The sequence below is a fragment of the Campylobacter sp. LMG 7929 genome, assembly GCF_024723595.1.
In the GTDB taxonomy this organism is placed as follows: Bacteria; Campylobacterota; Campylobacteria; order Campylobacterales; family Campylobacteraceae; genus Campylobacter_D.
This window is the reverse complement of the sequence record NZ_JANQCY010000001.1, coordinates 114,720-158,700: the sequence shown is the minus strand read 5'-3', so window position 1 is coordinate 158,700 and position 43,981 is coordinate 114,720. Positions and strand designations below refer to the sequence as shown.

Annotated in this window: 40 protein-coding genes and 2 pseudogenes (1 of these 42 running past the window's edge); 21 read left to right on the top strand and 21 right to left on the bottom strand. The window is 29.8% G+C overall.

The window, feature by feature from the left end; genetic code table 11:
* Positions 1-164 precede the first annotated feature (164 nt).
* Complete coding sequence (locus CAMP5118_RS00830; protein WP_263678626.1) at positions 165-1,085, top strand: helix-turn-helix transcriptional regulator; 921 nt, start codon at positions 165-167, stop codon at positions 1,083-1,085.
* Positions 1,086-1,172: 87 nt separating this feature from the next.
* On the opposite strand, the pseudogene CAMP5118_RS00825 reads toward CAMP5118_RS00830, so the two are convergent.
* Positions 1,173-1,598 (bottom strand): annotated as a pseudogene (locus tag CAMP5118_RS00825) (PDDEXK-like family protein); the annotation flags it as partial.
* A 108-nt stretch (positions 1,599-1,706) separates the two neighbouring features.
* On the opposite strand from CAMP5118_RS00825, the gene CAMP5118_RS00820 reads away from it, so the two are divergent.
* The 4 genes from CAMP5118_RS00820 (at position 1,707) to CAMP5118_RS00805 (ending at position 2,916) form a co-directional block, all read left to right on the top strand.
* Complete coding sequence (locus CAMP5118_RS00820) at positions 1,707-2,255, top strand: hypothetical protein (RefSeq protein WP_263678629.1); 549 nt, start codon at positions 1,707-1,709, stop codon at positions 2,253-2,255.
* Positions 2,252-2,455, top strand: coding sequence for a hypothetical protein (locus CAMP5118_RS00815; protein ID WP_337216370.1), 204 nt, complete (start codon positions 2,252-2,254; stop codon positions 2,453-2,455). Before CAMP5118_RS00820 ends, CAMP5118_RS00815 begins: the two co-directional genes overlap by 4 nt.
* A gap of 83 nt (positions 2,456-2,538) precedes the next feature.
* The gene (locus CAMP5118_RS00810; protein ID WP_263659131.1) at positions 2,539-2,694 is read left to right on the top strand and encodes a hypothetical protein; all 156 of its coding nucleotides are present in this window, start codon (positions 2,539-2,541) and stop codon (positions 2,692-2,694) included.
* Positions 2,695-2,760: 66 nt separating this feature from the next.
* A complete protein-coding gene (locus tag CAMP5118_RS00805; protein ID WP_337216369.1) occupies positions 2,761-2,916 on the top strand; it encodes a GmrSD restriction endonuclease domain-containing protein in 156 nt (51 codons plus the stop codon).
* A gap of 111 nt (positions 2,917-3,027) precedes the next feature.
* On the opposite strand, the gene dnaE is transcribed toward CAMP5118_RS00805, so the two are convergent.
* Positions 3,028-6,621, bottom strand: a complete 3,594-nt coding sequence (gene dnaE, locus CAMP5118_RS00800; RefSeq protein WP_337216368.1) for a DNA polymerase III subunit alpha — start codon at positions 6,619-6,621, stop codon at positions 3,028-3,030.
* A 103-nt stretch (positions 6,622-6,724) separates the two neighbouring features.
* On the opposite strand from dnaE, the gene CAMP5118_RS00795 reads away from it, so the two are divergent.
* Complete coding sequence (locus CAMP5118_RS00795) at positions 6,725-6,964, top strand: SelT/SelW/SelH family (seleno)protein (RefSeq protein WP_257396702.1); 240 nt, start codon at positions 6,725-6,727, stop codon at positions 6,962-6,964.
* A 23-nt stretch (positions 6,965-6,987) separates the two neighbouring features.
* Here CAMP5118_RS00795 and CAMP5118_RS00790 read toward each other — a convergent pair whose 3' ends face one another.
* From CAMP5118_RS00790 to CAMP5118_RS00765, 6 genes are read right to left on the bottom strand one after another with little or no spacing between them, the layout of a single operon-like run.
* Entirely contained in the window at positions 6,988-7,554 is a 567-nt protein-coding gene (locus tag CAMP5118_RS00790) for a DJ-1 family glyoxalase III (protein ID WP_263678634.1), read from the bottom strand.
* 11 nt (positions 7,555-7,565) lie between these two features.
* On the bottom strand, positions 7,566-8,438 hold the full coding sequence (locus CAMP5118_RS00785; RefSeq protein WP_337216367.1) for an N-carbamoylputrescine amidohydrolase: 873 nt from the start codon (positions 8,436-8,438) through the stop codon (positions 7,566-7,568).
* On the bottom strand, positions 8,407-9,321 hold the full coding sequence (locus CAMP5118_RS00780; protein WP_337216366.1) for a cation diffusion facilitator family transporter: 915 nt from the start codon (positions 9,319-9,321) through the stop codon (positions 8,407-8,409). The genes CAMP5118_RS00785 and CAMP5118_RS00780 overlap by 32 nt, the downstream gene beginning before the upstream one ends.
* On the bottom strand, positions 9,318-10,295 hold the full coding sequence (locus CAMP5118_RS00775) for an agmatine deiminase family protein (RefSeq protein WP_337216365.1): 978 nt from the start codon (positions 10,293-10,295) through the stop codon (positions 9,318-9,320). The genes CAMP5118_RS00780 and CAMP5118_RS00775 overlap by 4 nt, the downstream gene beginning before the upstream one ends.
* Before the next feature lie 56 nt (positions 10,296-10,351).
* Entirely contained in the window at positions 10,352-10,633 is a 282-nt protein-coding gene (locus tag CAMP5118_RS00770) for a hypothetical protein (protein ID WP_263702031.1), read from the bottom strand.
* A complete protein-coding gene (locus CAMP5118_RS00765) occupies positions 10,633-11,232 on the bottom strand; it encodes an MBL fold metallo-hydrolase (RefSeq protein ID WP_337216364.1) in 600 nt (199 codons plus the stop codon). Before CAMP5118_RS00765 ends, CAMP5118_RS00770 begins: the two co-directional genes overlap by 1 nt.
* Before the next feature lie 61 nt (positions 11,233-11,293).
* Between CAMP5118_RS00765 and CAMP5118_RS00760 the strand changes: the two genes are divergently transcribed.
* From CAMP5118_RS00760 to CAMP5118_RS00740, 5 genes are read left to right on the top strand one after another with little or no spacing between them, the layout of a single operon-like run.
* Positions 11,294-12,034 (top strand): NAD+ synthase, encoded by a 741-nt coding sequence (locus CAMP5118_RS00760; RefSeq protein WP_337216363.1) that lies wholly within the window; start codon positions 11,294-11,296, stop codon positions 12,032-12,034.
* Positions 12,021-12,959 carry a tetraacyldisaccharide 4'-kinase gene (locus CAMP5118_RS00755; protein WP_337216362.1) on the top strand — a complete coding sequence of 313 codons (939 nt, stop codon included), beginning with the start codon at positions 12,021-12,023 and terminating at the stop codon, positions 12,957-12,959. Before CAMP5118_RS00760 ends, CAMP5118_RS00755 begins: the two co-directional genes overlap by 14 nt.
* The gene (gene thrC / locus CAMP5118_RS00750; protein ID WP_337216361.1) at positions 12,934-14,343 is read left to right on the top strand and encodes a threonine synthase; all 1,410 of its coding nucleotides are present in this window, start codon (positions 12,934-12,936) and stop codon (positions 14,341-14,343) included. Before CAMP5118_RS00755 ends, thrC begins: the two co-directional genes overlap by 26 nt.
* The gene (kdsB, locus tag CAMP5118_RS00745) at positions 14,340-15,065 is read left to right on the top strand and encodes a 3-deoxy-manno-octulosonate cytidylyltransferase (RefSeq protein ID WP_263678650.1); all 726 of its coding nucleotides are present in this window, start codon (positions 14,340-14,342) and stop codon (positions 15,063-15,065) included. The genes thrC and kdsB overlap by 4 nt, the downstream gene beginning before the upstream one ends.
* A complete protein-coding gene (locus tag CAMP5118_RS00740; protein WP_337216360.1) occupies positions 15,062-15,826 on the top strand; it encodes a transporter substrate-binding domain-containing protein in 765 nt (254 codons plus the stop codon). The genes kdsB and CAMP5118_RS00740 overlap by 4 nt, the downstream gene beginning before the upstream one ends.
* Here CAMP5118_RS00740 and CAMP5118_RS00735 read toward each other — a convergent pair.
* Positions 15,823-16,539: an amino acid ABC transporter permease gene (locus CAMP5118_RS00735; RefSeq protein ID WP_337216372.1), complete on the bottom strand. Its 717-nt coding sequence runs from the start codon at positions 16,537-16,539 to the stop codon at positions 15,823-15,825. The genes CAMP5118_RS00740 and CAMP5118_RS00735 overlap by 4 nt on opposite strands.
* A gap of 248 nt (positions 16,540-16,787) precedes the next feature.
* Here CAMP5118_RS00735 and dsbD point away from each other — a divergent pair, with 248 nt between their 5' ends.
* Positions 16,788-18,479 (top strand): protein-disulfide reductase DsbD, encoded by a 1,692-nt coding sequence (gene dsbD, locus CAMP5118_RS00730; protein WP_337216359.1) that lies wholly within the window; start codon positions 16,788-16,790, stop codon positions 18,477-18,479.
* Positions 18,479-19,133: pseudogene (locus CAMP5118_RS00725) on the top strand (MOSC domain-containing protein). The gene dsbD and the pseudogene CAMP5118_RS00725 overlap by 1 nt, the downstream one beginning before the upstream one ends.
* On the opposite strand, the gene CAMP5118_RS00720 reads toward CAMP5118_RS00725, so the two are convergent.
* On the bottom strand, positions 19,126-20,301 hold the full coding sequence (locus CAMP5118_RS00720) for an NAD(P)/FAD-dependent oxidoreductase (RefSeq protein WP_337216358.1): 1,176 nt from the start codon (positions 20,299-20,301) through the stop codon (positions 19,126-19,128). The pseudogene CAMP5118_RS00725 and the gene CAMP5118_RS00720 overlap by 8 nt on opposite strands.
* 102 nt (positions 20,302-20,403) lie before the next feature.
* Between CAMP5118_RS00720 and CAMP5118_RS00715 the strand changes: the two genes are divergently transcribed.
* A complete protein-coding gene (locus CAMP5118_RS00715; protein ID WP_337216357.1) occupies positions 20,404-21,768 on the top strand; it encodes a sodium-dependent transporter in 1,365 nt (454 codons plus the stop codon).
* On the opposite strand, the gene CAMP5118_RS00710 is transcribed toward CAMP5118_RS00715, so the two are convergent.
* The 5 genes from CAMP5118_RS00710 to CAMP5118_RS00690 form a co-directional block, all read right to left on the bottom strand.
* Complete coding sequence (locus CAMP5118_RS00710; RefSeq protein ID WP_263678658.1) at positions 21,739-22,623, bottom strand: 1-aminocyclopropane-1-carboxylate deaminase/D-cysteine desulfhydrase; 885 nt, start codon at positions 22,621-22,623, stop codon at positions 21,739-21,741. The two genes, CAMP5118_RS00715 and CAMP5118_RS00710, sit on opposite strands and share 30 nt — an antisense overlap.
* Positions 22,610-23,560, bottom strand: coding sequence for an OmpA family protein (locus tag CAMP5118_RS00705; protein WP_263678659.1), 951 nt, complete (start codon positions 23,558-23,560; stop codon positions 22,610-22,612). The genes CAMP5118_RS00710 and CAMP5118_RS00705 overlap by 14 nt, the downstream gene beginning before the upstream one ends.
* Positions 23,547-24,878 (bottom strand): MotA/TolQ/ExbB proton channel family protein, encoded by a 1,332-nt coding sequence (locus CAMP5118_RS00700; protein ID WP_039626332.1) that lies wholly within the window; start codon positions 24,876-24,878, stop codon positions 23,547-23,549. Before CAMP5118_RS00700 ends, CAMP5118_RS00705 begins: the two co-directional genes overlap by 14 nt.
* Before the next feature lie 75 nt (positions 24,879-24,953).
* Positions 24,954-26,018: a class II fructose-bisphosphate aldolase gene (gene fbaA, locus CAMP5118_RS00695; RefSeq protein WP_257404066.1), complete on the bottom strand. Its 1,065-nt coding sequence runs from the start codon at positions 26,016-26,018 to the stop codon at positions 24,954-24,956.
* The gene (locus CAMP5118_RS00690; protein ID WP_337216356.1) at positions 26,018-26,833 is read right to left on the bottom strand and encodes a peptidylprolyl isomerase; all 816 of its coding nucleotides are present in this window, start codon (positions 26,831-26,833) and stop codon (positions 26,018-26,020) included. The genes fbaA and CAMP5118_RS00690 overlap by 1 nt, the downstream gene beginning before the upstream one ends.
* A gap of 79 nt (positions 26,834-26,912) precedes the next feature.
* Between CAMP5118_RS00690 and nth the strand changes: the two genes are divergently transcribed.
* Positions 26,913-27,539, top strand: a complete 627-nt coding sequence (nth, locus tag CAMP5118_RS00685; RefSeq protein WP_337216355.1) for an endonuclease III — start codon at positions 26,913-26,915, stop codon at positions 27,537-27,539.
* A gap of 23 nt (positions 27,540-27,562) precedes the next feature.
* Here nth and gltS read toward each other — a convergent pair whose 3' ends face one another.
* The 4 genes from gltS to CAMP5118_RS00665 all read right to left on the bottom strand — a co-directional run bounded on the left by gltS (position 27,563) and on the right by CAMP5118_RS00665 (position 33,290).
* Positions 27,563-28,771, bottom strand: a complete 1,209-nt coding sequence (gene gltS, locus CAMP5118_RS00680; RefSeq protein ID WP_263663209.1) for a sodium/glutamate symporter — start codon at positions 28,769-28,771, stop codon at positions 27,563-27,565.
* Between the two features lie 115 nt (positions 28,772-28,886).
* Positions 28,887-30,227 carry a TolC family protein gene (locus CAMP5118_RS00675; RefSeq protein ID WP_337216354.1) on the bottom strand — a complete coding sequence of 447 codons (1,341 nt, stop codon included), beginning with the start codon at positions 30,225-30,227 and terminating at the stop codon, positions 28,887-28,889.
* A gap of 1 nt (position 30,228) precedes the next feature.
* Complete coding sequence (locus CAMP5118_RS00670) at positions 30,229-32,160, bottom strand: ABC transporter permease (RefSeq protein ID WP_337216353.1); 1,932 nt, start codon at positions 32,158-32,160, stop codon at positions 30,229-30,231.
* Positions 32,157-33,290: an efflux RND transporter periplasmic adaptor subunit gene (locus tag CAMP5118_RS00665; RefSeq protein ID WP_337216352.1), complete on the bottom strand. Its 1,134-nt coding sequence runs from the start codon at positions 33,288-33,290 to the stop codon at positions 32,157-32,159. The genes CAMP5118_RS00670 and CAMP5118_RS00665 overlap by 4 nt, the downstream gene beginning before the upstream one ends.
* A 126-nt stretch (positions 33,291-33,416) precedes the next feature.
* On the opposite strand from CAMP5118_RS00665, the gene CAMP5118_RS00660 reads away from it, so the two are divergent.
* Together CAMP5118_RS00660 and CAMP5118_RS00655 are read left to right on the top strand one after the other, a co-directional pair.
* Positions 33,417-34,025: an NAD(P)H-dependent oxidoreductase gene (locus CAMP5118_RS00660; RefSeq protein ID WP_337216351.1), complete on the top strand. Its 609-nt coding sequence runs from the start codon at positions 33,417-33,419 to the stop codon at positions 34,023-34,025.
* A 69-nt stretch (positions 34,026-34,094) separates the two neighbouring features.
* The gene (locus CAMP5118_RS00655) at positions 34,095-37,607 is read left to right on the top strand and encodes an acyl-[ACP]--phospholipid O-acyltransferase (protein WP_337216350.1); all 3,513 of its coding nucleotides are present in this window, start codon (positions 34,095-34,097) and stop codon (positions 37,605-37,607) included.
* A gap of 29 nt (positions 37,608-37,636) precedes the next feature.
* On the opposite strand, the gene CAMP5118_RS00650 is transcribed toward CAMP5118_RS00655, so the two are convergent.
* Together CAMP5118_RS00650 and CAMP5118_RS00645 are read right to left on the bottom strand one after the other, a co-directional pair.
* Positions 37,637-39,646 carry a CocE/NonD family hydrolase gene (locus CAMP5118_RS00650; RefSeq protein WP_337216349.1) on the bottom strand — a complete coding sequence of 670 codons (2,010 nt, stop codon included), beginning with the start codon at positions 39,644-39,646 and terminating at the stop codon, positions 37,637-37,639.
* Positions 39,643-40,893 carry an MFS transporter gene (locus CAMP5118_RS00645; protein ID WP_263663202.1) on the bottom strand — a complete coding sequence of 417 codons (1,251 nt, stop codon included), beginning with the start codon at positions 40,891-40,893 and terminating at the stop codon, positions 39,643-39,645. The genes CAMP5118_RS00650 and CAMP5118_RS00645 overlap by 4 nt, the downstream gene beginning before the upstream one ends.
* Before the next feature lie 252 nt (positions 40,894-41,145).
* On the opposite strand from CAMP5118_RS00645, the gene CAMP5118_RS00640 reads away from it, so the two are divergent.
* The 4 genes in view from CAMP5118_RS00640 to CAMP5118_RS00625 are tightly spaced (at most 47 nt apart) and all read left to right on the top strand, a layout consistent with a single transcriptional unit that may run on beyond the window.
* Positions 41,146-42,090, top strand: coding sequence for an NAD(P)-binding domain-containing protein (locus CAMP5118_RS00640; protein WP_337216348.1), 945 nt, complete (start codon positions 41,146-41,148; stop codon positions 42,088-42,090).
* A gap of 47 nt (positions 42,091-42,137) precedes the next feature.
* The gene (locus CAMP5118_RS00635) at positions 42,138-42,776 is read left to right on the top strand and encodes a tRNA1(Val) (adenine(37)-N6)-methyltransferase (RefSeq protein WP_337216347.1); all 639 of its coding nucleotides are present in this window, start codon (positions 42,138-42,140) and stop codon (positions 42,774-42,776) included.
* Complete coding sequence (locus CAMP5118_RS00630; RefSeq protein WP_337216346.1) at positions 42,766-43,137, top strand: YkgJ family cysteine cluster protein; 372 nt, start codon at positions 42,766-42,768, stop codon at positions 43,135-43,137. The genes CAMP5118_RS00635 and CAMP5118_RS00630 overlap by 11 nt, the downstream gene beginning before the upstream one ends.
* Positions 43,113-43,981: the 5' portion of a tetratricopeptide repeat protein gene (locus CAMP5118_RS00625; RefSeq protein ID WP_337216345.1), read on the top strand. 367 nt of this gene lie beyond the right edge of the window; 869 of the gene's 1,236 nt are visible here — the first part of the coding sequence; it begins with the start codon at positions 43,113-43,115; the stop codon falls past the right edge of the window. Before CAMP5118_RS00630 ends, CAMP5118_RS00625 begins: the two co-directional genes overlap by 25 nt.

The following is a 43,981-nucleotide window of genomic DNA, read 5'->3' as shown; positions in this document are numbered from 1 at the left end:
CTGTATTCTAATAATTATATATTTATCATCTTTTACTCTCAAACATTGTTTTCTAAATAAACTTTCATTTCCAAACTACAAGTTTTGTAGCGTTTATAAACTAGACTTTATTTGTTTATAAAGCAATTGTTGTTAATATTTTTAAAAAAATTTAGAGAAAAATCATGAAAGATCTTAAAAAATACATTGCAAATTCCAAACTAACACGCCTTGAAGTTTTATATGAAAAATTAGTAAAGTCTGAAAATGGCATAACTATAAAAGAACTAGCCCAAGAACTCAATGTAAGCGCTAAAACCATAAAAAGAGACATGCAAGGGGTTTTTGAGCCTATGGGGCTTATTAAAAATGGAAGAAAATGGCGTATCGATACGAGCAAAGACATTCAAGAGCAAGATGATGAAAAAATAATCCTTGAAGTGCTTGATACCATGGCAAAAAGTGCCGGAAATAGCTTTTATGCTAAGGCTCATCCCCTACTTTCTAAACTTTCTCAAAATATCTCTAACCCCATCCATACTAGCCTAGATGCAGAAAAGCTGGAAGAAAAAGATTTAAGCAATTTTCAAATTCTTGAACAAGCCATCAACACCAAAACACAAATTGTCTTTAAATATGAAAATAAACTTTTCCAAGTAAAACCTTTAAAACTAGCTTTTTTTAATGGATTTTGGTATTTGCTTGCTTTTGATATGAAAAAACGTGATATTTTCAAAAAATTTTATTTAAAAAATATCCAAAACATCACCCTAACCCAAGAGCATTTTCAAACCGATGAGAGTTTAGAAGTAAAACTTCAAAGAGTAAATTCTATATGGTTTAGTCTTGATAAACCTTTTACAGTAAGGCTTTTAGTAGAAGAACCAATACGAAAATACTTTGAAAGAAAGCCTCTAAATTCACAAATCATCACCGGTAAAGACAAAGATGGCTCCATAGAAATAGAGCTTGAGATAACTCATGAAATGGAAATTTTACCTTTAGTGTATTATTACATACCTTATGTAAAGGTTTTAGAACCTGATTTTATAGCAAATAAAGTCAAAGAAGTAGTTGGAGAATACCTTGATCAAATAAGCAAATGATTGCTTATTTGTCAGGATTTTAATACTTTCTTAGCTACATTTAAAGCTTTTTCAATCGTGTCATTTTCTATAAAATTTTTTATCAATTTCATTGTTTTTAACTTTTTCTTTTATGTGTTTTATGTAGTCTTTGAGTTGATTTGGTTGATCTTTTGTATAAAGTTTATTTTATATGATGATATATCTTTTATCTTTTAAACTTATGAGTATATCAATCCTTCTATTATCTTTTGTACAAGCTTCTGTTTCTACGCTTTCTATATCATGGGCTGTAAGATTTTTAAATTTCTTAGCCTTTGTGTATCTTCCAAGCTTTTTTAAAAACTCATTTGCAAAAAACTCTTGATAATGATCATCATGTGGATCTATCAAATAAGCTATAAATTTAGAATGATAAATTTCCATTTCTTGTACGCCCAAAGATTCAAAAATATTTATATCACTCATGCCTTTTTTGGTATTTTCTTCAAATTTATCATTAACCCTTAATAATTCTTCAATAAAATTTTTCATTCACAACGCCTTTAAAATAATTTTCACAATTATACTACAAAAATATAGACTACCATTGTCTGCTTTTTTTAGCTATGATTTTTCAAATCATTCAAAAAAAGGATAAAAATGCTTCAAACCATGAAACACATCCTAACTCACACCGATGAGACTTTACTTGCAAAGAAATTTGGTTATAACAATGTAGAAAAATTTACTAAAACAAAAACTTTGTTTTTAGAATGCGAAAGCATACAAGAATGGCTTTTAAAAGGACATTATGATATGGTAAATTCCTCTTTAGAATTTATGCAAAAATTTGATTTTATTTTAGATAAAGAAATTTTGAATTCAATTTTAGAACAAAGTATTTTATTAAAAGATAAATACACAAAATTACAAGAAGCAAAAGCCATCATAAAAACAAATTTTAAACGCAAAAGCGAGCCTTTGCATGCTTTGATGTTTTTATCTCATTTACGCGTGCTTAAATTTCCTATTAGCAATGATATGCTCTATCTTGATAAAACACAAATCATGCAAAAGCTCAAAGAACTTGCTATAAAGCATTATGAAAATTCACAAGGCAAATTAAAGCTTTGGGGAGATATCTTACAATATGACATTATTTATGATGATGAGTTATTAGTTTTAAGCATGCTAAAGAGCGATGAATGATAGCCATTTCTACACTTTTATCATCAAAACATAAAAGAATTTATCAAAATCTTGTGCGAAATTTTACTAAATTTAACATCGCTTTTAAAAAAATACTAAGTAATGATATATGGTTAAGAGATTTCATGCCTTTAGTGTATGAAAATACAGTGACAAGCTATATTTATGATCCTGATTATTTAGAAATTATCCGCATTTAAAAACCACTATAAAACCTCTAAAAAATCACTTAAATTTAATCCTTGATGGAGGTAATTTCATAAGAAAACATGATGTTGCTTTTATGTGTGAGAAAATTTTTAGCCAAAATCCAACACTTAGCAAGGAAAGAATTATCCATACTTTAAAACAAAGTCTAAATTTAAAACACATAGTCTTTTTACCAAGACTAGCTTATGATAGATACACACATAGTGATGATATTAATAATTTTTCATAACTAGATAATAAAAGTCTAGTTATTTTGTTTATAATTGCATTATATATCTTAGTTTAAAGGTTTATAATGCAATCAAATACTTCTACTTCTTTAGCAAATTTAACATTAATATCTATGAGAAAAAATGTTCAAGCGTTAAATTATGATTTTGCTAAAAAAAGAAATTTATATAAACAAAGAGATTTTAACTTGCTATATAATAACTCAAGATATAATATATAATTATGCTGAGTGGAATGTAAAGTCTCTTGAAAAAAGAGAGAAAGATTTAATAGAAAAAATTTCAAATATATTATCAATTTAAGCTATGATAATCATAGCTTAAATTGATATTTAACCTTTACATTTTTGAGCTATCACATCCATAGCTTCTTGCGAGAGAACAAAATTTGTATGATAAAGCAAGCAACTACCCATATCAAGCACTTTTAGCACAAGCTTTTTGTTATTAGTATCTTTTGGATTGTGTCTTGTATTAGCTAGATCATAAATTTCATACACCATATCTTTACTAAGCTTGTTAATATCAAGTTCTATGATATTTTCTTCAAATTTCATAGGCTCTTGGGTAAATTCTTCTTTATTTTCTTTTTTTACAAAGCTTTTTTTCTTACTAAAAGATTTTAACTCATTTTCCCTTGCTTCTTCTAAGGTGTAAATTTCATTTAAACTAAAGCTTAAGTCATTGTCGTTGTTTTTATATCTTAGTAAAAAAGCAAAGGCTTCATCTTTATTTTCTTTAAAAAGCGCTTCAACTTTTTCTACTTGGGCTTCAAAGATGATCATATCAAAAGTAGAATAAAAGTCTAAAACCACAGCCTTAGCATACCTTTTACCGCTTTTACTCATCATCGATTTAAAATCTTCAATCTTCCCTACAACCAAAAGCTCACCCTCGCCTTTGAGTGTTTCAAAGTCCATACTTTTAAAATACTCTATGCCTTCTATTTGATTTGCAAATTTATCTAATGGATGGCCTGATACATAAATTCCTAAAATTTCTTTTTCATAGCCTAGTTTTTCCATTAGTTCAAATTCTACTTTGCTATCATGAAGCCCTACTTTGATATCTGCGGCTATTTCTTCTTCTCCAAAAAGCGAAGCAGTGGAGTTTCTTTTAACTTCAGCGATTTTTCTACTTGTTTCTGAAATAAGCTCAAGATTATCCACCAAGCATTTTCTAGTATAGCCAAACTCATCAAAAGCACCTGATTTAGCTAAATTTTCTATGGTTTTTTTATTAATCTTAGTTGGATCAATAGAGCTTATAAAATCATCAAAATCACTAAAGCCCTCTTCTTTGCGAATAGCCATGATATTTTCTATCGCAGGAATTCCCACACTCTTAATCGCTCCAAGCCCATAAATAATAGCTTCAGAACCATCTTCAAGCTTAGTTGCACTAAATTCTCTTTGGGCTTTGTTAATACTTGGTGGCAAAAGTTTGATGTTCATTCTTTTCATCTCTTCAATGTATTTTGCGACCTTATCTACATTGCTTTCTTCACTTGTTAAAAGTGCAGCCATAAACTCACTTGGATAATAAGTCTTTAAATACGCTGTTTGAAAGGTTATAAGTGCGTAAGCAGCTGAGTGAGATTTGTTAAAACCATATTCAGCAAATTTCAAAATAAGCTCAAACAAATCATCAGCCTTTTTCTCATCATAGCCTTGTTTTTTAGCTCCTTCTAGATACTCTGCTTTAAGATTATCCAAAATTTCTCTTTTTTTCTTACCCATAGCACGACGCACATTATCAGCCCCACCCAAAGAAAAACCACCGATTTTTTGCACTATTTGCATAACCTGCTCTTGATAAACTATAACCCCATAAGTATTTTCAAGTATAGGTTTTAAATCTTCAAATGCATAAGTAGCAGCCTTTCTACCATGCTTAATATCGATAAAATCATCCACCATCCCACTATCAAGTGGACCTGGTCTATATAAAGCTAAAACTGCGATTAAATCCTCAAATCTTTCAGGTTTTAACCTAGCATTCAAACTTTGCATACCACCTGATTCTATTTGAAAAATACCCAAGGTATTACCACTTTGTATGGTTTTATAAACCTTAGGATCATTCATATCAATCTTTTCCCAAATTACATCTTTACCATAACGCTTTTTAACTAGCTTAATCGCATTATCAATCACAGTAAGAGTTTTTAAACCCAAAAAGTCAAATTTGATTAAATCCACATCTTCAAGATATTCTTTAGAATACTGCGTTACCAAATGACGCTCATCATTTTTGCTTTGTCTAAAAAGTGGAGCTTTATTCCACAAAGCTTCATTAGATATCACAACTCCGGCTGCATGCATACCTGCGTTTCTATTTAAACCTTCTAGTGCTTTAGCAAAGTCCCAAACTTGACGTCCTTTTGGATGAGAATTTACAAATTCAGCGATTTTTGGTTCTTGCTCATAGGCTTTTTCTAAAGTGATTTTTAGCTCTTCAGGAACTAATTTTGCCAAAGCATCTGCATCAGGTATGCTCATATCACAAACCCTAGCCACATCACGGATTACTCCCTTTGCTAAAAGCTTACCAAAGGTAATGACTTGTGCAACCTTTTCAGCTCCGTATTTATCAATAACATAATCAATCACCTCCCCTCTTCTATCTTGACAAAAATCCACGTCAATATCGGGCATTGATACACGCTCAGGATTTAAAAATCTCTCAAAAAGAAGATTATAAGGTATAGGATCTAAATCTGTAATTTTCAAACAATACGAAACCAAACTCCCAGCAGCACTCCCACGCCCTGGGCCAACTGGTATATCTTTTTCCTTAGCTGCGGCGATAAAATCATGAACGATTAGCATATAACCTGAAAATTTCATATTTTTAATAATACTAATTTCTAAATCAAGCCTATCTTTATACTCTTGGTGCTTACTCTCATCGATAAATTGAAGTCTTTCTTCTAAACCCTTTTTGCAAAGATATTCAAAAACCATATCATCATTATCAAAGCTAAATTCTTGATCTTCTTGACTTAAACTTAAGCCATATTTTTTCGCATATTCACGGGTAAATTTAAAATTTGGTGGTGTTGGATCACCTAGTTTTAATTCTAAATTACATTTATTAGCTATTTCTTGAGTGTTTTCAATGGCTTCAGGAATATCAGCAAAAAGCTCACTCATTTGCTCTGGTGTTTTTACATAAAACTCATGCACTTCATGTCTTAAACGCCCTGGATCATCAAGCTTAACACCCATAGCTATACACATAAATACTTCATGCGCAGCTGCTCTTTCTTTAAAAGTATAATGCGTATCATTAGTTGCAATAATTTTTATATCAAGCTCTTTAGCAAGTTTGATGATAGAATCATCGATAAATTTTTGATCATCAATACCATGACGCATAATCTCAAGATAAAAATCATCTCCAAAAACCTTTTTATACCAAAGCGCAGCTTCTTTTGCACCTTCATAACCTTTTGCGCCAAATTTTAAATTTCTTTCATTTTTGGTATTTAAATGCCAATTAACCTCACCTTGCAAACACGCCGAAGAGCAAATCAAACCCTCACTATGAGCTTCTAAAAGCTTTTTATTAATCCTTGGGTAATAATACAAACCATGTATATAGCTTTGTGAGCTTAAATACATCAAATTTTTATAACCAATTTCATTTTTAGCAAACAAACAAATATGAAAGCGTTGTCTTGAGCTTTTATCACTTAAATCATCATGATTATGCAAATACGCTTCAAGCCCTATGATAGGTTTAATTCCCTCAGCTCTCATTGTTTTATAAAAATCAATAGCTCCAAACATATTTCCATGATCAGTCATAGCAACACTTGTTGCACCTTGAGCTTTTAGCGTTTTAGCAAGCTCTTTGAGTTTATTTGCTCCATCAAGTAAAGAATATTCTGTGTGCAAATGTAAATGTGTAAATTGGCTCATATTTTCCCTTGTACTTTTTTATTATTATAAAAAAAAACCTTAAATTTAAAACTTACAAGCATAAAAAATGTATAATAGCTTACTTTCAAAAAAGGAGTAAAAAATGGAAGTAAAAATTTATTATTGTAATCTTTGAAATTACAAACCACAAGCTGCAAGGGTTGCAGAAGAAATACAAAACGAATTCAAAGATGCGCAAATTTCTACCATAGAAAAAGGTGGTGGTCATTTTATAGTAGAAGTAGATGGCAAAATCATTTACTCTAAAAAAGACTTGTTTAACTGCGAAGTAGATAGATTTCCTCATGAGGGTGAAATCACTAAGCTTATGAAACAAATGTAAGCTAAACCCTCATTAACGAGGGTTTATTTTGTTAAAGGAACAAGCATACCTTCATAAAGTTTTTGATAAATTTCTTCTGAGCATAAATGCTTAGCAAGCTCCAAACCAAACAAAATAGCCGTAGCAGGCCCAGCTGCTGTGATGACATTTTCATTTACCACAACCGCTTTATTTACTCTTACACCTTCAATACCTACTTCACAACCAGGATAGCAAGAAAACTCCCCGTTTATCACCCCTGCTTTAGCTAACACCATAGGTGAAGCACAAATAGCTGCTACGATTTTTTTCTTAGCATGTAAATCTTGTATGATTTTTATGATAGCTTGATTGTTTTTTAAATTCATCATACCTTCAAATCCACCTGCTAAAGCAATTGCATCTAAATTTTCTTGATCAACACTAGATAAACTCACATCAGCCCTTATGCAAATTCCATTAGCACCTTGTACCAAAAGCTCATCATCAAGCGAAGCAATAATTACTTCTAAATTCCCACTAGCCTCCCCTGCTCTTTTTAAAACATCAGCTATACCTATAAATTCAGCTTCTTCAAAACCTTTTGCCAAAGGCACTAAAACTTTTTTCATTTTTCCTCCTTTTAGTCAATAAATCTTTTATTTAATTCATGAAAATACTCTATGCGTCTATCGCGTAAAAACGGCCACCATCTACGCACATTTTCACATCTTTGCATATCAATTTCAATGATTTTACAAAGCTCTTGTTTATCATCAGCTCTAAAAAGCTCTTCACCTTGAGCCCCAAAGACAAAAGAATTCCCCCAAAATCTTATGCCATCTTCGACACCGCTTTCATCTTTTTCAAAACCCACTCTATTAATAGCTACTACAGGCAAGCCATTAGCTATAGCATGACCTCTTTGCACACCTATCCAAGCTTCAAGTTGTCTTTGTTTTTCTTCTTTTTCATCCTTATCAAACCAACCTATAGCAGTAGGATAAATCAAAATTTGAGCTCCTTTTAAAGCCATTAACCTAGCAGCTTCAGGATACCATTGATCCCAGCATATTAAAACTCCAAGCTTTCCAACACTTGTTTGTATAGGTTCAAAACCCAAATCACCTGGAGTAAAATAAAATTTTTCATAAAAACAAGGATCATCAGGAATATGCATTTTGCGGTATTTACCTACTATGGAACCATCTTTTTCAAATACCACGCTAGTATTATGATAAAGCCCTGCGCTTCTTTTTTCAAATAAAGAAGTTACCAAAACAACTTTATTTTCTTTAGCTACATTAGACCAAAACTTAACATCTTCTTCATAGTCATTGGCTAAATCAAAAAAGTCTGTATTTTCACTTTGACAAAAATACTGCGTTTGATGAAGTTCTTGTAAGCATACAAGTTCAGCCTTTTCCTTTGCTGCTTGTTTGATAAGTTCGCATGTTTTTTTTATAGTTTTTTCTTTATTTTGTTTAAATTCTTGCTGTATGAGTGCTAATTTCATTTTTACTCCTTTCTTCTTCTGAATCATCATAAGGGTCTAAGTGTACATGGATATTCCAAAAATCATCTTTAAAATGCTCCCTTATACTATCTTCAATCTCATCACCGATTTTATGAGCTTTTAAAAGTGATATTGTAGGTTCAAAAACTAAATGCACACTAACATAAAGTATATCAGGACTTTTTCTAGTTTTTAAATGATGAAAGCTTTTGACTTCTTTATTTGCACTTATAATTTGTTTAATCACTTCAACTTGTTCTTTATCAATTGCCACATCTAATAAAATTTTAGAACTTTCTTTGATGATTTTAAAAGCTGAAAAAATCGTATATAAACTTATAGCTATACCAAATAATCCATCAATAAAATGATAATTTGTAAAAGCTATAATCACAAGTGCTAAAAGCGTTAGAGCATTAGTTAAAAAGTCTATTTTATAGTGCAAGCTATCAGCTTTTATAATCAAGCTTTTTGTTTTTTTAGCAACATAATTTAAAAAAACCACCAAACACAAAGTTACAGCCATAGCAAAAGCCATGATAAAAATTCCAAGATCAAGTTTTTCTACACTTTCTTGATTGTGAATTTTCAAAACACTCTCATAAAAAATATAAACCCCAATCCCGCTAATCACAAGACCTTCAAAAAGCCCCATTAATGCTTCAATTTTACTAAGGCCAAAATTATATTCTTTACTAGAGCCTTGAGAGCTTTTTTTCAAAGCTAAAAAATTTAAACCCGAAATCACACAATCAAGCAAAGAATCAATCGCACTAGAAAGCACTGCAACAGAACCTGAAGCTAAACCTACTATAAATTTAACAATAGCTAAAAAAATAGCACATACACTTGCGATGATGGTTGCGCTTTTTTGTAAATTCATCTTTGACCTTCATAGCGGTTTTGACAAGAACAATGCAAAGAACCATTTTGTCTTAAAAACACTCTTGCATCAACCCCTACCACTTTTCTATCTTTGCATGCTTTTTGTAAATTTTCTAATACCAAAGCATCGTTTTCATCATTATAAGTTGGCACTATCAAGCCACCATTAACAAAAACAAAATTTGCATAAGTAGCACCAAGCCTTTTACCTTCAAAATATAAAGGCTTAGGTAAAGGAAGCTCTAATAAATCAAACCCTGTTTTTTTAAGTTCTTCCTCCATAGCTTTTAAGGGCTTATAATGTTCATCGTTTTCATCTTTACACACGCAATAAGCAATGGTTTTTTCATTGATAAATCTTGCTAGAGTATCTATATGATGATCAGTATCATCACCTTTTATATAACCATGATTTAACCATATAATTTGTTTTAAGCCAAAAATTTCTTTTAACTTAGCTTCAATTTGCTCTTTATTTAAACGGGAATTTCTATTTTCATTTAACAAACAAGCACTCGTTGTAAGCATTACTCCTTGCCCATTAAAATCAATACTCCCACCTTCTAAAATAAAATCAATTTTTTCTAATTTTCCAGATAATTTTTGTGCAAAAAGTTTTGAATTTACCGCATTATCTAAAGTGCTTTGAAATTTATCCCCCCAAGCATTAAAAGTAAAATCAAGCCCTATAGTTTTATCATCTTCAAGCACATCAATTGCACCAAAATCTCTAATCCAAGTATCATTAGTATCACACTTAAAAAAATCAACGTTTTTTATATGCTTAAATCTTTGAAAATCTTTTTCACTTGGCGCTATAAGTAAAACTTTTTGAAAATTTGCCACAGCTTTAACAAATTCTTCATAGCTTTGTAAAATCTCTTCTAAATAAGGCTTCCAATCGCTATTTTCATGAGGCAAGGAAAGTAAAAGTAGCTCTTGTTTGTGCCATTCTGCTATGCTTTTTCTCATTTTGATACCCTTTTTGATAATTAAAAAAGTATTTTAACATTTTTAATGATAGTTTTTTACTCTTTTTTTAAAACCCAAGCAAAATACCATATCGCAAAAGATAAAAGCAAAATCATGAAAAGCTTTTTATCATACACTCCAAATCCTATATAAAGCACAGAATACATAAAACCAAAACTTCCTGCATAAATGCAAATTCTACTCATTAAACCATTTTCCACCGCTCTAAAACATGGGCATTTGTGAAAAAATTTCTTTTTTGTTTCTTTAGGTTTAAAAAAACTCAAAACCGCACTTAAAATCAGCAAAAAACTTAAAAAATATAAAACCTTATCCATTAGTGAAAATACCTTAACCAAGCAGGAATTGCTTTTTGTTCTTCTTTTAAAGTGCTTTCTTCTCCATGCCCTGGAAGTAATCTAAAATCTTTTTCATAAGCTAAAACTTTAAGCAAACTCTCTTTCATCTTGGCTGCATCTGAGTAAGGAAAGTCCCATCTACCAATACTACGGTAAAATAAAAAATCTCCACTAAAAAGCACATCTTCACCCACAAGTTCTATCATGCAACACCCTGGAGTATGCCCTGGAAAATAATGAAATTTAAACTTAAACTCATCTATACTAAATTCATTTTCATTTTCTATCAACACATCAGCATTTGAATGCTCAAAACCATAATTAAAAGGATCTTTTAGCATAAAAGCATCATCTTTATGGATAAAAAGTGGAATTTCATAAACCTTTTTAACTTTAGCATTATCATAAACGTGATCATAATGACCATGAGTATTTAAAATAGCTAAAGGTTTGCTTGCGTTTTCTTTGATAAACTCATAAGCATTTTCACCTGGATCGATGATGATTTGCTTGTTATTATGATCTATAATATAACAATTTGTTTCATACATTCCGCATGGTTGTTTTAAAATACGCATATAAACTTCCTTTTAACTAAATCAAATATAATTTTAAAAAATTAATATTTAAAGATTTTTTATGAATTATACAAAATTACAAGAATTATTGATCAATTTTATAAAAGAACAAGCAGGGGATAAAAATCTCATCTTAGGTTTAAGTGGTGGGATAGATTCAGCTTTAGTAGCTCATCTTTGTAAAAAAGCAGTGGGTGAAAAACTTTTTGTGCTTTTAATGCCTACAAAACATTCTAAAAAAGAAAATTTAGATGATGCATTAATGCTATGTGATCATTTGCAAATTCATCATAAGATTATTTATATTGATGAAGCACTTTGTGCTTATGAAAAAATTTGTCAAGACTTAAACCCTTTACGCTTTGGAAATTTAGCTGCAAGAGTGCGTATGAGTTTGCTTTATGATTATTCGGCTTTACACAATGCATTGGTAATAGGCACTTCTAATAAAAGCGAACTTATGCTTGGTTATGGGACTATTTATGGGGATTTAGCTTGTGCTTTTAATCCTTTGGCTACACTTTATAAAAGTGAAGTTTTTGAGCTTGCTAAATTTATGGGTGTGCATGAAAATTTCATACAAAAAGCCCCTAGTGCTGATCTTTGGCCAAATCAAAGTGATGAAAAAGATCTTGGCTATAAATATGAAGCTTTAGATGAAGTTTTAAAAGCTTTAGAAAATAATCAAAGCTTGGAAAATTTTGATGAGAATTTAAAAAATTTAGTCTTAGAGCGTGTGCAAAATAATGCTTTTAAAAGAAAACTTCCAACAACATTAAAGAATACATATGACTTGGCTTGATCGGTATTTTTTTAAACCTAATTTTTTGCAAAAAACTCTAGCCTTTTTGCTTTTGCCTTTTAGCTTTTTATATATGATCATAGCGATTTTAAATACTAAATTTAAAAAAGAACTTGATTTTAATTTACCCATTATAAGCATAGGTAATCTAACCCTAGGAGGCAATGGAAAAACTCCCATTTGTAAAGCCATAGCAGCTGAGTTTGAAAATTGTTTTATCATCTTAAGAGGCTATAAAAGACAAAGTAAAGGCTTAATCATCGTTAAGCATAAAGATAAAATTTTATGCGATATTAAAGAAAGTGGCGATGAAGCTATGGAATATGCACTTACAAAGCACATTAATGGAGTGATAGTAAGCGAAGATAGGGTTAAAGGCATACAAAAAGCTATCGAGCTTGGAGCAAAAATCATACTTTTAGATGATGCTTTTTCTAAATTTCATATTAAAAAACTTAATATTTTATTGCAAAGTAAAGATGAGCCATTTTTTGATTTTACCCTACCTAGCGGGGCTTATCGTTTGCCAAAATCTTTTGCTAAAAGGGCTGATTTTATAGCTAAAGAAAACGAAGATTTTGTGCGTTATTCTCATGTAAAAGAAAATCAAAAAGCCGTTTTAATAAGCTCTATTGCAAAGCCTTTTAGATTATATGAGCATTTTATCAAAGCTAGGGCTTGTTATTTTTTTGCTGATCACTATACTTTCAAAAAAGAAGAATTAGAAAAACTTTTAAAAAAACACAATTGCGACACTTTAATGCTAACCTTTAAAGACTATGTGAAAGTAAAAGATTTTGGCTTTAAAATTGAACTTATCCATCTTGATATTGTTTTAAAAGATAGTTTTAAGCAAGTTTTGCAAGATTATATTTATAAATTTAACAAAAAGGAAGAAAATGTTACTACACTCAACCCAAGATAAAAATCACCAAGTAAGCTTTTCAAAAGCCTTACTTAGCCCTAGTGCACCTAATAATGCTTTATATGCACCACTTAATCTACCAAAGCTTGACAATGAAGCTTTGAAAAATTTAAACTACAAAGAATTAGCCTTAAAAATCATCGCAGCTTTTGATTTTGATTTAGAGCTTGAAGTTTTTGAAAAAGCTTTGAAAACTTATGAGGATTTTGATGATAAAACCTGCCCTATTCATTTAAGAAAAATTAATGATAAGCTTTATATTAATGAATTATTCCATGGGCCAACAAGAGCTTTTAAGGATATGGCTTTGCAACCTTTTGGTGTGCTTTTAGAACACTTAAAAAAAGATGATGATTTTTTAATCATGTGCGCTACAAGTGGTGATACAGGGCCTGCTACGCTAAAAAGCTTTGAAAATAAAAAAGGCATAAAAGTAGTTTGTATTTACCCAAATGAAGGTACAAGTAAAACTCAAGCTTTACAAATGACACATTCAAATGCAAGCAATTTAAAATCCATAGCCATTGAAGGTAATTTTGATGATGCGCAAAATGCTCTAAAAGCGCTTTTAAATGATGAGGATTTTAAAAATACTTTAAAAGAAGAAAAGTTAAGTCTAAGTGCTGCAAATTCAGTTAATTTTGGAAGAATACTTTTTCAAATCATCTATCATTACTATGCTAGTTTAAAAATCGATAGAACAATAGATATCATCATTCCAAGTGGAAATTTTGGCGATGCCTTGGGAGCTTATTATGCTAAAAAAATGGGGGCAAATATAGGCAAAATTAAAATTGCTTCCAATTCAAACAATATCTTAAGTGAGTTTTTTAATACAGGCAAATATGATTTAAGAAATAAAAGCTTACAAAAGACTATTTCTCCTGCTATGGATATACTCATATCATCAAATATAGAAAGATTGCTTTTTGATAAATTTAAAGATGAACGCACCAAAGAGTTAATGCAAGCTTTAAAGAATGAAAAATATTATGAGCTTATCCAAAAAGAGCTAGAGCTTTTACAAGAAGACTTTGAAGCTGATTTTTGCAATGATAATGAGTGCATGCAATATATCAAACAATACAGCCACTTAGGACTTTTAGACCCTCACACTTGCACTTGCTTTAAAATGCTTGATTCTAACACCACTACGCTTATTACTTCCACAGCACAATGGAGTAAATTTACCCCAAGTATGTATCAAGCAATTTATAATAAAGAATGCCAAGATGAACAAGCTTGCATGCAAGAACTTGCAAAAGAATTTAAACAAGAAATTCATCCAAATATTGCAAGCTTATTTACAAGCACACAAAAGCAAAATCAAGTTTGCAAACTCAAAAATCTAAAACAAACTATTATAGAATGGATAAAACAATGATAATCATACCAGCAAGATTAAAATCAAGTCGTTTTGAAAATAAAATTTTATGTGAGATTGATAATTTACCTATGTTTATTTATACAGCTAAAAAAATGCAAGAAGTTGATGAAGTGTGCGTGGCACTTGATGATGAAGAGGTTTTAAAAATAGCGCAAAAACATAATATAAAAGCAGTTTTAACAAGTAAAAATCACGAAAGTGGCACTGATAGGATCAACGAAGCTTGTCAAATTTTAAAACTAAATAACAACGAGCTAATCATCAATGTCCAAGCCGATGAGCCTTTTATAGAAACACAAAATATTAAAGATTTTAAAGAATTTAGTCAAAAAGCTTTTGAAGATGAGCTTTGCTTTATGAGTAGTTGCTATAAAGAAGTAGATGCAAAAGCTTGCGATGATCCTAATTTGGTTAAAGTAGTTACTGATAGTAATGATTATGCTTTGTATTTTTCAAGATCTAAAATTCCTTATGAAAGGGTAAATTATAAACAAAATTTTAAAGCCCATCTTGGAATTTATGCATATAGAGTTAAAAATTTACAAGAATTTTGCACTTTGAAAAACTCAGCTTTGGAAGAATGTGAAAAATTAGAACAATTAAGAGCCTTAGAAAATGGCAAAAAAATCAAAATGCTAAAAATACAAAGTCAAAGCATAGGTATAGATACAAAAGAAGATTATGAAAGAGCCTTAGCTAAATTTGGAGTTAAAAAATGAAAAAAATACTTTTTTTACTAAGCTTGTTTTTTACACTTCATGCAAAAGAATTAATCGTAGGTATGGAGTTAGCCTACCCTCCTTTTGAAATGAGTGATACCAAAGGTAATCCAAGTGGTATTAGTGTAGAGTTTTTACAAGCCTTTGCCAAAGAAAAAAACTATGATTTAAAAATTCAAAACATAGCTTGGGATGGACTTATACCTGCTTTAAGAACTCAAAAAATAGATCTAATCATGTCTTCTATGAGCATAAGTGAGCAAAGAAAAAAAGTAATAGATTTTACCTTGCCTTATGCTAAGGCAAATTTAGCGATATTAAGCACTAAAAAATCAAATATTAATTCCATAGAAGATTTAAATCAAAAAGGAAAAATCCTTGCCTTAAAAAGAGGTTCAAGTGCGCATTTATATGCTCAAAAAAATCTTAAAAATGTAAAAATCCTAGTATTTGATAAAGAAAATGCAGCTATTTTAGAAGTCATTCAAGCAAAAGCTGATGCTTTTATTTATGATCAAATGAGCATTTATAAAGCATGGAAAAAACATCCTGAGCAAACAAAAGCTATTTTTACCCCTTTTGAAAAAACACCTGAGCAATGGGCTATAGCTTTAAATAAAAATAATACCAAATTAAAAGAAGAACTCAATGAGTTTATTTTAAAATCTAAAAAAAATGGTCTTTTTGATAAGCTAAGTCAAAAATACCTCAAAGATATGCAAGAAATTTTCAAAGAACAAAAGCTTGAGTTTTTCTTTTAAGAAAAACTCTTTTCAAGCTTTCTTGAAAACATAGAAATAGGTAAAGTTAAAACCAAATAACACAGTGCTAAAGGAATGTAAATTTCTAAAGTTGAAAAGGTAAAAGCATTGATTTCCTGGGCATTTTGAGTTAATTCTGAAATAGCTATAACGCTTAAAAGAGAGCTGTCTTTAATTAAATTACTAAGCTGTCCGCTTAGTGGTGCTAAGATATTTTTTAAAGCTTGGGGAAAAATAACGCTTTTATAAATTTCAAACTCACTCAAACCCAAAGCTTTGGCACTTTCATATTGCATTTTATCAACACTTAAAATCCCTGCTCTAAATATCTCACAAATATAAGCACTAGCAAATAAAGCTAAAATCAAAACTCCACAAACATAACGATTATCAAGCCCTAAATTATCCGCAAAAATATAATAAATCAATAAAATTTGCACTAGCAAAGGTGTGCCTCTAATAAGCTCTATAAAAACTCTTGCAATCATATTAAAAAGCACGATTTTACAAAGACTCATATAACACAAAATCAAAGCAAAAATCACACCTACAATCAAAGACAAAACACTAATAAAAAAACTCGTAAAAAAACCCAGTATCATTTTGTCTTTATATTCATAAATTGCCCCAAAATCAAAATTATAACTAGCGCTTAAAAAAGATAAATAAAAAAATAAAAACAATAAAAAAACCAACAAAAAAGCATTAACCATATATGCTTTTAAAGTAATTTTTTTATACTCGTTAAATTTATTGTGCACTAAAAAAATACTATTCAAAAATTTCCTTTATTATGATTTCAAATATAGCAAATAGCAACTAAATTTCACTAAATATTAAGATTGTTAAAAATTGGAATTTTAGTTTATAACAAACTCCTTAATTTAGGATAATTATTAACTTAAATTTACCACAAATAAGTAAAATAAAACAAATTTAACTTCTAGTTTCAAGGAGAAAAATGCGTTTTTTAGCGGTATTTTTTATTTTTTTAAATTTAGCTTTTGCTAATAATGGAGTATTATCACTCAATGAAGCTTTTAAACTCAATACCCACAGCAACAATCAAGGAATTTTTTTAAAAATCAATCTTGCAGATAGAATTTATCTTTACAAAGATCAAATCAAAATAGAATTAGATTCAAATGACATTACTTCTTTATTAAATTTCCCACAAACTCAAACTAGAGAAAACAAAGAAGTAATCTTTAGCCAACTTGAACTTTTTATACCTCAATTATTATTAGATGATTTTATTAAAAATAACAATGCAAAACTTTCCCTAGCTTATCAGGGTTGCTCAGAAGAAGGTTTATGCTATCGTCCTGTATATGTAAATTATGAACTTAATAAACAAAATGGATTTTATGCTATAAAATCCACTAAAGATCAATTTAAAAAGCAAAATGAAGATGAGCAAATTGCTAATGATTTAAGCACACAAAATATATTTATCACGCTTTTAACTTTTTTTGGTTATGGCTTGTTATTAGCACTTACTCCTTGTATTTTACCAATGATACCTATTCTTTCTTCATTAATCGCAATGAAGCTCAAAGATAAACCATCTAAAAAATATAGCTTTTATTTATCTTTTATCTATGTCTTTTTTATGTCTTTAGCTTATGCTATAGCAGGTGCTTTAGTAGGTCTTGCAGGAGCTAATGTACAAGGTTTATTACAACAACCTTGGATTATCATTGCTTTTGCAGGTATTTTTGTATTGCTCTCACTTTCTATGTTTGGCCTTTATGAATTACAATTGCCGCTTAAATTTCAAAATTTTATTAATAAAAAAATAGAAGGCAAAAATGGAGTTTTTGGTATAGCTATCATGGGCTTTTTATCAGCTCTTATTGTAGGACCTTGCGTGGCTGCACCTTTAGCAGGGGCTTTGCTTTACATTACTAATAGTGGTGATGTATTTTTAGGAGGACTTTCTTTATTTGTGATGAGTTTTGGTATGGGCATGCCTTTACTTTTAATAGGATTTGGAGGAAGTTTTTTAAAAAGCGGAGCTTGGATGCTTAAGATAAAGATTTTCTTTGGTTTTATCATGCTCATCATGGCAGTTTGGATGCTAGAAAGAATACTTAATGCAAATATCATTTTAATGCTTTATGGGATTATAGGGGTATTTTTTGCTAGCTTTATGGGGCTATTTGATGAAGCAAAAACTAATTTTGATAAATTTAAAAAAGCAAGTATGATTTTAATTTTAGCTTATAGTTTAAGTCTAATTTTAGGCGGCTCAATGGGTTCAAAAAGCTTGCTAAAACCTCTTGAGTTTAACCTTACTTCAAAAGAAAATAGCTCTAGTTTAAGTTTTAAAACCATTAAAAACTTAAAAGAACTTAAGCAAGAATTACAAAATTCTACCAAACCAGTCATGCTTGAATTTACAGCTACTTGGTGTGAAAACTGCAAACTTTTAGAAGAATATACTTTTACAGATACGAAAGTACAAAATTTGCTTGCTAATTACACGCTTTTAAAAGCAGATGTAACACATAATAGTCAAGAAGATTTAGCTCTTATGAAAGAATTTGGAGTTTTTGGGCCTCCTGTGATGATATTTTTTAACAAAGGCGAGGAAAAAGGACGCATTATAGGTTATGTAGATGCAAATGATTTTTTAAGTAAAGCTCCTTGATGAGTTCTATTAAATCTTTGCAAATTGGCAAAATAAAAAACTATAATAAATTTCACTCAGCATTTATCAAGGATATTTATTTAAATTCTTTGCAAATTTGTACAAATTATATTCTTGATAATGAAATAGCTGATAAAATTCATCATGGAAATTTAGAAAAAGTTGTTTTTGCAAATAGTGTGCAAAACTATACTTTATGGAATAATTATTTAAACAAATACTTAAATTTTGGAGAAATGGGAGAGAATTTAAGTATTGATGGTTTAAATGAAAATAATGTTTGTTGTGGAGATATACATGAGATAGGTACTTGTATTTTGCAAGTAAGTCAACCGCGCAAGCCTTGTTTTAAAATTTCTAGCATACACAATCACTTAAATTTCACTCAAGAAATTTTCAAAAGTGGAAGAACTGGATGGTATTATAGAGTCTTAAAAGAAGGTGTAATGAACAAAAATGACAAAATCAAAATCTTACAAAAAGATGAAACTAATTTAAGCATTATGGAGTTAAATCAATTATTTTTTTAATCCTTTTAAAAATTCAAATTCTTTAGAAAAATTAGAAAAAATTTCCACCCTAGCAAAAGGATGGAAAGAGAGTATTCAGGCTAGATTAAATCACACTTATGATGATTCTTATATGTTTATTTAAAAAATCCTTTTATCCCTATAAGCTGATACTGCCATAGTTTTTCTATAAAAATTTTAAGTTTTATTGCCAAAAGACCACTAATTGGCTTATGCAAAACTGTGCCAACTGCATAATCATTTCCGATTGAACAAACGGTATTTCCACTTATAAAAGAAAAATCTTGCTTAAATTCTTTCTCACCAATCATAGCCATTAAAGCTTTGGCTACATAAGCTCCTTCTCTTAATGCAAGCTGGGCTGTTGGAGGATAAGGAGTGTTGGTTTTAGGATTTTTAAATAAACTATTATCACCTATAAAAAAGTATTTTGATGGATTTTCAACATTTAAAGGATGCATGAAAGCATCTACTTCTATACGCGATCTTGCACTTGGAAAATCAGAGCTATTTTCTATAACGCTATTACCCCTAACCCCTGCAGTCCAAATGATAGTATTAGCTTTAACAAATTCTCCCCCATCAAGTCTTATACCATTTTTTTCACATTCTATGATTTTAGATTTTTCATATACTTTTACACCAAGCGCTTCTAGTCTTTGCTTTGCTTTTAAAGCCAAACTTTTATCAAACATAGGTAAAATTTGATCCATAGCTTCGATAATAGAAAGCTCTAATTTCTCATAAGCAATTTGCTCTTTTTGGCAAAAGAATTTAAGCTCTTTAGCTAAAGAAGCTATAAATTCAACCCCACTTAAGCCCCCACCACAAACTGTAATTTTTAAATCATCTTCATTTTGGGTGGTTTTATAATTTTTTATTTTCTCATATATTATTTCATTAATTTTTAAAGCATTTTCATAATTGTCTATACTCAAAGCATATTCTTGCATACCTTTAATGCCAAAAGTTTCTTTAGCAAAACCAAGCCCACATACTAAAATATCAAAGTCAAATTCATTATTTTTAGTAAAAACTTTGTCTTTAGAAATTTTTAAAACTTCATCTTGGATAAAGTTGATTTTTGGATTTAATAAAGGTAAAAGATCATATTTTGAACTATAAATATCTTCATTGGAAGCTACTTTGTGTAGTAAAATAGTATGATAATGATAAGAATTGTTATTAATCAAACTCACTTGTGTTTTTTCAAAAAACTCATCAGGTAAGGCTTTTATAGCCGATAAAGTAGCATATCCTGCACCTAAAAACAAAATTTTCTTTTTTTGCATGGATTTTCCTTTAATTTGATAAAAAAATAAATAAAAATTTGGCATAATGGTATTATTTTTTATCTTAAAATATTTTTTATTTAAATTTAGCAAGGAAAAAGTATGCAAAGACAAACTTGGAGCAATACGCTAACTTATATCCTTACAGTAGCAGGAGCGACTATTGGTTTTGGAGCCACTTGGCGTTTTCCATACTTAGTAGGTGAAAATGGAGGCGGTGCTTATGTTTTAGCCTTTTGTATAGCTATGATTTTTATAGGAATTCCTGTGATTTTGGTTGAAAATGTTATAGGAAGACGCAGAATGCTAAATTCAGTCGATGCTTTTGGCGGAAAAACAAGCGATGGAGTTAAAATATCTAATTCTTGGCAAGGTGTTGGCTACATGGGGCTTTTAGGTAGTTTTGGAATCATGGCTTATTATATGGTAATAGGCGGATGGGTTTTGGCTTATATTTTTAAAATCATCATAGGCGATTTTAATCTTTCAAGTCCCATTAATGCTCAATATACAAGCGAATTTTATAACTCAACCATAGAAAATAATCCTTTATTAATAGGAATTTTTACTACTATATTTGTGATAATTAACTGGATTATCTTAAAAAAAGGTGTGATTGATGGCATAGAAAAGTCAGTAAAATACCTTATGCCATTTTTATTTATCTGCCTTTTGGTTGTTGTTGCACGTAATTTAACACTTGAAGGAGCAAGTGAGGGCGTGAAATTTTACCTTACTCCTGATCTTTCCAAAATCACTCCTAAATTGTTTATAGATGTTTTAGGGCAAGTATTTTTTGCCCTATCTTTGGGTTTTGGCGTAATGATAACCTTATCATCTCACCTTAAGAAAAATGAGAATTTAATCAAAACTTCTGTTTATACAGGAATTTTAAATACCCTCATAGCAGTGCTTGCTGGTTTTATGATTTTCCCTGCTTTATTTAGTGTAGGTTTAACCCCTGATAGTGGGCCATCTTTAGTTTTTAAAACCTTACCTGTTGCGTTTTCACATATACCTTTTGGAAGTATAATTTGCGTGTTTTTCTTTTTACTTTTAATCATCGCTGCACTTACTACAAGCTTGCCAATTTATCAAGTAATCATCAGTGTTTTGGAAGAAAAATTTAAACTAGCTAAAAATACTGCTATCAATCTAACACTTGGAAGCATTTTTGTCTTGGGAAATTTACCATGCATACTTACTTATGGTCCTTTAAGAGATATTACCATCATCAAAGGAAAAAATATTTTTGATAGCTTTGATTTTATTAGTGGAAATATATTCTTTGTTTTAACTGCATTTTTTTGTTGTATTTATGTAGGTTGGGTACTTAAAAAAGATGCAATTTATGAACTTTCTAATCAAAATACCCTAAAAGGAAGTATTTTTAAACTATGGTATTACTATGTTAAGTTTATCATACCTTTGATTATCTTAGTGATTTTTTATTTTGGAATTTTTTAATTTATACTCATAACGCTTTAACATGCTTATATTTCCTTCAAGGCCTCCTTGATGGATATATAAGATTTTTCCACCAAATTGCTCTTTATGAGTTAATAAAGTTTTAAAACCCACCATATCATAAAGCAAATCAAACTCCACTCCACATTCTTTTTTTAAATCTTGATAAAGATCATAAAATTCCAAATAAGGCTTAGCAAAATGATATTTTTTAGGTGGATTTAGTATGGTTAAATTATTAAAATCATAATTTAGCTCTAAGCTTAAAATTTGCTCTTTTAAATACGCACTATCACCTACACAAGCACATGTAAAAACTTTAAATTTGCTATGCTTAGCCAAAAAAGCCGCAGAAGTTCCTGTACCTGAAGGTAGAAAAATACTTACATTTTCATTCAACTGTTCACTAAGCTCTAAAGCCAGTTGTTGGTATCCAAATTCAGCTTCTTTTATAGCCACACCCTCTTCTATAAAAACATCATCATCTTTTTTTAAGGCTAAAGCTTGTAATCTTCTTGTAGGATAGTTTGTATTTTCTATCAACTCCACATTGTGTTTTAATGCAAATTCTAAATTTCCATGGGGACTTTCTTTTAAAAAAGAACTTATTTTTTCACAAACAAAAATGAGCAAAAAATCATTTTCGTAACAAAACTTAGCTAAAGCAACCAAAGCATTACTTTGAGAGGAGCCAAAAGAAATAAATCTTTGTCCTTTTTTAAATAAATGTTTGTTTTTTTCAAAAAAGGCTAGTTTTCTAGCCTTATTTCCATTGATATAACCTAATAAATCATCTCTTTTGAGTAAAAATTCAAAATCTTTGTATTTTAAAACATCAATTCTACTTGCTTTCAAGGTATTTTTCAACCTTTTCTAAAGCATTATTTGTATTGATATTAAACTTAATCTCTATTCTACGGCTTGCTTCTTTATCTTCTTTACCATCTTTCATAATTACATCAGAATAAGACCTACCACTTGCCATTAAAAGTTTTTGCAATCTTGGATCTTTGTAAAATGAGTGTATAAAACTCATCACAGCATAAGCTCTTTTTTGCGATAAATCAAGATTATATATATAAGAACCTGCGCTGTCTGTATGACCTTCTATGACTATATTTTCTATGCTATTTAAGATATTTTCATCTTTTAAAATATTGTCAAAATACTGCGTTAAAATCGCTTTCAAATTTTCTTTTGCATGTGCTTTTAGCGTAAAAGAATTTGTATCAAAAAGCACTTCAGAAGGTAAAACTATCGCCCCTGTATTAGAATCTAAAGTAATATTAGTATCAAATTTTGCTTGAAGATTTTTAATGGTATTTTCTTTGATTAAACCTAGTTCTTTGATTTTACTTTTTGCCTCATCAAAATTACGCTCTAATTCTTTGATTTCTTCATCTTTTTTGTTTAATCTCTCAAGCAAAGCAAAAATTTGCTGATCTTTTTCATCTAAACTCGAATTTAAATCTTGATTAAGTTTAGTAATATTAGCCTCTAAAGCCTGTTTTTGTTTGTTGATATTATCAAGCGTGCTTGAAGTATTATTTAATTTTTGGCTAAGATTTTTTAAAATATCTTCTTTTTGGTTTAATTCTTCTTTGTTCTCTCTTAAGCGCTCTTCTTGTTTTTGCAGATTTTCTTTTATGATTTGCAAATCACTTTGAGTTAAAACATACTTAACAACTATAGCTCCAATAAGCAAAATAAATATAAAAAGCAAGCCCGCCATTAAATCTGCATAAGCTATCCAAAAATTATTTTCTTCATTGTTAGAATTATTTTTTATCATCTATTTTTTCATCTTCTTTTTGATTTTCAAGCTTTGCAATAACTTGTGTGGTTTGCTCATCTAATTCTTTGCTTTCTTCTTTAAATTCTTGCATTAGTGAAATTTTTTCATCAATATTTTTTTCATCTTCATAAGCTTCTTTAAAAGTGTGCATACCTTCTATAATACTTGCCCTAAAGCCCTCGAAAAGTTTAGTTTGATTATCAAGCATAAGATTTTGATATTTTTCAATATTATTTGAAAAATTATTCACCTTTTCATCTAAAGCACTCACGCTTTTATCCAAATGTACAATCTTATCAGAACTCACATCCAAAAGTCTGTTGTATTGCTCTGAAATTCTTAAAGTTAAATCTTTTATGTTTGAATTTAGCATATTTACCGCATTTGCAATCTCGCTGTAAGTTTTAACTATATCTTTTTGTTCTCTTTGGGTTTTAGACAAATCACTCATAGTTTGTTTTACATGCTCACTGCTTAATCTTACAGCTTTTTCCTCAGCATTTACAAGCTCTTGAAAAACTTTAAATTTTCTATCTATTGTATTATCTAATTCTTTAAAAAATTCCTCATTGCTCACATGCTCAAAAATCGTGCCTATTTTTTCAAAATGTTGCAAACTTTCTTGAAGATATTTTCTATCAATTTCTTCTTTAGACCAGAAAAAATCGCTTGTTGCATTTTTTTGACGATTAAGAAGTTTTTGAAATTTACTGCTGCCGTATTTTTCAAAAAATATCCACCAAAGTGCTAAGAAAATTCCATAAATTGATACATAAAAGGCTGTTCCTACTCCATTTAATAAAACTGAAATTTCTTGTTCTAAACCTGCTGTGTCACTTGAATTAAAATTTGGCATAGACATTGCTATACTTATAAAAGTCCCCAAAATACCGAGCATAGGAAAAATAGCTGCACCTACAGAAGCAAAATTTTCATTTCTCAAATCTTTCACATAAGCATAAGCAAAATCATCAAAACTAGCGTTTGACTTTGTTTCTTTACCTATAACTAAAAAATGCTTCATAATATAGCGTTTTAATATAAGCTTAAATTCATCTTTTTGTTGCTCAAAAATACTTGAAGCATAATCAGCACTATGTCTAGCAAAGATCAAAGCTACCAAAAAGATAATCCCTATCATTACAACACTATGTAATTCTACTTTAAAATCAATCTTTCCAAAATATCCTAAAAGTACTAAAATATACAATATAGCAGGGATAAATATAATCTTTAAATAAGCAACAATTCCAGTACTGCCTTTTCCCTCAGGCAATACAAGATCAGAAAAATCGTCAGTTGTTTTAACTTCCATTTTATAAACCTTTGTTAATTTTGCTCTAAAAATTTGAAATCTTCACAGGAAAATCAACTAAGAGTTATAAAACTCTTAGTTTCTATCGATACAATTTAAATCACTAAAAGCACACTCTAAGCGTTTGATCATGCTCTCTTCGCCCGCTCTAAGCCATACTCTTGGATCATAGTATTTTTTATTTGGCTTATCATCTCCATCTGGATTGCCAATTTGTCCTTGCAAATAAGCTTTATTTTTAAGTTCATACTCTCTAACACCATCCCAAAAAGCCCATTGAGTATCTGTATCAATATTCATCTTAATCACACCATAGCTAAGTGCAGCTTTGATATCTTCTATATCACTACCACTGCCACCATGGAAAACAAAATTGATTGGTTTTTCTTCACCAAGATTGAATTTTTCTTTTACATAATTTTGAGAATTTTTAAGAATTTCAGGTCTTAAAATCACATTTCCTGGTTTATATACTCCATGTACATTACCAAAGCTAGCTGCAATTGAAAATCTATCACTAATTTTAGAAAGTCTCTCATAAGCTAGTGCTACATCTTCAGGCTGGGTGTATAATTTTGCATTATCGATATTAGTATTATCCACTCCATCTTCTTCACCACCCGTACATCCTAGCTCAAGCTCTAAAGAAATTCCAAGTTCAGACATTTGTTTTAAATAATTTTCACAAGTGTTTAGATTGCTTTCTAAATCCTCTTCACTTAAATCAATCATATGGGAACTAAACAAAGGCTTGCCTGTTTCTTTTTTAAACTCAATATTTGCTTCAATCAAAGCATCGATCCAAGGAAGTAATTTTCTAGCAGCATGATCTGTGTGTAAAATCACCGGAACTCCATAAGCTTTTGCCATTAAATGTACATGTCTGGCACCACTTATAGCACCAAGTACATCAGCTTTTGGGCAAGCTTTCCCTGCTACAAATTTAGCTCCTCCATTTGAAAACTGAATAATCACAGGCGAATTAACTTTTTTAGCACTTTCTAAAACCGCATTGATAGAATTTGTCCCCACAACATTTACCGCAGGGATAGCAAATCCTTCTTTTTTTGCATGATTATATACGATATTTAGATCATCACCACTTAAAACACCTGGTTTAACAAGATCTAATACGCCCATTATTTGTATTCCACTTTTGCTTTTTGAAGAAGTTCTTGAGCTTTTTTATTCATAAGTTCTTTAAATTCTTCCATTTTGATATTGCTTTCAATACCTGCTTTTACTTCATTATAGCTCATAGTACTTTTTGCTCTAGCATCTTCTTTTAAGATAACATGATATCCAAAATCACTCTTTACAGGTGTTTTAGAAATAGTACCTTTTTTCATAGAAAAAGCTGCATCAGCAAATGGTTTTACCATAGTTGATTCAGCAAACCAACCAAGATCACCACCTTGAGCTGAAGAACCTTTGTCGATTGATTTTTCTTTTGCAAGTTGAGCAAATTTATCATTTAAAGCTTTTCCACTTAGCTTACTAAGCTCGGCAATAATATCTTTAGCTTCTTTTTCACTAGTTACCAAAATATGCTTAGCTTTCACTTGAGCTGGTTTAGTGAATTTATCTTTATTTGCTTCATAGAATTTTTTAGCTTTAACATCATTATTTTTAATTGAATCAAAAATTTTCTTTTGGTAGATATTTACTAAAATAGCTTCTTTAGCACGCTCTAATTCTTCTTTATATGAAGGATCATTTTCTATTTTTTGAGCTTTAGCGTCTTTTAATACAAGTTGTTGAACGATATATTGATCAATAATTGCTTTTTTTTGTTCAGCTGGCAAATCAGTGATTTTAGCACCTCTTAGCATAGGAGCAAAAAATTCATTCACTTCTGTATCGCTGATATTGTTTCCATCAAGGGTTGCAACCACCGCAGCATTTAAACTTAAGCCTGTTAACAAAGCCGCAGCAACTAAAGAAATTTTTTTCATTGTTTTTCCTTTTGAAATAGTTTTGTTGATTTTATTATATCTAAACTTTATTTAAAGCCGATTAACATACAATAAGTTTATGAAAAGAAATTTAGAAATTAAAAAATTATTTTTAGAGCATTTTGACCAAGCAAAAACAGAATTAGTTTTTAGTAATGCTTATGAACTTATAGTTTGTGTTATGCTTTCAGCTCAATGTACTGATAAAAGGGTTAATCTCATCACACCGGCTTTATTTGAAGCTTATCCTAGCGTACAAGATTTAGCTAAGGCAAACTTATCATCTTTGAAGCTTTTGATTAATTCTTGCTCATTTTATAATAATAAAGCACAAAATTTAATCAAAATGGCTCAAGCAGTTTGCGAGCAATTTAATGGTGAAATTCCTATGAATGAGCAAGATTTAAAAACTCTAGCAGGAGTAGGACAAAAAACTGCACATGTAGTAATGATAGAATGGTGCGGGGCTAATTGCATGGCTGTAGATACTCATGTATTTAGAGTTTCACACAGACTTAATCTTAGCAAAGCCAAAACCCCTGAAGAAACTGAAAAAGATTTAACTAAAATTTTTAAAGATAATCTAAACTATCTTCATCAAGCTATGGTGCTTTTTGGACGTTATACATGTAAAGCCAAAAATCCCTTATGTAAAGAGTGTTTTTTAAATCATTTATGTAAGAGCAAAGATAAAAAGTTAATCTAGCACTAAATTAGTGCTAGATGATTTTAATGAAAGAATGGTAGATATAAGAAAGCATTAATCACTAAAGCATTTACTATATCTATGAAAAATGCACCTACTAAAGGCACAATAATAAATGCCATATGGCTCATACCATAGTGATTTGTTACAGTTTGCATATTTACCATAGCTGTTGGAGTAGCACCTAAACCAAAACCACAATGTCCTGCTGCTAAAACTGCTGCATCATAGTCTTTTCCACATATTCTAAAGGTTACAAATATAGCAAAAGCAGCCATCATAGCAACTTGTACTACTAAAATTACTAGCATCGGTAGTGCAAGGGTTACTAGATCCCAAAGATTAATAGTCATTAACGCTAAAGCTAAGAATAATGACAAGCTTACATTACCTAAAACTGATACCTCTCTATCAAATACATGGTGAATTTTTGTAGCTGATAAAACATTTCTTAAAACAACACCCACAAAAAGACAATACACAAAAGTTGGTAAAGTAAAACCTGTATTTGCTTTGATATAAGTAGATAAAGCATTACCTATTAATAAACATAAAGCAATCAATGCTAAAGACTCTATAAAAGAAGATGGAGTGATCAATCTTTCTTTTTCTGGAGATTGGAAATTTAAAATCGCATCTTTATCATCATTTTGTTTTGGAACTACTAATTTGTGTTTATTAACCAAATATCTCGCAACAGGCCCACCTATGATACCACCTGAAATAAGTCCAAAAGTCGCACAAGCAATAGCAACAGTAGTTGCACTAGAATACAAATAAGGTTCTTTAATAAATTCAGCCGCCCAAGCTGCACCTGTACCATGACCACCACTCATTGTAACAGAACCTGCTATAAGCCCCATAAGTGGATTTTGTCCCATGGCAGTTGCTACACCTATACCAACTATATTTTGCGCAAATAGTAAAGCTACAACTACAACTAAAAAAACTGCTAATTTTCTACCACCTTTTTTTAATGAAGCAAAATCAGCTAACAAACCAATACTTGAAAAGAATGCAAGCATTAACGGATCTTTCATAGATTCATCAAATTTAATGTCTAGTGAAAAAGAACTATGTAAGATTAAAAGAATAATCGCAGCTATTCCACCACCAACAACTGGCTCAGGGATATTATAATCACGAAGAAATTTTACCCTTTTAATGACAAAAACGCCCAAAAGCAATACTATAACCATAGTAACTAGCGTTGCATAAAAATCAAATTTCATACCTCTCCTTTGTTTGATTTACTTATCAATTGTAATCTAAATGACTTTAAAAACAACGCAAATAAACACTACTCTTTACTAAGATATTACAAAATGAAACATTTTTAAGTCTATTTTACTCTGAAATCAATACTATATTATGATACAAATTAATATTTTTAAGCAAAGACAGTTTCGCTCTACTAAGCTCTTGAAGTGAATTAATAAGCAAAGCATCTGCATCAAGATAATCTTTTAGCTCATTACGCCCTAATTCATATTTTTCAAAATATAATTGTGTAATTTTTGCTTGATTGGCATTGATATCTTTTACTAAATTTAACAAATCATTGTAGTATTTATCGTTTTCATAACAAAGTTTAAACTCATGAATAGCTCTTTGTAATACATCTTTATACTCATATAAGCGTGCTTGGTATGCAAATTCAGAAATTTTTACATTTTGTCTTACTCTATAAAAGTCCAAAAATGGTAAGTCAATAACAACATTTCCACCTAAGATTAAAAATTTAAAACTTTCATCAAAATTTTTATCACTCCCATCTAAATTTCCTAATATTTTTATACTAGGTAAAATGCTTTTTTGCACACTTGTATAATCTTTATAAGAAGCCATAAGTTGATTTAGTTTTGCTTGAACTTGTGGTCTATAAGCAAGCATTTTTAACTCTATATCAAAATTAATTTTTTGCAATGAAAAATCTTCAAGTGTATAATTTAACATTTTATTAATCAAACGCTCATCATCTTTACCTAGTAAATCTTTTATATTTTTAAGTGTTAAGTCTTTATTTTGCAAATTTGTGATGATATTTTGTTTAGTATTTAATAAAGACTTTTTGATATTTAAAAGATCAATATACTCAACCTTACCATAATCAAATTTAGTAGTATAAATTTCTAGCATTTGCTCAAGATTTTTTAAATGATTGTTTAGCAAGCGATCTACATCGTTAAAATAAATCAATTCAAAAATACTATTAATTGCTAAATTAATAGTATCAAGCTCTAAAGAGCGTAACTCATATTCGCTTGCTTTTGCTAAAAATTCAGAACTAGCAACTTGATCTGAAATTTTTCCATATATATCAAGCTCATAATTTAACATAATACCATTTGAAAAGCTATGCATTTCTGTGCCATTGTTTAAATTTTTTCTTATATTTGCACCTAAATTTCCACTCAAAGTAGGATAAAGATCTAAATTTAAAAGCTTATATCTAGCTAAAGTGCTTAAAAAATTAACTCTTGCCACATTTAAATCTTTGTTATTATCAATAATAGCTTTTAAGATATTATTTAAATCTTGATTATTATATTTTTTCCACCAAGCCTTGCTTGCATTAAAATCTTCAAAATATTCTTTTTTTATTTGCTCTTGAGATACTTGCTCTAATTTTACTCCTACGCAAGCATTTAAAAAAAAGGCTATAAAAAATAATAAAAATATTCTCATCTCATTCCTTTGATAAAGCACTAATAGGATTTAAATTTGCTGCATTTTTTGCCGGAAAAAATCCAAAAACCACTCCGATTAAAACCGAACTTAAAAGCCCTAAAAATACTGAATTTAATGAAAGTATCATCGTAAAACCAAAATTTAAAGAATTAAATACTTCAATGATAATAAAAGAAAGCATTACTCCAAAAATGGCCCCTAAGGAACAAATCAACACAGCCTCGATTAAAAACTGCATTAAAATATCTTCTTTTCTAGCTCCAATAGCCATTCTAACTCCAATTTCCCTTGTACGCTCACTTACTGAAACAAGCATGATATTCATCACACCAATACCACCTACTATTAAAGATACTACCGCAATAGAAGAAATAAGTAAAGTCAAAGTAGCAGTATTTTCTTCAATAGCATTTTTAATCGCGTCAGAATTTATAGTGAAAAAATCTTTTTTTCCGCGTTTAATCTCTAAAATTTTTACCATAGTCTCTTCAGCTAAAGCAGGATTTACCTCATCTTTTACCTTAGTTACTATAGCTCTTATTTGTTTATCCCCTGTGATTTTATTCATCAAAGTAGAATAAGGAGTATAAATTTTAATGGTATTTTCATCAGCTCTAAAGCCTTTATTGTCTCTTTCTTTTTTTAAAACACCAACTATAGTTAAAGGCTGTTTGTTAAAAATCACGCTTTTACCTAAAACATCTTTAGCACTGATATTATCAAATAAAATTCTCAAAGCATTTTCATCTATAATGCAAATATTAGTATTATCTTTTATATCCTCATTATTAATAAATCTACCATCTACCATCACAAAACCTCTAAGCCTTAGATGATTTGGCCCTACTCCATAAATTCTAGCTTGCAAAGAATTATTCTTATAAGTTACTACCCCTATTTTGCCCACATCTGCTTCTACTGCTTCTAAATAAGGCAAAGAACTTAAGGTTTTTAAATCACTTAAATTTAGCCTTGTTTTACCTGATCGAATATCTCCCAAACCACGCCCTGAAACAACTTCTATAGTATTAGTCCCAATAGAGCTAATAGAAGCAAGTATATTTTGTTGGGCTCCAAGTCCTAAAGCAACCACGCAAACTACTGAAGCTATGCCTATGATAATACCAAGCATAGTAAGCAAAGAGCGTAGCTTGTGTGCTACAATGGAAGTTATGGACATTTTTAAACTTTCAAAAAGCTGATTTTTAAGCAAATTAAAGCTTTTTTTCTCTTTTGGCATTAACTTAGCTTTTATTTCGTCTGCTTTTTTTGCACCATTATCACTTATAATCTTACCATCTTTAATTTCTATAACTCTTTTTGCTCTAGCAGCTATTTCTTTATCATGAGTGACTAAAACTACAGTGTGTCCTTGCTCATTTAGTTTATTTAAAATTTCTAAAACTATCTTACCACTTTTAGAATCAAGCGCACCTGTTGGCTCATCTGCTAAAATAAGCTCACCACCATTCATCAAAGCTCTTGCTATGGAAACTCTTTGCTGTTGCCCACCACTTAGTTCATTTGGCTTTGATAATTCTTTATGATCAAGCTCTAAAAAAGAAAGTAATTCTTTAGCCTTTTGCGATCTTTCTTGTTTGTTTTTTCCTGCATAAACAGCAGGTAAGGCTACATTATCTTTAGCATTTAAAAGACTAAGCAAATTATATCTTTGGAAAATAAAACCTATTTTTTCACGTCTAATCCTTGCTTTTTCATCCTTGCTTAAATTTGTAACTTCATATGCATCTAAAAAATATTTTCCACTACTTGGTTCATCAAGTGTTCCTATAATATTTAAAAGAGAGGTTTTTCCACTACCTGATTGTCCTATAATGGCTACAAATTCCCCTTTTTGAATATAAAGATTAATATTTTCTAAAATAGTTGTATTATTAATCTTTTTTTGTATATTTTCTAAGCGTATCATTTTTTATTTTTACCTATGATAACTAAATCACCTTCATTAATACCATCTAAAATTTGAGTATTTAAACTATCTTTGATACCTAATTTAACAGGTGTTCTTACACTTATATTATTGGCTTTTAAAATTTCTACATAATAACCACTTGTATCGCTTTTTATAGCCAAAGTTGGTATAACCAAAGTATTATTTTCTGTTTTAATGGCAATTTCATTTTCTGTGCTCATACCTATGCGTAAAAAATTATTATCGTTTTTTACAAAAACCCTTGCATAATAATACACAGCACTAGTGCTAGTACTTGAGTTTGAGTTTAAATTTGTATTACTTGTTGCATCACTTATAGTAGTATTTGCTGGATCTATACTTGAAATAATTGCTTCATATTTTTTATCAGGTTCATTTAAAATGCTAAATTTAACCTTTTTTCCTACACTAATTTTATTAATATCAGCTTCAGCTATTTGCATACGAATTTCCATTTCACTTAAATCAGCCAAACGCACTATACTTGGTGTATTTTGGTTTGCATTTACAGTTTGTCCTTCTTCAACTGCTACATTAATAATCTCACCCTTGCTAGGTGCAGTTATAGTAGTATAAGCTAAATCTTTTTGAGCATTTTTTAAAGAAATTTCAAGTTGAGTAGTTTGAGCTTTTAAATCAGCCACATTTGCCCTTAGAGCATAAAAAGTATTTTTAAGATTTTCAAGATTTTCTAAGGAAGTAGCCTTTTTAGTATAAAGCTTTTGTTCTCTTTGGTATTGTTTAGTAGCTATATTAAGAGCGATTTTTTTACTTTCTAAATTTGCCTTTGCGCTTTCAAGCTGAGCTTTGGTAATATCTAAATCATTTTGTTGCTTATCTTTATCAATTTGTGCGATTAAATCACCCTCATTAACATGATCACCTAATTTTACATAAAGTTTAGTAATTTGCCCACTAACTTGTGCACCAACATCAACTTGGGTTTTTGCATAAACTTCGCCTATTGCTTCTATACTTTGAGTGATGTCTTGTTTTTTAACTTCATAGGTTAGATAATTATATTCTTCCTTATTTGCAAAAAAGAAAAAATATACCCCTATAATGAGTATAATCAAAAATATACTTAAATAAATTATTTTTTTCATCTTAATCCTTTAAAACCATATAATAAAACATTTGTATGAAGTAAAAATAAAATTGTAACAATAAAATATAATTTTAACAATTTTAAAGCTTATAAGATATAAGATAAATCAAAAAAAGGAAAAATAATGCAAGATTATTTAATTTTAATGCAAAATCGCTCTTCTATTAGAGCTTACACCCAAGAAAAAATTTCTAAAGAGAATTTAGAATATATCTTAGAATGCGCTAGATTATCTCCTAGCTCCTTAGGACTTGAACCTTGGAAATTCTTAGTTTTTCAAAAAGATGAACATAAAAAAGAAATTGCTAAAATAGCTAATAATCAAAGCCATGTAGCAAATTGCGCTGCTATTATAGTTGTAATTTCAAGGGCTGATTTTAAAGATTATTTTGAAGAAAAACTAAAAAAGAGAGGTTTAAGCCAAGAAGAATTAAACAAACGCTTGCAAACTTATAAGCCATTTCTAGATGCAATGGATTTAGAACAAAGCTTTATTTATGCTAAAGAACAAAGTTATCTTGCTATTGCAAATATTATCAATGCTGCTTATAGTTTAAATTTGGGCTCATGTATCATCGGTGGCTTTGATAAAGATAAAATCAATCAATATTTAAATTTAGACACCACTAAACAGAGAGTATCTATGCTCATTACTCTAGGACATACCCAAGAAAATACTAGCGTAGAAAAAGCTCGTTTTGCATTTAATGAAGTGGTAGAATTTAAAGATTAATCAAATATCAAAACTCCATTTAAATTTTATATAATAAAATAATATTTTTAAAATAAAATGGAGTTTTAAATGCAAGGAAATTTTTTAAAGATTTTTGGCGTATTGCCATTTTTAGCAGTAGCTTTTATTAATGCTTTTGTGGATTTAGGACACAAAATCATCATACAAAATACCATTTATAAATTTTATGAAGATAACACCCAACTTTTTCTAACTGCTATTGTTAATGCTTTAATGCTTTTACCTTTTATCCTTATGCTTTCACCATCTGGATTTTTAGCGGATAAATTTCCTAAAAATAAAATCATGAAAATATCTGCATTATTTTCAGTAATATTAACTTGTATTATTTGTTTGTGTTATTATCTTGGAGCATTTTGGCTTGCATTTACAATGACTTTTATCATGGGAGTGCAATCTGCCTTATACTCTCCTGCAAAATATGGCTTTATAAAAGAATTAGTAGGAAAAGAGCTTTTAGCTATGGGAAATGGAGCTGTCAATGCAGTAAGTATTGTGGCTATTTTAGCCAGTATGGCAGTATTTTCTCTAAGCTTTGAAATGCTTTTTGAGTCAAATTTTAACACTCCTTCGGATATTTTAACACAAATTGCACCTTTGGGTTTTGTATTAATAGCTTTTGCTTTATTAGAACTTTTTTTAGCTTATAAACTTCCTAGCTTAAAAGAAGAAGATAAAAATTTAAGTTTTGATAAAAAACAATATTTACAAGGAAAGCTTTTAGCCTCTAATTTAAAAACAATATTTTCTCATAAAATTATTTGGCTTTGCATTATAGGAATTTCACTTTTTTGGGCCATATCACAACTTTATTTAGTGAGTTTTCCTGTATATGCAAAAAATGATCTTTTCATGGAAAATACCTTTTATGTACAATGCTCTTTAGCTTTTTCTGGTATAGGAGTGATTATAGGATCGCTTATTAGTGGTAAGTTTTCTAAAAATTACATCGAATTAGGTCTTATACCACTAGGTGCCTTAGGGATTTTTCTAATGAGCATTTTAATGCCATTTTTAGAAAACTTACTAAGTTATAGTGTAGTGTTTTTTATTTTTGGTTTAAGCGGAGCATTTTTTATCATACCTTTAAACTCTCTAATACAATTTCATGCAAAAGAAAATGAATTAGGAAAAGTCTTAGCAGGAAATAATTTCATACAAAATATTTTTATGTTAGGCTTTTTAGCACTAGCTACTTTTGCTGCTTATGCTAAAATTGAAGTGATAAATTTGTTTTATTTTATCATCGCTGTGGCATTTTTTGGAAGCATTTATGTGCTAAGTAAATTACCTTTTTCTTTAGTGCGTTTATTAATGAGTATAGCGTTTTTTCAACGCTATCGTTTATTAGTAGAAGGTTTTGAGAATATTCCTGAAAAAAGTGGAGGATTATTACTTGGTAATCATATATCTTTTATAGATTGGGCTATTGTGCAAATGGCTATACCAAGAAAAATTTATTTTGTTATGGAAAAAAGCATTTATTCTAAGTGGTATATTAGAATTTTTCTTGATAAATTTGGAGTTATTCCTGTTTCAAGCGCTTCTAGCAAATCAAGCTTAGAGCTTATTGCTATGCATATTAAAAATGGAAATTTAGTTTGCCTTTTCCCAGAAGGAGTGCTTTCACGCCATGGACAGCTTAATGAATTTAAAGGTGGATTTGAGTTAGTTTGCTCAAAATTAGAAGAGCAAGATGGAGTGATTTTACCTTTTTATATTAGAGGACTTTGGGGAAGTGCTTTTTCAAGAAGTGATGAAGAATTTTCAGCAAGAAACCGCAAAATAAGCAAAAGAAAAATCGCTATTGCTTTTGGAAAAAGCTTGCCAATACACACTAAAAAAGAAGTGGTTAAAGCAAAGGTTTTTGAACTTTCATTTATTGCTTGGAAATCTCAATGTGAAAGTATGCATACTATAGCTAGAGCTTGGATAGATAGCGCTAAAAGAAATTTAAGTCAAATAGCTATTGTTGATCCTTTAATAGGTGGTATTACCTATAGAAAAATGCTTGCTTTAAGTTTGGTTTTTAGCTCTTTCATAAAAGATAGATCGCATGAGCTAAATATACAACCTACCCAAGGAAGCTATGCTCCAAAAGAAGAATGTGTGGGAATTTTACTCCCTGCTTCTATGGCTAGTTCTCTTTGCAATCTAGCTGTATTGCTTGCAAATAAAATCGTAGTAAATTTAAACTTCACAGCAGGTGTAAAAGCGATTAATCAAGCCATTCAAAGTTCTCAAATTCAACAAATTTATACTTCTAGAAAATTTATGGAAAAATTAGAAAATAAAGGTATAAAACTAGAATTTAAAGAGCATGTTAGAATTATTTTTATGGAAGATGTTATCGCAAGCTTTAAAAGACAAAAACTCAAAATCTTTTCTATGCTTGCTTTAGTAAGTATCTTACCTACTTGTTTAATAAAAGCATTATTTGCACCTAATAAACAAAATCTTGCCATAGCTGCTATATTATTTAGTAGTGGTAGCGAGGGAGCGCCTAAAGGAGTAATGCTAAATAATCGTAATATTTTAAGCAATATAGCTCAAATTTCAGATGTATTATGTGCAAAAAATGAAGATATTGTCTTATCTTCTTTACCACCTTTTCATGCTTTTGGATTAACTGTAACTACTTTTATGCCTTTATTAGAAGGGATTAAAAGCATAACACATGCTGATCCAACAGATGCGCTAGGTGTAGCAAAAACTATAGTAAAAAATAATGTTAGTATTATGTGTGCTACTTCAACTTTTCTAGGTATTTATGCAAGAAATAAAAAACTTGATGCGATTATGTTTGAAAGCTTAAGGATTATCGTCTCAGGTGCTGAAAAACTCAAAAGCGAAGTAAGAACTGCCTTTGAAATGAAATTTAAAAAACCTATTTTTGAAGGTTATGGAGCTACTGAAACCACTCCGGTTGCAAGTGTAAATTTACCAAATAAATTTGATCCTGACTATTGGATTTTACACCGTGCAAATAAAGAAGGTAGTGTAGGTATGCCTTTACCAGGAAGCGCTATACGCATAGTAGATCCATCTACTTATGAAAGTTTAAATCATGGAGAAGATGGATTAATACTCATTGGTGGCCATCAGGTTATGGTAGGTTATTTAAACAATAAAGAAAAAACCGGTGAAGTTATCAAAGAAATCGATGGCATACGCTGGTATAATACCGGCGATAAAGGTCATGTAGATGAGGATGGCTTTTTATATATAGTAGATCGTTATTCTCGTTTTGCAAAAATTGGTGGCGAGATGATATCTTTAGGGGCTTTAGAAGAGGAAATTGCTAAATTTATCAATACAGATATAGTAAAATTTTGCGCAGTTGCACTAGATGATGATAAAAAAGGTGAAATGGTATGCTTATTAGTAGAATGCCAAGAGCAAGATTTTGATGGAATTTGCGAAGCGATTAAAAACTCTACTATGCCTGCTATTTTTAAACCAAGTAAATATTTTAAAGTAGAACAAATTCCACTTTTAGGTTCTGGCAAAGTGGATTTAAAAGGCGCTAAAGATTTAGCTAAAATCTTGCAAGAAAATTAATTCCCAAAGTAATTTTACTTTGGGAAATTTTACAAACTATTTCTTTTAGTTTTATAATCATATTTTTTATCAAAAACAAGTTTATCGTTTTCTTTGACTGCTATTTTTCCCTTAATATAAAAATACTCCAAATCACTAGTTTGTGTTAAGATTATATCAGTCTCCATCATACAACCCTCACGTCCTATTTGCATTGTTTGAGTAATGGTATATTGCGCGCTTAATGGGTTTTCATTTTGAAGTTTTAATTCTCTTTTTAAATTATGCTTTACTAAAACATCAACCTCATCAAATCTATAAACACCTTCTCCAAAAACTCCGCCAACACCATCTGTAATACAAGTCCAAGTATCATTTAAAATATCATAAGAAATGCTTCTATCTACCCTACCTTCTTCTAAAAGTGTTATTGGAGTTAAAGGAGCACTTTGTGCTTGCATATTGATTTTATTACTATTTTGTCCATTAAAACATGGCAAATTAAATTCACACTCATTTAAATCCAAAGTCAAGGTTGAAATTTTTGGCATAGGCCAAAACATAGGCCAAAAAGAATTTGCTAATGATAATCTTATCTTAGAACCCTTGCCAAATCTATATCCACAAGCATCAAGTTTGATTTGCTTTTGGATAAATTCATCTTTTTTTAAAGGTATAAATTGCTCTTTATCATCACTTAATGCAAGATTGATCACTCCATAACTTACTCTTTTTACAAAACCATCAGCTCTAACTTCACTAAGCTGAGCAAAGAGCATAGCTTTTCCTTGATCACTTGCAATTTTTACATTTAAAACCGGAAAACCCAAAATATCTAAATCTTGTTCTAAAAAATCACTTTCAAAAACAACTGCCATCCCATCATCCAACCTTTGATCACTAGGACTTTCTCCTAAAACACCAGCCCCCATCCACTCTCCGGATAAAAGCCCATGATTTAATGGGGTGTTAATTTTGATAAATTCACTTGATTTTTTGCATGTTAGTTTATACGGATTTAAATAGTATTTTTTATAGCTAATATTATTTTTAAAATCATTTAAAGCAACAAAACGACCTTCTACTTTCTCTGTTTTTGAATTTGGCTTAGAACTATTTTCAATATATGCTTGTATCATAGGAGCTTCAAGCACATCGTTTTCTTCATTTTTAAGCCATTTATCCCACCATTTAAGTGCTTCTTGTAAAAAACCCATTGCAGGCAAAGGAGATCCATCATGAGGATAAACATGAGCCCAAGGACCAACGATAGCTTTTTTTGGAACTTTCAAAGCATTCATTAGAGTAAAAACAGGATTAGTATAAGAATCAGCCCACCCATCTAATGCAAAAACAGGAACTTGTATATCATCATAATTTTCTCCAACAGATCCATGCTTCCAATAATCATCTTTTAAAGTATGCTCAAGCCACAATGCGGGCCATAAAGGCATATTCTCAAGCCTATTGAGCCATTTATTTCTACCATTTGAATCAATTTTTGGATCAACAAAGCGCGATTGATATGCAAGCATAATATTACCCCACCAAAAATTATCATTAAGTAAACATCCACCTTTATAATGAATATCTTCATTAAACCTATCATCAGTAAAACCTACCACTATAATAGCTTTTAAATTTTTGGGTCTTCTTGCTGCAACTTGTAAAGAATTAAATCCACCCCAAGATTTACCCATCATACCAATATTTCCATCACACCATTCTTGCTTTGCTATCCATTCAATGACTTCTAAGGCATCATCTTGTTCTTGCTTTAAATATTCATCTTCTAATAAACCATCAGATTCCCCACTTCCTCTAATATCAACTCTAACAACCGCATAACCATTACCACTAAAATATCCATGCATAGGCTCATCTCTACCTCTTGTTCCATCATTTTTTCTATAAGGAATGTATTCTAATATAGCAGGAACTTTTTCTTTAACCTGAGGAAGCCAAATTCGTGATGAAAGCTTGGTGCCATCTTTTAAAACTATCCATTCATTTTCTATCACTTTAACCTTGTTTTTAAAATCAAGAATAATTTCTTTCATTTCATCTCCTTTTTATTGTATTTTTTAATCCAAATCAAACAAAACATTACACCCAAAATAGCCATAGCTATCATAATAGTAAAATATATATGAAAACCTTTTACACCTGGATATCTATCTAATAAATCTCCAGCAAGCAAAGGTGCAAAAACCTCAGGTAAATATCCAAAAGTAGATACAATACCTATGGCCATACCTGCTAAATGAATAGGAATTTTTCCCTCACTAAGTAAAGAATAATAAATTCCAAAATTAGAATACATAGCTACATAAATTACCACACAAGCAGAAGTTAAAACGCTCATTTGCAAAAATCCATTTAATTTTGAACTAAGCATTAAAAAAATAACACCAATTCCCATTAAAATAAAGCCTATCATCATTATTTTAGCCTTTCCATATCCATCTGCTATAAACCCACCTACCACAGAAGAAACAGGACGAATGTATTGAGCTAATACTGTTAAAATAGCTGCAAAAACAGCAGAAGCTCCTATCACATTACTTGCATAAGGAGTAAAATAATAAAAGCTCATATTAAAAAAATAGGTACAAAAAGTAATAGCAACCACAAGCCAAAGAGCAGAATTTTTCAAAAGAAAAACTAAATCTTTGATTTTAATCTTCTCACTTTGTTCATTAACCTCATCTTTTAAGAGAAAAAATAATAAAACAGCACTTGCAATAGGAGCTATAGAATAAAAAATAATAACCATTTCTATACCTTGCGCGGCTAAAGCTTTTGTTTGAAAATATCCAAAAATACTTGTAGCTATAGCCAAATGCGCAGCACCAACAACACCTCTACCACCTTCAAAAATTCCATAAGCTTTTGCTTGTTCTTTAGAATTTGCCAAGCTTCTTACTATTTTCATCAAAGAAGGCCAAAAAGTTAATAATGAAGTAATCCCCCAAATTCCATAAATAATCAAAAGTGCATTTAAAGAAGTAAAATATAAATGCAACAAACCACCAAGCCCTGTAGCAATTAAAGAAAAAATCAATAATTTTTTTGGCGCAAAACGATCTGCTAAATACCCTCCTAAGGCATAAGAAAACAAACCAAGCAATCCATAAGCACTACCCAAAAGCCCCATTTCAAAATTATTTAAATGATAAAGACTCATATAATCATCATAATAATATTTTCTAAAATAAGGCAAACCATAAATAATAGATCCACAAAAAGATAATAACAATAATGTAAAAAAATTATTTTTTAAACTTTGCTCTTTATTTTCATACATTAAAAACCTCCTTTTTTATACTATATATGATTTTTTTATTTTTTAATCTAAATATAGATAATTTTGCATAAAAATTTTAAATTGATATATTTTTTTACACACTTAAGATAATTTTTAAAAATTTTTTTTAATTAAATGAGTTGCAATAAAAACAAAAACTCTACAAAAAATTAAAATTATCTATAAATTTTTATATTTCATTATCATTTTTTTGATACATTTACACATTAAAATACTGAAAAAAGGGAAATAATGAAAATTTTTGATATGGTAGTTATTGGTGCTGGCCCTGCAGGTATTGCAGCGGGAGTAGAAGCTAAAATAAAAAATAAAGAAGTTATTGTTTTAGAAAAAGCTGATGCGATTTGTCAAACATTAGTAAAATTTTACAAAGAAGGCAAAAGAGTAGATAAAGCTTATAAAGGTTGTGATAGCACAAATCACGGGCATATAAATTTTGAAGATGGAACTAGAGAAAGTACGATAGAAATTTTCCAAAATGCTATCAAAGAGCATAATCTTGAAGTAAAGCTTTCTAGTGAAGTTGAAAGTGTTAAAAAAGATGGAGAAAATTTCATCGTTAGCACTGCAAATGAAAATTATATTTGTAAAAATGCAGTTATTGCCATAGGTAGAATGGGTAAACCGAATAAACCAAGCTATACTTTACCTATAACTTTAACAAAAATCATCAATTTTAATGCAAATTCAGCAAGCCAAGGTGAAAAAATCTTAGTTGTAGGTGGTGGAAATTCAGCAGCAGAATACGCTATAGATTTAGCTAAAAATAATGATGTTACACTTTGCTATAGAAGAGAAACTTTCTCAAGATTAAACGATATTAATCTAGAAGATATTCAAAAAGCTTTTGAACAAGGTAGTGTAAAAGCAAAACTTGGCATAGATATAACTAGCATTGAAGATGAAAGCGGTAAAGCTAAAGTAAATTTTACTAATGACACAAATGAAATTTATGATCGTATCATTTATGCTATTGGTGGTTCAACTCCACTTGATTTCTTACAAAAATGCTCTATAGAAGTTGATGAAAAAGGTGTGCCAAGCTTTGATGAAAATAAAGAAAGCAATATAAAAGGATTATTCGTAGCAGGTGATATAGCGAGTAAAAACGGAGCTTCTATTGTAGTGGGTTTAAATGATTCATTTAAAATCTGCGATCATCTTTATAAATGCTAAAACTCTTTCAATATTCAAAAGGCTATCGCTATAATAACGATAGCCTTTTGCTTTTTGACTTTTTATCTAAAAATAATTTAAAAGGAAATATCCTTGATATAGGATGCGGTTGTGGAATTTTAGGACTTTTAATAAAGCAAAGATTTCCAAATTCAAAAGTTTATCTACTAGATATCCAAGAGCAAAATATCAAACTAAGTTATAAAAATGCCAAAGAAAATAAACTTGAAATTCAAGGCATTTGTGAAGATTTTTTAAACTATAAAAGTGATATAAAATTTGATTTTTTAATCTCTAATCCTCCATTTTATAAAAAAAATACACAAAAAAGCCAAGATTTACATTTATGTATATCAAGATATCAAGATTTTATGCCACTTGAGAAAATGTTTGCTAAAATAAATACTTTAATCAAACCAAATGGTAGTTTTTTTATGTGTTATGAGGCAAGTTTTTTAGATGAAATTTGTGCTTATTTAAAACATTTTAAATTAAAACTAGTTTCACTTCAATGTGTTCATACTAATGCACAAACTAACGCAAGACTTGTTTTAATGCATATTAAAAAAAATAGCAAAAGTCCATGCGCTATAATGCCTACACTTTTTATGTATGAAAATGATGTTTTAAATCCAAAAATTAGTGAAATTTATAAAAATACAGGAACTATAAACTATGATGTGTGAAAAAGGTTTTGATTATTCTTTTGATGAAAGTGCTTGTGAAAAATGCGGCGGGAAGTGTTGCACTGGAGAAAGTGGGTATATCTATGCTAGCAAAGAAGAATTAGAAGCTATTGCTAGTTTTTTAAATTTAAGCTTTGAAACCTTTAAAGAGCAATACCTCATCAAAGTTGGGTTTAAATATAGCCTTAAAGAAGCAAAGTATGAAAATGGCTATCGTTGTATTTTTTTTGATACAATGTATAAAAAATGTTTAATTTACAAGCATAGACCAAAACAATGCAGAACTTTTCCATTTTGGGAGTATTTTAAAACACACAAAGAGGAGTTAAAAAAAGAATGTATAGGGGTTTGCTTTCACTAATTATAGTTTTTATCCTAACAAGCCTTGCTTTAGCCAAAGGTGAAGATAAAATCCTACAAGCACTTATTTATGAAGAGCATGGGCAATTTCAAAAAGCATGTGATATTTATACAAATTTATTTCATGAAAATAATGAAAGTATTTATTTGCAAAAGGCTTTACTTTTAGCTTTAAGTGCTAATTTAAAACAAAAAGATGAGCTTTTAAAAGCTTCTAAAGACTTTTTAGAACACACAGCTATTGCAAGATTAAATGCTTTATATTTTTTTGAAATAGGAGATTATAAACAAGCTGAAGCTATACTTTATAAACTCATTAAAGAAGAACAAGATTACAGAAATTATGAAATATTAGGCGATATTTTTGCCAAAAAAGCTTTATATACTAAAGCTTTAGAACAATACAATCTTGCTTATAAGCTTTTTGAGCATGAAAATTTATTACTTAAAATAGTTGAAATTAATATCAAAAATAAAAATATTGATCAAGCTAAAAAAGCTTTAGAAGAATTTGTAAAAAAATCACAATGCACTCTTAAAACATGCACCCTACTTTTAAAAATTTATCAAGAGCAAAAAGATCATAAAGCAAGTATTCAAACCCTTGAAAAGCTATATAAACTCAACAATGACATTAAATACATCTACGCTATGATAGAATTACTAGTACAAGAAAAAAATTATACTCAGGCTCTAAATTTAACCCAAAAATATAACATAGATCCTGATACCAAAATTTTCTTATACACACAAACAAAAGATTATAAAAAGGCCTATGAAATAGCTTTAAAACATTATGAACTTAGCAAAGATAAAAAATATCTTTCTATGGCAGGTGTTTTAGA

Excerpts from the sequence above, each read along its gene's own strand:
- CAMP5118_RS00700 (WP_039626332.1), bottom strand. The coding sequence starts at position 24,878 with ATGGAAGTTAAAACAACTGACGATTTTTCTGATCTTGTATTGCCTGAG.
- CAMP5118_RS00765 (WP_337216364.1), bottom strand. The coding sequence starts at position 11,232 with ATGCGTATTTTAAAACAACCATGCGGAATGTATGAAACAAATTGTTAT.
- CAMP5118_RS00660 (WP_337216351.1), top strand. The coding sequence starts at position 33,417 with ATGCAAGATTATTTAATTTTAATGCAAAATCGCTCTTCTATTAGAGCT.
- CAMP5118_RS00630 (WP_337216346.1), top strand. The coding sequence starts at position 42,766 with ATGATGTGTGAAAAAGGTTTTGATTATTCTTTTGATGAAAGTGCTTGT.
- CAMP5118_RS00650 (WP_337216349.1), bottom strand. The coding sequence starts at position 39,646 with ATGAAAGAAATTATTCTTGATTTTAAAAACAAGGTTAAAGTGATAGAA.
- dsbD (WP_337216359.1), top strand. The coding sequence starts at position 16,788 with ATGCGTTTTTTAGCGGTATTTTTTATTTTTTTAAATTTAGCTTTTGCT.
- CAMP5118_RS00670 (WP_337216353.1), bottom strand. The coding sequence starts at position 32,160 with ATGATACGCTTAGAAAATATACAAAAAAAGATTAATAATACAACTATT.
- CAMP5118_RS00715 (WP_337216357.1), top strand. The coding sequence starts at position 20,404 with ATGCAAAGACAAACTTGGAGCAATACGCTAACTTATATCCTTACAGTA.
- CAMP5118_RS00665 (WP_337216352.1), bottom strand. The coding sequence starts at position 33,290 with ATGAAAAAAATAATTTATTTAAGTATATTTTTGATTATACTCATTATA.
- CAMP5118_RS00645 (WP_263663202.1), bottom strand. The coding sequence starts at position 40,893 with ATGTATGAAAATAAAGAGCAAAGTTTAAAAAATAATTTTTTTACATTA.
- CAMP5118_RS00675 (WP_337216354.1), bottom strand. The coding sequence starts at position 30,227 with ATGAGAATATTTTTATTATTTTTTATAGCCTTTTTTTTAAATGCTTGC.
- CAMP5118_RS00735 (WP_337216372.1), bottom strand. The coding sequence starts at position 16,539 with ATGGTTAATGCTTTTTTGTTGGTTTTTTTATTGTTTTTATTTTTTTAT.
- kdsB (WP_263678650.1), top strand. The coding sequence starts at position 14,340 with ATGATAATCATACCAGCAAGATTAAAATCAAGTCGTTTTGAAAATAAA.
- CAMP5118_RS00775 (WP_337216365.1), bottom strand. The coding sequence starts at position 10,295 with ATGAGAAAAAGCATAGCAGAATGGCACAAACAAGAGCTACTTTTACTT.
- CAMP5118_RS00830 (WP_263678626.1), top strand. The coding sequence starts at position 165 with ATGAAAGATCTTAAAAAATACATTGCAAATTCCAAACTAACACGCCTT.
- CAMP5118_RS00770 (WP_263702031.1), bottom strand. The coding sequence starts at position 10,633 with ATGGATAAGGTTTTATATTTTTTAAGTTTTTTGCTGATTTTAAGTGCG.
- CAMP5118_RS00760 (WP_337216363.1), top strand. The coding sequence starts at position 11,294 with ATGAATTATACAAAATTACAAGAATTATTGATCAATTTTATAAAAGAA.
- dnaE (WP_337216368.1), bottom strand. The coding sequence starts at position 6,621 with ATGAGCCAATTTACACATTTACATTTGCACACAGAATATTCTTTACTT.
- CAMP5118_RS00790 (WP_263678634.1), bottom strand. The coding sequence starts at position 7,554 with ATGAAAAAAGTTTTAGTGCCTTTGGCAAAAGGTTTTGAAGAAGCTGAA.
- fbaA (WP_257404066.1), bottom strand. The coding sequence starts at position 26,018 with ATGGGCGTATTAGATCTTGTTAAACCAGGTGTTTTAAGTGGTGATGAT.
- CAMP5118_RS00815 (WP_337216370.1), top strand. The coding sequence starts at position 2,252 with ATGATAGCCATTTCTACACTTTTATCATCAAAACATAAAAGAATTTAT.
- thrC (WP_337216361.1), top strand. The coding sequence starts at position 12,934 with ATGTTACTACACTCAACCCAAGATAAAAATCACCAAGTAAGCTTTTCA.
- CAMP5118_RS00705 (WP_263678659.1), bottom strand. The coding sequence starts at position 23,560 with ATGATAAAAAATAATTCTAACAATGAAGAAAATAATTTTTGGATAGCT.
- CAMP5118_RS00780 (WP_337216366.1), bottom strand. The coding sequence starts at position 9,321 with ATGAATTTACAAAAAAGCGCAACCATCATCGCAAGTGTATGTGCTATT.
- CAMP5118_RS00690 (WP_337216356.1), bottom strand. The coding sequence starts at position 26,833 with ATGAAAAAAATTTCTTTAGTTGCTGCGGCTTTGTTAACAGGCTTAAGT.
- CAMP5118_RS00810 (WP_263659131.1), top strand. The coding sequence starts at position 2,539 with ATGTGTGAGAAAATTTTTAGCCAAAATCCAACACTTAGCAAGGAAAGA.
- CAMP5118_RS00820 (WP_263678629.1), top strand. The coding sequence starts at position 1,707 with ATGCTTCAAACCATGAAACACATCCTAACTCACACCGATGAGACTTTA.
- CAMP5118_RS00805 (WP_337216369.1), top strand. The coding sequence starts at position 2,761 with ATGCAATCAAATACTTCTACTTCTTTAGCAAATTTAACATTAATATCT.
- CAMP5118_RS00720 (WP_337216358.1), bottom strand. The coding sequence starts at position 20,301 with ATGCAAAAAAAGAAAATTTTGTTTTTAGGTGCAGGATATGCTACTTTA.
- nth (WP_337216355.1), top strand. The coding sequence starts at position 26,913 with ATGAAAAGAAATTTAGAAATTAAAAAATTATTTTTAGAGCATTTTGAC.
- CAMP5118_RS00655 (WP_337216350.1), top strand. The coding sequence starts at position 34,095 with ATGCAAGGAAATTTTTTAAAGATTTTTGGCGTATTGCCATTTTTAGCA.
- gltS (WP_263663209.1), bottom strand. The coding sequence starts at position 28,771 with ATGAAATTTGATTTTTATGCAACGCTAGTTACTATGGTTATAGTATTG.
- CAMP5118_RS00755 (WP_337216362.1), top strand. The coding sequence starts at position 12,021 with ATGACTTGGCTTGATCGGTATTTTTTTAAACCTAATTTTTTGCAAAAA.
- CAMP5118_RS00740 (WP_337216360.1), top strand. The coding sequence starts at position 15,062 with ATGAAAAAAATACTTTTTTTACTAAGCTTGTTTTTTACACTTCATGCA.
- CAMP5118_RS00785 (WP_337216367.1), bottom strand. The coding sequence starts at position 8,438 with ATGAAATTAGCACTCATACAGCAAGAATTTAAACAAAATAAAGAAAAA.
- CAMP5118_RS00640 (WP_337216348.1), top strand. The coding sequence starts at position 41,146 with ATGAAAATTTTTGATATGGTAGTTATTGGTGCTGGCCCTGCAGGTATT.